The 57,671-nt window shown below is 49.3% G+C and carries 54 protein-coding genes, 3 pseudogenes and 1 CRISPR repeat array (2 of these 58 only partly in view); of the genes and pseudogenes, 32 read left to right on the forward strand and 25 right to left on the reverse strand.

The features are described 5' to 3' along the window. Positions 1-730: the 3' portion of a UbiA family prenyltransferase gene (locus tag LTAR_RS08355; protein ID WP_158423414.1), read on the forward strand. It extends 125 nt beyond the left edge of the window; only the last 730 of its 855 coding nucleotides appear in the window; its start codon lies off the left edge, out of view; the stop codon is at positions 728-730. A gap of 297 nt (positions 731-1,027) precedes the next feature. Here the strand turns inward: LTAR_RS08355 and LTAR_RS08360 are convergent, their stop codons facing one another. The 9 genes from LTAR_RS08360 to LTAR_RS08400 all read right to left on the reverse strand — a co-directional run bounded on the left by LTAR_RS08360 (position 1,028) and on the right by LTAR_RS08400 (position 7,940). Beyond that, positions 1,028-1,627 carry a histidine phosphatase family protein gene (locus LTAR_RS08360; protein ID WP_062421746.1) on the reverse strand — a complete coding sequence of 200 codons (600 nt, stop codon included), beginning with the start codon at positions 1,625-1,627 and terminating at the stop codon, positions 1,028-1,030. A gap of 78 nt (positions 1,628-1,705) precedes the next feature. Then, positions 1,706-2,281, reverse strand: coding sequence for an L-2-amino-thiazoline-4-carboxylic acid hydrolase (locus tag LTAR_RS08365; RefSeq protein WP_062421747.1), 576 nt, complete (start codon positions 2,279-2,281; stop codon positions 1,706-1,708). Between the two features lie 134 nt (positions 2,282-2,415). After that, positions 2,416-2,853: a DUF3788 family protein gene (locus LTAR_RS08370; protein WP_158423415.1), complete on the reverse strand. Its 438-nt coding sequence runs from the start codon at positions 2,851-2,853 to the stop codon at positions 2,416-2,418. Positions 2,854-2,900: 47 nt separating this feature from the next. Continuing rightward, positions 2,901-3,419, reverse strand: coding sequence for a hypothetical protein (locus tag LTAR_RS08375; RefSeq protein ID WP_062421749.1), 519 nt, complete (start codon positions 3,417-3,419; stop codon positions 2,901-2,903). Between the two features lie 2 nt (positions 3,420-3,421). Further along, entirely contained in the window at positions 3,422-4,714 is a 1,293-nt protein-coding gene (locus LTAR_RS08380; RefSeq protein ID WP_081419893.1) for a DUF58 domain-containing protein, read from the reverse strand. Then, positions 4,701-5,690: an AAA family ATPase gene (locus LTAR_RS08385; RefSeq protein WP_236686591.1), complete on the reverse strand. Its 990-nt coding sequence runs from the start codon at positions 5,688-5,690 to the stop codon at positions 4,701-4,703. The genes LTAR_RS08380 and LTAR_RS08385 overlap by 14 nt, the downstream gene beginning before the upstream one ends. After that, complete coding sequence (locus LTAR_RS08390) at positions 5,659-6,333, reverse strand: Asp23/Gls24 family envelope stress response protein (protein ID WP_062421751.1); 675 nt, start codon at positions 6,331-6,333, stop codon at positions 5,659-5,661. The genes LTAR_RS08385 and LTAR_RS08390 overlap by 32 nt, the downstream gene beginning before the upstream one ends. 1 nt (position 6,334) lies before the next feature. Next, positions 6,335-7,198, reverse strand: coding sequence for a DUF4129 domain-containing protein (locus LTAR_RS08395; protein ID WP_139044463.1), 864 nt, complete (start codon positions 7,196-7,198; stop codon positions 6,335-6,337). A 238-nt stretch (positions 7,199-7,436) separates the two neighbouring features. Then, positions 7,437-7,940, reverse strand: coding sequence for a DinB family protein (locus LTAR_RS08400; protein WP_062531877.1), 504 nt, complete (start codon positions 7,938-7,940; stop codon positions 7,437-7,439). A 248-nt stretch (positions 7,941-8,188) separates the two neighbouring features. Between LTAR_RS08400 and LTAR_RS08405 the strand changes: the two genes are divergently transcribed. The 8 genes from LTAR_RS08405 to LTAR_RS08445 all read left to right on the forward strand — a co-directional run bounded on the left by LTAR_RS08405 (position 8,189) and on the right by LTAR_RS08445 (position 16,111). Beyond that, the gene (locus LTAR_RS08405) at positions 8,189-9,343 is read left to right on the forward strand and encodes a Gfo/Idh/MocA family protein (RefSeq protein WP_062421754.1); all 1,155 of its coding nucleotides are present in this window, start codon (positions 8,189-8,191) and stop codon (positions 9,341-9,343) included. A gap of 29 nt (positions 9,344-9,372) precedes the next feature. After that, positions 9,373-10,359 (forward strand): VOC family protein, encoded by a 987-nt coding sequence (locus LTAR_RS08410; protein ID WP_062421755.1) that lies wholly within the window; start codon positions 9,373-9,375, stop codon positions 10,357-10,359. A gap of 296 nt (positions 10,360-10,655) precedes the next feature. Then, entirely contained in the window at positions 10,656-11,060 is a 405-nt protein-coding gene (locus LTAR_RS08420) for a MerR family transcriptional regulator (protein WP_062421757.1), read from the forward strand. Between the two features lie 21 nt (positions 11,061-11,081). Continuing rightward, on the forward strand, positions 11,082-12,077 hold the full coding sequence (locus LTAR_RS08425) for an aldo/keto reductase (protein ID WP_062421758.1): 996 nt from the start codon (positions 11,082-11,084) through the stop codon (positions 12,075-12,077). A gap of 114 nt (positions 12,078-12,191) precedes the next feature. Then, positions 12,192-12,947, forward strand: a complete 756-nt coding sequence (gene larB / locus LTAR_RS08430; protein WP_062421759.1) for a nickel pincer cofactor biosynthesis protein LarB — start codon at positions 12,192-12,194, stop codon at positions 12,945-12,947. Position 12,948: 1 nt separating this feature from the next. Continuing rightward, on the forward strand, positions 12,949-13,782 hold the full coding sequence (gene larE / locus LTAR_RS08435; protein WP_062421760.1) for an ATP-dependent sacrificial sulfur transferase LarE: 834 nt from the start codon (positions 12,949-12,951) through the stop codon (positions 13,780-13,782). After that, on the forward strand, positions 13,779-14,948 hold the full coding sequence (larC, locus tag LTAR_RS08440; RefSeq protein WP_062421761.1) for a nickel pincer cofactor biosynthesis protein LarC: 1,170 nt from the start codon (positions 13,779-13,781) through the stop codon (positions 14,946-14,948). The genes larE and larC overlap by 4 nt, the downstream gene beginning before the upstream one ends. Beyond that, the gene (locus LTAR_RS08445; protein WP_062422002.1) at positions 14,948-16,111 is read left to right on the forward strand and encodes an aldo/keto reductase; all 1,164 of its coding nucleotides are present in this window, start codon (positions 14,948-14,950) and stop codon (positions 16,109-16,111) included. The genes larC and LTAR_RS08445 overlap by 1 nt, the downstream gene beginning before the upstream one ends. 163 nt (positions 16,112-16,274) lie before the next feature. Here the strand turns inward: LTAR_RS08445 and LTAR_RS08450 are convergent, their stop codons facing one another. Next, positions 16,275-16,613, reverse strand: coding sequence for a YegP family protein (locus tag LTAR_RS08450; protein ID WP_062421762.1), 339 nt, complete (start codon positions 16,611-16,613; stop codon positions 16,275-16,277). A gap of 148 nt (positions 16,614-16,761) precedes the next feature. On the opposite strand from LTAR_RS08450, the gene LTAR_RS08455 reads away from it, so the two are divergent. After that, the gene (locus LTAR_RS08455; RefSeq protein WP_062421763.1) at positions 16,762-17,208 is read left to right on the forward strand and encodes a nitroreductase/quinone reductase family protein; all 447 of its coding nucleotides are present in this window, start codon (positions 16,762-16,764) and stop codon (positions 17,206-17,208) included. A gap of 68 nt (positions 17,209-17,276) precedes the next feature. Here LTAR_RS08455 and LTAR_RS08460 read toward each other — a convergent pair whose 3' ends face one another. From LTAR_RS08460 to LTAR_RS08480, 5 genes are all read right to left on the reverse strand, one after another. Next, on the reverse strand, positions 17,277-17,987 hold the full coding sequence (locus LTAR_RS08460; RefSeq protein ID WP_062421764.1) for a B3/B4 domain-containing protein: 711 nt from the start codon (positions 17,985-17,987) through the stop codon (positions 17,277-17,279). A gap of 159 nt (positions 17,988-18,146) precedes the next feature. Then, positions 18,147-20,195 (reverse strand): acetate--CoA ligase family protein, encoded by a 2,049-nt coding sequence (locus tag LTAR_RS08465; protein ID WP_062421765.1) that lies wholly within the window; start codon positions 20,193-20,195, stop codon positions 18,147-18,149. A gap of 26 nt (positions 20,196-20,221) precedes the next feature. Continuing rightward, positions 20,222-22,735: a 2-oxoacid:acceptor oxidoreductase family protein gene (locus LTAR_RS08470; RefSeq protein ID WP_062421766.1), complete on the reverse strand. Its 2,514-nt coding sequence runs from the start codon at positions 22,733-22,735 to the stop codon at positions 20,222-20,224. A gap of 142 nt (positions 22,736-22,877) precedes the next feature. Beyond that, positions 22,878-24,026, reverse strand: a complete 1,149-nt coding sequence (locus LTAR_RS08475) for a pyridoxal-phosphate-dependent aminotransferase family protein (protein WP_062421767.1) — start codon at positions 24,024-24,026, stop codon at positions 22,878-22,880. 136 nt (positions 24,027-24,162) lie between these two features. Next, entirely contained in the window at positions 24,163-24,852 is a 690-nt protein-coding gene (locus tag LTAR_RS08480; RefSeq protein ID WP_158423416.1) for a Crp/Fnr family transcriptional regulator, read from the reverse strand. 442 nt (positions 24,853-25,294) lie between these two features. Between LTAR_RS08480 and LTAR_RS08485 the strand changes: the two genes are divergently transcribed. Beyond that, on the forward strand, positions 25,295-26,716 hold the full coding sequence (locus tag LTAR_RS08485) for an NAD(P)/FAD-dependent oxidoreductase (protein ID WP_062421769.1): 1,422 nt from the start codon (positions 25,295-25,297) through the stop codon (positions 26,714-26,716). 1 nt (position 26,717) lies between these two features. On the opposite strand, the gene msrA is transcribed toward LTAR_RS08485, so the two are convergent. The 4 genes from msrA to LTAR_RS08505 form a co-directional block, all read right to left on the reverse strand. Continuing rightward, entirely contained in the window at positions 26,718-27,257 is a 540-nt protein-coding gene (gene msrA / locus LTAR_RS08490; RefSeq protein ID WP_062421770.1) for a peptide-methionine (S)-S-oxide reductase MsrA, read from the reverse strand. Positions 27,258-27,267: 10 nt separating this feature from the next. Then, positions 27,268-27,933, reverse strand: coding sequence for a hypothetical protein (locus LTAR_RS08495; protein WP_062421771.1), 666 nt, complete (start codon positions 27,931-27,933; stop codon positions 27,268-27,270). A 183-nt stretch (positions 27,934-28,116) separates the two neighbouring features. Further along, positions 28,117-28,626 carry a GNAT family N-acetyltransferase gene (locus tag LTAR_RS08500; protein ID WP_062421772.1) on the reverse strand — a complete coding sequence of 170 codons (510 nt, stop codon included), beginning with the start codon at positions 28,624-28,626 and terminating at the stop codon, positions 28,117-28,119. Positions 28,627-28,634: 8 nt separating this feature from the next. Further along, entirely contained in the window at positions 28,635-28,997 is a 363-nt protein-coding gene (locus tag LTAR_RS08505) for a YrdB family protein (RefSeq protein WP_062421773.1), read from the reverse strand. A gap of 374 nt (positions 28,998-29,371) precedes the next feature. On the opposite strand from LTAR_RS08505, the gene LTAR_RS08510 reads away from it, so the two are divergent. The 3 genes from LTAR_RS08510 to LTAR_RS08520 all read left to right on the forward strand — a co-directional run bounded on the left by LTAR_RS08510 (position 29,372) and on the right by LTAR_RS08520 (position 32,994). After that, positions 29,372-30,655: a hydroxymethylglutaryl-CoA reductase, degradative gene (locus tag LTAR_RS08510; RefSeq protein ID WP_139044485.1), complete on the forward strand. Its 1,284-nt coding sequence runs from the start codon at positions 29,372-29,374 to the stop codon at positions 30,653-30,655. Positions 30,656-30,742: 87 nt separating this feature from the next. Then, entirely contained in the window at positions 30,743-31,822 is a 1,080-nt protein-coding gene (locus LTAR_RS08515; protein WP_062421774.1) for a hydroxymethylglutaryl-CoA synthase, read from the forward strand. Positions 31,823-31,833: 11 nt separating this feature from the next. Further along, on the forward strand, positions 31,834-32,994 hold the full coding sequence (locus LTAR_RS08520) for a thiolase C-terminal domain-containing protein (RefSeq protein WP_062421775.1): 1,161 nt from the start codon (positions 31,834-31,836) through the stop codon (positions 32,992-32,994). Here LTAR_RS08520 and LTAR_RS17020 read toward each other — a convergent pair. Continuing rightward, positions 32,956-33,174: a hypothetical protein gene (locus LTAR_RS17020; RefSeq protein WP_139044467.1), complete on the reverse strand. Its 219-nt coding sequence runs from the start codon at positions 33,172-33,174 to the stop codon at positions 32,956-32,958. The genes LTAR_RS08520 and LTAR_RS17020 overlap by 39 nt on opposite strands. Positions 33,175-33,289: 115 nt before the next feature. Here LTAR_RS17020 and LTAR_RS08525 point away from each other — a divergent pair, with 115 nt between their 5' ends. From LTAR_RS08525 to larC2, 9 genes and pseudogenes are all read left to right on the forward strand, one after another. Then, positions 33,290-33,688 (forward strand): Zn-ribbon domain-containing OB-fold protein, encoded by a 399-nt coding sequence (locus LTAR_RS08525; protein WP_062421776.1) that lies wholly within the window; start codon positions 33,290-33,292, stop codon positions 33,686-33,688. Between the two features lie 251 nt (positions 33,689-33,939). Next, positions 33,940-34,686, forward strand: coding sequence for an SAM-dependent methyltransferase (locus LTAR_RS08530; RefSeq protein ID WP_062421777.1), 747 nt, complete (start codon positions 33,940-33,942; stop codon positions 34,684-34,686). A gap of 670 nt (positions 34,687-35,356) precedes the next feature. Then, entirely contained in the window at positions 35,357-38,650 is a 3,294-nt protein-coding gene (locus tag LTAR_RS08540) for an Ig-like domain-containing protein (RefSeq protein WP_062421779.1), read from the forward strand. Between the two features lie 259 nt (positions 38,651-38,909). Continuing rightward, positions 38,910-39,038 carry a PhlB family protein gene (locus LTAR_RS17510; RefSeq protein ID WP_269079266.1) on the forward strand — a complete coding sequence of 43 codons (129 nt, stop codon included), beginning with the start codon at positions 38,910-38,912 and terminating at the stop codon, positions 39,036-39,038. Positions 39,039-39,389: 351 nt separating this feature from the next. Then, positions 39,390-40,994: pseudogene (locus LTAR_RS08550) on the forward strand (amidohydrolase). Positions 40,995-41,661: 667 nt separating this feature from the next. After that, positions 41,662-42,732 (forward strand): PDDEXK family nuclease, encoded by a 1,071-nt coding sequence (locus LTAR_RS08555; protein ID WP_062421782.1) that lies wholly within the window; start codon positions 41,662-41,664, stop codon positions 42,730-42,732. Positions 42,733-43,492: 760 nt separating this feature from the next. After that, positions 43,493-43,942 (forward strand): PAS domain-containing protein, encoded by a 450-nt coding sequence (locus LTAR_RS08560; protein WP_062421783.1) that lies wholly within the window; start codon positions 43,493-43,495, stop codon positions 43,940-43,942. A gap of 44 nt (positions 43,943-43,986) precedes the next feature. Beyond that, complete coding sequence (locus LTAR_RS08565; RefSeq protein WP_081419897.1) at positions 43,987-44,547, forward strand: DUF4256 domain-containing protein; 561 nt, start codon at positions 43,987-43,989, stop codon at positions 44,545-44,547. Positions 44,548-44,562: 15 nt separating this feature from the next. Further along, positions 44,563-44,808 carry a nickel pincer cofactor biosynthesis protein LarC2 gene (larC2, locus tag LTAR_RS08570; RefSeq protein WP_139044469.1) on the forward strand — a complete coding sequence of 82 codons (246 nt, stop codon included), beginning with the start codon at positions 44,563-44,565 and terminating at the stop codon, positions 44,806-44,808. Positions 44,809-44,985: 177 nt separating this feature from the next. Here larC2 and LTAR_RS08575 read toward each other — a convergent pair whose 3' ends face one another. Beyond that, complete coding sequence (locus LTAR_RS08575; RefSeq protein WP_062421786.1) at positions 44,986-45,456, reverse strand: hypothetical protein; 471 nt, start codon at positions 45,454-45,456, stop codon at positions 44,986-44,988. Positions 45,457-45,711: 255 nt separating this feature from the next. Further along, a complete protein-coding gene (gene ung / locus LTAR_RS08580) occupies positions 45,712-46,383 on the reverse strand; it encodes a uracil-DNA glycosylase (RefSeq protein WP_062421787.1) in 672 nt (223 codons plus the stop codon). A 256-nt stretch (positions 46,384-46,639) separates the two neighbouring features. Here ung and LTAR_RS08585 point away from each other — a divergent pair, with 256 nt between their 5' ends. Further along, positions 46,640-47,170, forward strand: coding sequence for a GNAT family N-acetyltransferase (locus LTAR_RS08585; protein WP_062421788.1), 531 nt, complete (start codon positions 46,640-46,642; stop codon positions 47,168-47,170). A gap of 57 nt (positions 47,171-47,227) precedes the next feature. Here the strand turns inward: LTAR_RS08585 and LTAR_RS08590 are convergent, their stop codons facing one another. Beyond that, positions 47,228-48,097, reverse strand: coding sequence for an SPL family radical SAM protein (locus LTAR_RS08590; RefSeq protein WP_062421789.1), 870 nt, complete (start codon positions 48,095-48,097; stop codon positions 47,228-47,230). 183 nt (positions 48,098-48,280) lie between these two features. Between LTAR_RS08590 and LTAR_RS17635 the strand changes: the two are divergent. From LTAR_RS17635 to LTAR_RS08615, 6 genes and pseudogenes are all read left to right on the forward strand, one after another. Beyond that, positions 48,281-48,424, forward strand: a pseudogene (locus LTAR_RS17635) (N-acetyltransferase); the annotation flags it as partial. 403 nt (positions 48,425-48,827) lie between these two features. Next, positions 48,828-50,115: direct repeats of the CRISPR family, unit length 36 nt; unit sequence GTTAAAAACAATAAATGCCCGTCAGGGCATTGAGAC. Positions 50,116-50,336: 221 nt separating this feature from the next. Continuing rightward, positions 50,337-51,353, forward strand: a complete 1,017-nt coding sequence (locus tag LTAR_RS08595; protein WP_062421790.1) for a WD40 repeat domain-containing protein — start codon at positions 50,337-50,339, stop codon at positions 51,351-51,353. 120 nt (positions 51,354-51,473) lie between these two features. Beyond that, positions 51,474-52,601 carry a 4Fe-4S binding protein gene (locus LTAR_RS08600; protein ID WP_062421791.1) on the forward strand — a complete coding sequence of 376 codons (1,128 nt, stop codon included), beginning with the start codon at positions 51,474-51,476 and terminating at the stop codon, positions 52,599-52,601. 22 nt (positions 52,602-52,623) lie between these two features. After that, entirely contained in the window at positions 52,624-53,532 is a 909-nt protein-coding gene (gene metF, locus LTAR_RS08605) for a methylenetetrahydrofolate reductase [NAD(P)H] (RefSeq protein ID WP_062421792.1), read from the forward strand. 121 nt (positions 53,533-53,653) lie between these two features. Next, a complete protein-coding gene (locus LTAR_RS08610) occupies positions 53,654-53,899 on the forward strand; it encodes an AbrB/MazE/SpoVT family DNA-binding domain-containing protein (protein ID WP_062421793.1) in 246 nt (81 codons plus the stop codon). Next, on the forward strand, positions 53,892-54,275 hold the full coding sequence (locus LTAR_RS08615; protein ID WP_062421794.1) for a type II toxin-antitoxin system VapC family toxin: 384 nt from the start codon (positions 53,892-53,894) through the stop codon (positions 54,273-54,275). Before LTAR_RS08610 ends, LTAR_RS08615 begins: the two co-directional genes overlap by 8 nt. Positions 54,276-54,298: 23 nt before the next feature. Here LTAR_RS08615 and LTAR_RS17640 read toward each other — a convergent pair. Next, positions 54,299-54,564 (reverse strand): annotated as a pseudogene (locus tag LTAR_RS17640) (Txe/YoeB family addiction module toxin). 16 nt (positions 54,565-54,580) lie between these two features. Continuing rightward, entirely contained in the window at positions 54,581-54,859 is a 279-nt protein-coding gene (locus tag LTAR_RS08620) for a type II toxin-antitoxin system Phd/YefM family antitoxin (RefSeq protein WP_062421795.1), read from the reverse strand. Positions 54,860-55,036: 177 nt separating this feature from the next. On the opposite strand from LTAR_RS08620, the gene LTAR_RS08625 reads away from it, so the two are divergent. Together LTAR_RS08625 and LTAR_RS08630 are read left to right on the forward strand one after the other, a co-directional pair. Continuing rightward, positions 55,037-56,974 (forward strand): patatin-like phospholipase family protein, encoded by a 1,938-nt coding sequence (locus LTAR_RS08625; RefSeq protein ID WP_062421796.1) that lies wholly within the window; start codon positions 55,037-55,039, stop codon positions 56,972-56,974. 7 nt (positions 56,975-56,981) lie between these two features. Then, on the forward strand, positions 56,982-57,671 hold the 5' end (the start) of the coding sequence (locus tag LTAR_RS08630; protein WP_062421797.1) for an MFS transporter. The gene runs 720 nt beyond the window's last position; the window shows 690 of its 1,410 coding nt (coding positions 1-690); its start codon is at positions 56,982-56,984; the stop codon falls past the right edge of the window.

The following is a 57,671-nucleotide window of genomic DNA, read 5'->3' on the forward strand; positions in this document are numbered from 1 at the left end:
TCTTCTTGGTTTTTTGTGCGCTTTTGGTTGTTCCGGTTCCGCTCTGGTGGTGAATGATTACTTCGATTATGACGTAGATTGTATCAATGCACCCGACCGGCCTCTGCCGTCGGGTGCCGTCACCCGGAAAGAAGCATGGGTACTGGCTGTTCTTTTATCTGTGATTGGATTGGCTTCGGCAGCCTTACTCGGTCCGCTTTGTTTTTTCTTTGGAGCGATTTTCTGGATCATCGGTTTTCTGTATAACTGGCGGTTCAAAGAATCTGGACTGCCGGGAAATTTGATGGTCAGTTCATCGGTGGCTTTCACCTTTGTTCTTGGCGGTATGTCAGTCGGTCAGCCGTGGAACGTGCTGGTCTGGGTTTTCGCGATGATGGCTTTCTTTATAGATTTAGGTGAAGAGATCACCGGTGATGCCCTGGATATGGATGGTGATCTCAAACGAGATGCAAGGTCGGTGGCCAGAGCAAAAGGAAAACAATTTGCGCTCCGGCTGGCCGTAGCATTTTGGGGATTGGTTATTCTGCTGGGGTGGATTCCGGTATTGACAGGCTTGATGGGGATCGGATATCAGATCACCATGCTGGCTGTAGATGCATTAATACTCTATTTTTCTATTCGGCTTATGCGTACAGATGATGTAAGTACACAGCGATGGTGTATGAAGGGTGTCTACATGGGTATGACGCTGATTGTACTGGCATTCTTGATCGGGCAGATTGCCCGCTAATATGAACTAATGATCTTGTACTTTTCTACATCTGATTTTCATCAGCCATTCCTGAAACTCCCGCACTTTTCACACAGCCACTTTTTCTGTTGAGGGGGTCCCCCTCTTTGCACGATCAGCTATCATAATAATGGAATAACTCTATCTGGCAGAGGCATTTGCTGTCTGCACGGTAGCTTCCAGAATTTGTTCGAGATCGGCATCACTGATTTCTTTCACGGCCCCCCCGTGAATGGTTCACAGGGAATGAATGGTCTGCAATGTTTCGTTCATATTGTTCGTATCTGCCAGTTTCATTTACATACACGTGTGATTAAACCGAATTAAATTCCAATTTTGAAAAGCCGGTTCAAATTCCAATTCCATGATGCCGCAAAAATCGACCCTGAAATCCCACCGACGAAAGACAGGGATATGCAGGATATGACATAACCACAGACGGATTAATCCTTCATGGCAGACGACCACAATATCTTTATTATCTTTTTGCTTTTCCAACATAAAGGTTTCGATACGTTGACGGGCATCTTCGCCGCATTCCCCACCGGGGAAATAGAAGTCATGATCTCGCTCCATGAAACCTCTCCAAACCTCAGGGAACCGTGCCTCAATTTCTTCGGCTCCCAATCCTTCCATTTGACCGTTGTCGATTTCATTCAAACGGTCATCCAGAACAGGTTCCAATCCAAGTTTTTCTGACATGTATCGAACGGTCTGACCGGTCCGCACATACCGGCTGATGTAGATGGCATCAACCGGCCGGGTGGAGAAGAAATCCCAGAGGTGTTCCGCCTGCAATTGACCCCGGCGGCTGATTGGTTCATCCTGATGCCGGAGGATAGGATTGAAATAGTCCCCCTTTTCCTTTTCTGCATGCCTGACGATGTACCATTTCATATCTGGATGTCCTCTTTTAGAAAAGAATGGAGACGAAATGACAGGATTTTGAATTAATTTTAGAAGATAATGCAAAAATCAATGAGATTTGCCCTGGTCATTGCTGTTTTCTTTCAGGTAATAAAAATGGTTACAACAGGGATATCCTTCCATCAGTGTCTGGGTGCGTTTGAATCCAATAGCCGGATTGAAACCGGCGGCTGCATGCGGATCACCGCTGCATACCAGATGATACAGCCATTCAGAACCGTTGATGCTTTTACCCAGGTCGGCATGAGGGCAGTGGGTACAATGGATTTGCACACCGGAAGATGTTTTTTCCACGCTCAGCTCAAATCCCTGTGACGGGAGGGGTTCCCAGAGCAGGCGGATCAGGTCATCTATGGTATTGGCGGGTTGGGCTTTTCCCACAGCTTCCCATTCCGGCCGGATATTGGCGGCCACAATCTTATCCATCACATTCCCTACAAGTTTCCGGCCAAAACTCTCGCCCAGTGAATCGAACAGGGCGATTTTATTCGTGGAGTGCCACCCGGCAGCCATCTTTGCCAGAATGGCTTTCTCATACTCATTCAATTTCAGCCCCACAGGATCAGCCTTCGTGAACCAGGGTGTAATCCAGGGCAAATTTTCCTCAATAGGGTCATTGTGCATGATTCGGCTTCCTTTCTGAACGATATCTGGAAAAAAGTATAAGAAGCAAATGCATCAGCCACGCGTTAATGAGCAGAAATTATACGCAAGATATGAATGATTGTCGAACTCTTTTTCTAATTTGAATGCCGATATCAGGATTTGACCAATTTTTTCGATTTCACCCGCAATATGAGTAGATCAAATATATCTTTGACGTCATCCTGGTTTTCGACCGGAATGAACAGCCAGCGTCCTTCCGGGTAAGGCGTGGCTTTTTCAATTGCCTGCCGTGTGTTTTTGCCAGTATTCATATTCAGGGCGGCTTCAATGGATTCCGGATCAAGGATGATCTGAACAGTAAAACCACCTTCTGTTGGATAAAGTGAGGTCAACAACTGACCTTTTAAGCGAAACCGCCTGCCCCAACCGTAATTACTTCCATACAGAAATTTGAAATCTTCCATGGGAGAATAGGTACTCTGAATTCCGTTTATTACTTTTTCCCAGAGCGAAAGCCGGCTGCCGATCACCCTTCGTACATCGGTGTCTGCAGGCTCTGTCTTTTTATCAGTAAAATATCCGATACTCATGGAAAATACTCCCAGGAACAACATGGATGGAAAGTTATTATCTGACGTCATCCTCTGCGATCTTTAATAAAAATCCATATTCGGTCCAATCCCAGATACAGAAGAATGATCAAGATTACCAGCCCAATAAAGGGTATTTTGACCTGTAAAAAATGTCCCAGCAGTGCGGCGGCTGTACCAAACCCGATAGACAATCCCAGGGCCTGCAGATGATGTTTGATAAACCGGCGAGTATGTTCACCAGATGTGTTTTCTCCCAGGGCGGAATTAAAAAGCAATAGATCCCAGGCAGCCAGCGATGCGGCAGCGCTAATGACAGCCAGGAACGAAGCTGAACCAAGCAGCAGACCGGTCACAGCCAGACTGATACTGGCCAGCAGGCAGAGGTGCGGCAGCCAGGTTTCAGGATGTCTTTTTGCCCAGAACCAGACAGCTGAAACAAAGGCAGCCATGACTGCCAGAACCCATTGGCTGGTAAGAATAAAGAGCATGATAAGGCAGACAGCCGAGACCCCAAAGCAGATGAAATACATGGTTTGACGTAGTGGCAGATTCATTCGATCCATGATCAATCACCCTGTACTCGTTCCAGTCGGGAATGGGTCATTGCATTTCGCAGAAGGGGATAAAGGGACTGGTTGACTTTCCAATCGATGACGGGTACTTGCAACTGGGCGATACTATCCAGTTGAAGCCGGCGTTCCACCAGGGCAGTTCTCACCGCCATGCGGGTGTATTCATCTTTACCCAGAATGGGACGGGCAAAGTCAATCGGATTCGGGCTGACCAGCAGTGCCTGATAACCAGATGCTTTTAACCGTTGGTACAGAGAGCGATCAGTAGATGCCAGCGGGCTAAAAACGATGATCATTGATTTGCTTGGAAACATGCGTATGGGAAGAAAATCAATATGCGCGGATGATCGTTCTTCTCCTTCCACTCTGGCCTTTGCCAGACAATTCATGATTCGATTCAACTGAGTTTTGCCATATCCCGGAAAGGCAATAGACATGCGTTTACCGAAAACAAGCAGACTGACCCGGTGCCCCTGGTGCAGGAACATTTCGGCCAGAGAGGCCGCCGCACCGACGCTGTGTTCAAACAGACTGTCATCACCAATACGCAGTTCGGTATTGGGGCGGGCATCCAGAATCATGCCAATCTCGGCAATTTCTTCCCGCTCAAATTCCTTGGTGAAAAATTTTCGAGGGTGACGGGCGGTCATACGCCAGTCTAATGAATGCAATGGATCACCAGGATGATATTCTCGAATACCATAGAAATCTGTACCACTACCGCCCAGCCGGGCCGGGATGGAACCCGGGGCATGCAGGGTGCTGCGAGGCCGCAGCGGGATAGCTTTAAATTTTCTGTAGTGCGGCCGAATCTGTATACTGCCAGTAGCCGGGATAGTCATTTCTGTGGTGATCAACCCCAGGGGATCGCCCACCTCAACGTGAACAGATTCCCAGGCGAAATCACCTCGGGGAGCTGTAAAGGTATAGTGCAGGAATGTCGATTCAGACGGCCGAAGGGTGGCATGGCGGGTGGTTTCGCCATCAAGTACGATCATATCGCCGGGTTGTTCATCCCTCATTTTCAAATGCACGGTATCTTTTGACAGGTTCTTGATGGTGATGGTGGTTTCCACCGATGGTGATCCATCCACACGGTTTTGTTCAAGCCCCCGGGTTACTTGCAGCTTTGTTTTATCTCTGGCCGGAGTCAGCAGGATGCCTGTTCCGAAATAGGCAAGGAAAGGCAGCATCATCCAGGCGGCGTCACCGTTCCGAGAGATCAATGCGGTGATCAGCAGCCCAACCAGGATCAGAATGACAATCCGGGTTTTAGTGTTCATCATCCATCTTGAAAACCGGAACAGAAACCGACTGCGCAATCTCTTCGATGATTTTGTTTTCCGATTTCTTCACATCCCACAGGCTGGGGTCAAGGATGATGCGGTGGGCAAGAGCCGGTTGGATAAATTTCTTGATGTCATCCGGAACGACATAATTCCGGTTATGAATGGCCGCCCAGGCACGCGCCAGCTTGAGTAATGCCAGCGATCCACGCGGGCTCACCCCTACAGCAACCTGGCGATGAGAACGTGATTTGGAAACCAGTTCAACCATATACCGGCGTACATCAGGATCAACATAGACCTCTTCTGCCGTTGCGCGCATCTGCAAAAAGGTTTCCGGGGTGATGATCGCCTGCAAAGGCACAAGGTCAGATTTGCGTTCTGCCCGGCGTTTTAATATCTCATCTTCTTCTTCCGGTGTGGGATACCCGATGGATATCTTGACCATGAAGCGGTCCAACTGAGCTTCAGGTAATGGGAAGGTGCCTTCATATTCGATCGGATTCTGAGTGGCGATCACGATGAAGGGATCAGGAAGGGTCTGAGTTTCTCCTTCAAGGGTCACCTGGTATTCCTGCATGGCTTCCAGCAGCGCCGATTGGGTTTTTGGCGAAGCCCGGTTGATTTCATCGGCCAGCAAAATATTGGTAAAGATGGGACCTTTGCGCAGCATAAAGCGGTTTTTGTCACTTTCAAACACATATCCGCCGGTAATATCGCCGGGAAGCAGGTCGGGTGTAAATTGGATGCGCTTAAATTGCATGCCCAGTGCAATGGAAAAAGAATTGGCGATCAATGTCTTTGCCAGACCGGGATAATCTTCCAGAAGGATATGTCCGCCAGAGGAAAGGAAGGCGGCCATCATTTGTTCAAGAACATCCCGCTTGCCAATAACAGCTTTTTCCACTTCTGCAATGATTTGGGTGGAATACCCTGCCACCTGTTCAATCGTCATTTGACTGATCGTTTTCATCATCTTGATTCATCTCCAGAGAGGTTTCGAAAAAACAAAGGACATCATTAGACATACGATTATGGTCAATCCTGATCCGATCCGCCCGGCGTCCGGTCAACCGGTCAGGGAATTCTCTGATCGCACGAAAGAATCTTTTCAATATAGAAGGTTTGTCTTCTATTTCTTCATCAAAAAGATACGCCCGAATATCTTCCGGAACAGGAATGGTACCTTTTCGAAGCGATTCGTACAGGTGGTAATCTACTGGAACGTGCAATTTTGTTGAAACCATCTGGCTGAGCATCCGAATGTATTCGCGTTCCCGGAATCGGTCAGTATGTGTGCTGCTTTCATTGGGAATATACAGGTAACGCCAGCGTTCGATATTCTTTAGCATTTCATTCTGTGTATTGTTATCTACTGGTTCAGATTCCACCTGGCCGTTTGGAATTAACCGAAAAATGAATAGTATAAAAATCAAGACCAACGCACCCCAGTAAAACACCTGACCGATGCTTAATACAAAAATGCGCAGCAACAACCAGGCAACCAGTGATAGCGGTTTAAGAATCTCATCCATGATAAACGGCCAGAAAATTAGTCCAACGAAAACGCAGGCCAAAATAATAAACAGGGATACCACCAGCCGTTTTGAGATGTTCATTTCAAGACATCTCCCTTGATGCCTGGCAGAAGGAAATTATGGCCTCCAGACAATCGATGGCTTTCTGTTCATCTTCGGTTGTTGGCTGCCAGTTTCCGTACCGGGCGGCATCAAACAGCCGGGTCAATTCGTGAACGGGTTCACCTGGTACGCCGGCCTCTGAAAGCAGTTTCTCAAATTCACCGGTAGTCATAAAGAACCGGCGTTCAATTTCACGATCCTCTTCCATCACCCGGCTCATCTGTTTGTAACATTTAAGAATCACATCCTTTAATCCAATTCCGATGCGAATTTCCTCCCGGGCTTTTTCTGCTTCCAACCCGAGTAAATCAATGGCTGTTGTTTGCTTTTGAGAGGAACGATAAATCCAGATGAAGATCAGGATACCAACAACCAGCAGACTGAGTCCGACAAGCCAGAGAACATAAGACGGTACTGGACCCAGCGGAGCTGTTACCGGTGGTTCCGGGGTGGGCAGGGGAACGGAAACCGGTGGTGAACCTTCTGACCGGGGCATCATCAGAATCACCCAGATAATGAAAACCATGAGAAGACCAAGACCTATCAATATTCGGATGACATTAAAAATATCTTTCCAGCTTGATCTTTTAATCACTTTGTAGATGATAAAAACAATCGTAATCGTTAATAGAATGCCAAAGAAAATGGCCAGAAACCGATTAATGGAAATGACTTCAAAATGGTCCTGTTGAGGTGCTGCCACCACAACGTTCTTGTTTTCAACGGCCGGGAGCGGCATGCCTGGCTCAAATTCCAATCCAGGCAGACTGATAGCCAGCAGGATAGTTATGAGAATTACTATCCCGAAAATAATTAAGGCTTTGCGTTTGACTGTGCCGGTCATTTTTTTGAAAAATTTTCTAAAGGCCAAAATAACAACAGAATCAAAGAAATTTTTCTGTTTGAGAAAAAGATGCTTATGATGTTTCTGATAAACCGGTTGGGAAAAAGAGACTGTCTTTAAGACATAACAGCCCGGGGAAAAAGTCAAGCTGGTATTCAGGTGCAGAAAGGCCGATCAGGTTTCTCCAACCCCGCACAATTGGAATTATACCCACTAGCGCCAGTTTTTGAATCTTTTGCTAGATTGTTTTACCTTCCGAATCCACAAAAACTAGAAAATCCATCCCGCCGGGAGACTGATGACACTGGGTTAACGTGAGCGCGATCTCACTGCGGTGCTGGGTGGCATGGTTGACCTGATGCACCATCATCTGCCACAGTGGATAGCCATGTTTTTCACGCCTGAAATTGGTGTAGGTCAGTTTCTCCGCCAGGCTTTCTTCTGTCTGTCTTAAGACGAATTCTTGTGTTTCGTGGTTAATTTCATCCCAGCGGAGACGCAGGCTGCTGATGGTAGGATAAGAAGCCGGGTCATCAAATCCGGTCAGAGAAATGCCGCGCCAACGGTTTAGCCAGACCCATTGCACACTCATGATATGGACAAGGGTGTCATGCACCGAACCGAATGACGGATTGGTCTCTGCGCGGTATTCATTTTCGGTCAACAGGGCAGCTTTGTCGAGAATCCGCAAATTCGCCCACCGGTTGAAACGATAGAACGTGCGTATGAAATCAACGTTCAAGAGAGCCTGCCTTTCTATTCCCCTTAATAGATGATGACAAATCAAGCAAGGATAATCATCTCCAAATGATACTCATAAACGGGTAAAATTTACACCAGTGACAGGTCTTTCTTTATTTGTTTTTGAACATTCCAGCTTTTAACTTTCTTAATCTATTAAAAATCCAATATTCTCATCCATCCTTTTGTTGTGCAGGATTTTATTGTTTCAACCAACCTGATTCTTATTTGTTGTGGAAAGGAAGATATATGGATAAAAAATTGAAAGTCGGTGTTATTGGTACGGGCTTTATTGGACCGATCCACATAGAGAATGCCCGCAGAAGTTTCAAAGCCGATGTGATCGCCCTGGTGGAAAAAGATATGGAAACAGCCAGAGAAAAGGCTGCAAAGTATGATATTCCACTGGTCTATGATGATTACCGTGACCTGTTGAAAAATCCCGATATTGATGTGGTGCATATATGCAGCCCGAATTCCATGCATTATGCGATGGCACGCGATACCCTGCTCGCCGGCAAGCATTGCCTTTGTGAAAAACCCCTTACGCTTACCCGCACAGAGGCCGACGATTTACTGGCGATTGCCCGTGAGAAAAAATTAGTCAACGCCGTGCATTTTAATGTACGCTACTATCCGTTGATCCGTCATGCCCGTGAAATGATCCACAGAGACGATGTCGGACGGATTTATGCCCTGACCGGTTCCTATCTGCAAGACTGGCTGTTCAAGGATACCGATTACAGCTGGCGGCTTGAATCAAAGATCAGCGGGCCAACCCGTGCCATTGGTGATATTGGCTCCCACTGGCTGGACCTGATCGAGTATGTCACCGGACAGGAAATCAACGAGGTGATGGCTGACTTTGAAACCTTCCACAAAACGCGGAAAAAACCGCTGAAACCCGTGGAGACCTGGTCAGGAAAATTGCTGACCAATGAAGACTATCAGGAAGTGCCCATTGATACAGAAGATTATGCTACCGTGATGCTGCGGTTTAAAAATGGAACCAAAGGGGTTTTCACCGTCAATCAGATGGCGGCCGGCCACAAAAACCGTGTTTATTTTGAAATTAATGGTTCCAAATGCTCCCTCATCTGGAATTCGGAAACGCCCAATGAGTTGACCGTAGGTCACCGCGACCGGGGGAACGAAGTGATCATGCGAGATCCATCTCTCATGTACCCTGAAGCCAGAGAAATTGCCGCATATCCGGGAGGCCATAATGAAGGATTTGCCGATGCTTCCAAACACCTGTTCCGCGAGGTCTACGACTATATCCTGGCAGGAGATATGACTGCCAAACCCAGGTTCCCCACGTTCGAAGCTGGTTTCCGTGAAGTTGTGCTTTGCGATGCCATCGTAAAAAGCGCCAAAACAGGCCAGTGGGTAAAAGTTCTGTAGCACTAATATTGGTAGAAAAGGAAAGATAGATGAAAGGTGATATCAAGCAGATTTGCGTGGTGGTTAATGACGTCGAATCCGCCATGAAGGACTACTGGGAAAAATTTGGTATCGGACCCTGGGACGTGCGGCATTTCACCCCTGAAACTGTGCGAGACCTGTATATTGGCGGGAAGCATGTGACGGAAGGTTTTGATTTTATCTGCGCCGTCTGCTGGGTTGGGAAGGTGGAATTTGAATTGATACAACCCATTGCCGGTCCGGTGATCTACTGGGATCAATTAAGAAAGCAGGGTCCCGGCCTGCACCATTTCAAAATTGTGATTCCGGATGATGATGAACTGAAAGCCTATGTCAATGAGCTGGAGTCCAGGGGATTGAAAGTCACACAGACCGGCTGGATTGACAATGATGTGCATTACTATGTTGATTCCCTCAAAGAACTTGGTGTGGTGGTCGAACTGGGGAATGGCGGGAAGATTGGCAAGCCAGATACGGTATACCCGGCGGAAAATGCCACACCACCCGTCGATCACAGGTTAAACATCCGGCAACTGGCTGTGGTGGTGGATGATGTTAAGAAAGCCATGGATAATTATGCAAAATACCTGGATATCACCGGTTGGGACGTACGTCACTTTACACCCCAAAAAGTACGCAATTTCTATGTGAACGGGGAACATGTCACCGACGGGTTTGAATTTATTTGTGCAGTGACCTGGGTGAATGACATGGAGCTCGAATTAATCCAACCGGTGAAAGGAAAAAACATCTACTGGGATTTCCTGAAAAAGAACGGCTCCGGCTTCCATCACATCAAAGATGTCTGCCCGGATGACGAAATTGCCCGGGAACAAAAACGGTTGGCACCCTATGGTGTTAAAGTGATGCAAACCGGCTGGATTGATGATGACAGCCATTATTACATGAGCACCGATCCATACTTGCAGATGATTCTGGAATATGGCAACGGCGGCAAGATTGGCGCACCAGATTACGTGTACCCGAAGAAATAACAAACCTGTTGACTGAAATAGGCGAGGTTATTCCCCGCCTATTTTCATTTTTGTGTTGTCTGTATGCTGATGGATAGGTTGGATAAGGGGGTAGGTATTGATATGCGGCCCATATGAGGCTGAAAAAGATTTAAGATATCCCCCTGAAAATGCAGAAATTTTGCCATCTGCCGGTAGGACGGAGGCTCCTGGGATGGCATGAAGGGGAAAAATCCAGGGGAATTTTGAAAAAATAGACGAAAACACTTGACCTGGAGTTAACTCCAGGTGCTAGACTATAAGTCAGAGGTGAACAAATGAAAATAGCGGAAGTAAGTGAAAAATATGGTCTGTCACCAGATACACTTCGCTATTACGAGCGCATCGGACTGATTTCAACCGTAAACCGCAAAGAAAACGGCATCCGTGATTACGACGAAGCAGACTTGCAGCGGATCGAATTCATCAAATGCATGCGGCGTGCGGGTCTACCCATCGATGTGCTCATTGATTACATCGGTCTGGTGGAACAGGGTGATTCAACCATCGAGGAACGAAAAGCCATCCTGCAGGAGCAGCGGAGACTGCTGGTTACCCGGATGGAGGAAATGCAGCAAACTTTGAATGTGTTGGACTACAAAATCAACCTTTATGATGAAGCTGTATTAAAAAAAGAAAAAGCCATGAATCGCAAAATTGTAAAAGAAGCAATCGCGGAATAATCAGGAAGCAGGAGACTGGAAATGCAAAAAAGAAATTTAGGCAGCAGTGGATTGGAAGTATCTGCCCTTGGATTGGGCTGTATGGGGATGACGTTCTCGTTTCCTCCGTTTCCTGAAAAATCGGAGATGATCACGTTCCTGCACAAGGCTGTGGAACGAGGTGTGACTTTCTTTGATACGGCAGAGGTCTACGGTCCATTCACCAATGAAGAACTGTTAGGTGAAGCCCTGGCTCCCTTCAAAGGAAAGGTGGTGATTGCCACCAAGTTCGGTTTCAAATTAGATCCTACCGGTGGATCCCGGTGGACTGGTGTTGACAGCCGGCCGGAACACATCCGGGAGGTGTGCGAAGCCTCGCTCAAACGTCTGCGTGTTGAGGCCATTGATCTGTTTTACCAGCATCGGGTTGACCCCCATGTGCCTATTGAAGATGTGGCAGGTACGGTGAGAGATCTGATTAAAGAAGGCAAGGTCAAACATTTTGGTCTGTCAGAAGCCAGTGCCCAGACCATTCGCCGGGCCCATGCTGAGCAGCCGGTGACGGCTGTACAGAGTGAATATTCGGTCTTCTGGCGCCGCCCGGAAGCAGAAATTCTGCCCACTCTTGAAGAGCTGGGAATTGGATTTGTTCCTTTCAGCCCGTTGGGCAGGGGGTTTCTGACCGGTAAAATCAATGAAAAAACAACATTTGAGAATGGAGATCTCCGCAACTCGCTTCCGCGCTTCACACTGGAAGCCCGCAAAGCCAACCAGGCAGTTGTGGATATGCTTTCCAGATTTGCTGAAAAGAAGAATGCCACGCCGGCACAGATTGCCCTGGCCTGGCTGCTGGCGCAAAAGCCATGGATCGTACCCATTCCCGGCACCCGTAAACTGGAACGCCTGGATGAGAATATCGGTGCCGCCGCAATTGAATTGACAGCAGACGACCTGATCGAAATTGACCGTGCAGCCGCGCAGATCAAAGTGATGGGAGATCGCTATCCGGAAGCTATGGAGAGGTTGACCAATATCTAAATGCCAGTCTATGTATTGGATTGGTTAATACCATTTTGTTGAAAAAATGACCTGAATCTGGCTCTACCACCTTACAAGGCGGACGGATAATATGGTAGAAAAATGTATCGATAAATGGAAATAGAAAAACTAAAACAATTGTTGGAACAGGTCAAATCAGGTCAGATAGATGTGGATGCTGCCCTTGAGCAATTGCGCCGTCTGCCATACGAGAATCTGGATGGATTTGCCCAACTTGACCATCACCGCACACTACGTAACGGATTTCCCGAAGTGGTGCTCGGGCAGGGCAAGCAACCGGAGCAGGTGGCGGCCATTGTATGTCGCCTGGCTGAACACAGCGATAAAGTGCTGGTGACTCGAGTTGATCAGGCCATGGCAGATATCGTCTGTACTGAAATGCCGGATGTCGTCTACAAATCTTTACCACGTCTGCTGGTGTTGGACCGCTCAAAACCGATTGAGAAGATTCCCGGCATTCTGGTGGTGACGGCCGGTACAGCCGATATGCCTGTGGCGGAAGAAGCGGCTGTAACCGCCGAACTGATGAACAATTCGGTTGAACGGATGTACGATGTAGGCGTGGCAGGCATCCACCGCCTGCTCGGTCAGGTGGAAAACCTGTGGCGCGCACGGGTCATCATTGTTGTTGCCGGAATGGACGGTGCCCTGCCCAGTGTGATCGGCGGGCTGGTTTCGGTTCCGGTCATTGCCGTGCCGACCAGTGTGGGGTACGGCGCCAGTTTCAACGGCCTTGCACCTCTGCTGACCATGCTCAATTCCTGCGCGGCAGGTGTGGGTGTGGTCAATATTGATAATGGTTTTGGGGCAGCCGTGCTGGCCAGCCGTATCAACCAGTCAGGCCAGTGACATGAATTTTTCAGAACTCGGAACAAACCTGTCCCCTGAACTCAAATTTCGCTGGGAGATGCTTCTTGCACCTTTTCGGCAATGGGGAAGTGCGGTAGTCGCTTTTTCCGGCGGGGTGGATAGCGGTCTGTTATGCGCCGCCGCCTGGAGGGCGTTGGGAAGCCGGATGCTCGCCGTGACCGTCAGCTCACCGGTGGAATCGGCGGGGGATGTGACATCTGCGCGGGAACTGGCGGAATTGGTTGGCTTTCCGTGGCTGGTAGTGGATCATGACGACCTGGATAATCCTGCCTTTGCCGCCAATCCGCCTGACCGCTGCTACATCTGCAAGCGGGCACGGTTCCAGCGGCTGCAGGAACTGGCAAATCAAAAAGGTTTTACTGTGCTGGTGGAAGGATCGAACGCTGATGATCGGGGAGATTACCGCCCCGGCATGCGGGCGGTGCTGGAAACGGGTGCAAAGAGTCCGCTGCTTGACCTGGGTTTCACCAAGGAAGAAATCCGCACGATGGCCAGAGCGTTGGAACTACCCATCTGGAACCGGCCGAGCGCCCCCTGCCTGGCAACCCGTTTCCCGTATGGGTCACCGGTCACTCGTGAAGGACTCCGTCAGGTGGCGGAGGGAGAGCGGTATCTCAGTGAACTGGGTTTCCATTCCATCCGGGTACGACATTATGGCGATATGGCACGACTGGAAGTCTTGTCTGAAGAGATAGAAAGATTGGGTTCCATGCATGAATCAATTTCTGATATGTTTAAATCACTCGGTTTCCACTATGCGGCTGTTGACCTGACCGGATACCGCCGGGGAAGCCTGAACGAGGTGCTTGAATGAAGATTGCCTATGCAGACTGTTTCTCTGGCATCAGTGGAGACATGTTCCTGGCCGCCCTGCTGGATGCCGGCCTGCCGCTGGATGTATTGCAGAGTGGTATCGATAAACTTAACTTGCCTGAAAAGGTGGAGCTCAAGGTGACCGAAACTCATAAAGGTGCCATGCGTGCCACCAACCTTGAAGTGATTGTGCCGCACAGCCATACTCACCGGCACCTGAATGATATTCTTGCAATCATCTCCGACAGCCAGCTATCAGACCGGGTCAAGGAGACGGCATCACAGGTTTTCACCCTGGTGGCGGAAGCTGAAGCCCGGGTGCATGGTGAGCCGGTGGAGCATATCCATTTCCACGAGGTTGGCGCGTTGGATTCAATCGCCGATGTCACCGGAGCGGCCATCGGGTTGGAAGCGCTGGGAATTGAGCGGCTGTATGCGTCACCCCTGCCGTACGGATCGGGAACCGTGCAATGTGACCACGGACTGATTCCCCTGCCGGCACCGGCCACGCTGGAGGTGCTGCGCATGGTGAAAGCTCCACTGTCACCTTCAACGGCCGACGTGGAACTGGTGACGCCCACCGGCGCCGCGATTCTGGGCGCGCTGGCCACTTTTGACCGTCCGGCGATGACTGTTACCGGTACCGGCATTGGAGCCGGTAAACGTGACCTGCCGTGGCCCAACATTTTGCGTCTGATGGTTGGTGAAACATCTGAAGCAGAGACCGGTGAAATGGTGCAGCTTGAAACCAACATTGACGATATGAATCCGCAATTTTACGGCTACATAATGGAGAAACTTTTTGCTGCCGGAGCAAAAGATGTTTATCTGACACCCATCCAGATGAAGAAGAATCGTCCCGGCACCCTGATGGGGGTGATTGCCTACCGGCGCGACGAAGCCGCTCTCACCGAGCTAATCCTGAGGGAGACGACCACTCTGGGGCTGCGTTCCCTGCCTATTGGACGGCATGAAGCCCTGCGGGATTTCAAACAGATCCAGACCGAATACGGAAAACTGACTGTCAAACTGAAAGTGCTCAACGGGAAAGTCATTCAATCGGTTCCTGAATATGACGAATGTGTACGCCTGGCAAACGAGAATAATGTGAGCCTGGCGGAAATCTATCGATCCGCTCAACACACACTGGAAGGAGAAGGAAAATGATGCAATATCGGAAATTTGGCAAGATAGACTGGCAGCCTTCCGCCCTCGGGTTTGGCTGTATGCGTCTTCCCATCAAAGACGGAAAAGCTGAGAATATTGACCAGGATAAAGTCAACGTCATGATCCACCGCGCCTATGAAGCCGGTGTAAATTATTTTGATACTGCATGGGGATACCACGGCGGGATGAGCGAACCAGCCCTGGGCAAGGCGCTTTCCGGCGGCCTGCGGAATAAAGTCCGCGTGGCCACCAAGTCACCCGTGTGGCTGATTAATGAACCGGGAGACTTTGACCGTTTGCTGGATGAGCAGTTGACCCGCCTGCAAACCGATCATGTGGATCTGTACCTGCTGCATGCCCTTAACCGCGGTTCGTGGATGGATCGAGTATTAAAACACGATGTCATCAAACGCGCTGAAGCCGCCAGAGCAGACGGACGCATCCGCCGGCTGGGTTTTTCCTTCCACGATAATCTGCGAACCTTCAAGCAGATCGTGGATTATTACGATAAATGGGATTTCTGCCAGATACAGTACAACTATATGGACACCACGGTACAGGCCGGTACCGAAGGCTTGAAGTATGCCGCCAGTAAGGGGCTGGGTGTGGTAATCATGGAACCTCTGCTGGGAGGCAAACTCGCCATGGATCTACCCGCCACCCGCCCGCTGTGGGCTTCTGCTTCGCGCAAGGCCAGTCCGGCGGACTGGGCTTTGCAATGGTTGTGGAACCAGCCGGAGGTCTCGGTGGTATTGAGCGGTATGAGCACCCTGGAACAGGTCGAACAAAACATCGCCTCGGCGGAACGCTCGGGTATCGGCACATTGACCGCCGCCGACAACGAACTGATCATGAAGGTGTGCGATGTGGTTAATGGACTGAGTCCCATTCCGTGCACACGCTGCGAATACTGCCTGCCGTGCCCCAACGGGGTGAATATTCCACGCAATTTCGACGCCTACAATAAGGCATTGATGTTTGACGCGCTGGCAGACAGCCGCAATGAATACAAATACTGGATTCCGGATGAAAACAAGGCGGAACAGTGTATCCAATGCGATGAATGCCTGTCGAAATGTCCGCAGAAGATTGCCATCAGCACCTGGATGCCGGTGGTGGGGGAAGTGCTTGGACTGGGCCGTGAGTATGTGAAGTCAGTGTAAGAATTAGTGATAATAACGGGGAGGGATCGGTCTACCGGTCCCTCCTCTTTGTTTCTTCTTTATGTGACAAAGACTATGGTGGCACCTTGAAAATTGTCTTTTTTTCCAGTAAACAAAAACGGGATCATCTCGATCCCGTTTTCTGACTTTATCACAAATCTTTTTATCCCGCTGTCTGGTCGTCCACTGTGGCATCAGGGGCATTCGTCTTTACCGACTGGATGCCGTTTTCCATTCCAGATACAGAAGAATACATTTCACTGGTGCCGATGATCTCCCCGTTTCCGGCTTTCAATACGAAAAACGGTTCCTTGTTCTTGGATTCTTTTTTCTCATAATGGGCATCCACGACGGCATTCTTCTTTACTGATTCGATGCCGTGCAGGGCGCTGGCTTTTTCATTGTACTGTTCGCTGGTCAAAATAATCTGACCGTTCCCGGCTTTCAGGTTGAACATGAACTTACCGCTTTTTGTTTTTGTGACGACAAATTTCCCAGCCATTATTATCCTCCGACACAGGTTGTGAACTTTCAAAATTCCTTTTAATAAATATAAACGAAAATCTAAATTTATACCAAATTCCCCATGATTTTTTGTTGACATCCAAATCCATTCCACCTACAATGATCCGCATCAGGAGGAAATGCACATGTCAGATAATAAAGCGGTCATTCCGCCGTACGTTAATGCGGCGATGAAATTCATTCTGCGTTCCCCGCTGCATGGGATGGTCAGCGAGACTATCACGGTGATCACTTTTACCGGACGAAAAAGCGGAAAAACCTATTCCACTCCGGTCAGTTATTCACAAAAGGGCAACCAGGTGATTATTTTTACAGACGGCAGGTGGTCGAAAAACCTGATCGGTGGGGCACCGGTTCGCTTGCGGATTCGCGGGAAGGATTATTCCGGTTGGGCGGATCTGGTTGCTGATGATAAGGAACTGATGGCAAATATGCTGGTGGAGCACCTTAACGTGGTCCGCCGTGATGCCCAATACTACAACGTCACCTTTGATGAAGCCGGGAATCCGCGAATGGACGAAATCAGCCGGGCGGTTGATCATGTGGTGATGATTCGGGTCACGCTGAAATAATCGTGCCCGGCACGATTACCAGGCGATGGGTATACAGAATCTATAAAAAAGTTCTGGATCAATAAAGATTAGATCAGATCCATCACCGGATGATCTTTGGTCAGCACCTCAAAGCGGGATGTACCGCCGCAGTACTTCTCCAACAATCCGGCCACCTCGGCGCAGATTGTTTCTACATCAGTCTGTGTGAAGGGCGGCAGCCCGTCCAGGTTGACTTCAACAGCCGTGGTCTCGGGTACCACCAGACTGTGTTTGGCCTGGCGCCACGTCCAGCGGCGGGTCATCACAATATCGCCATCTGTAAAAATGATTTCACCCGGAGCGGGATGTTCCACGATGTCGGTGCCGAAAGGTTCGAAGGTCTCATTACCATTGGCAAAGCGTAGTTCGATATCGCCCTTGAGGTGGTCGATGGCATGGGCACCGGTGGGGAGAAGGTGACGGATGGTGACAAGAGAGCCGATATCCACCAGTGTACTGATGGAAGGCAGCGACTCGCCGCGCAGCACCCGGCGAGCCAGGGCTTCCACCGAGGGGCGGAATTCCGTCGGTTTTATACCAATGGAGCGGTATGCTTCACGCCAGTTGGAAATTTTTGGGTTTTCCAGGATGGTGTCTATATTCAGTATGGACGGGAGGGCGGCTTCTGCTTCACGCAGAGCAGCCGTCAGATCCGCCGGAGCAGCTCCATTGGTCAGTCCGATGGCCACGACCACACCCCGGCAGAAGCCGGGAAATTTGTCGAATACCTCTTGGGAAATGGAATAATGTTTGGTCATGGTCAACCTCAATAAAATTAGAATGGTCTCAATGGTAATACAGGTTCAATCACCTGTGGATATTTCCGATAGGCCGGTTATCCCTGGGGCGGAGAGTGATTTTTTCACGTGTTACCGGAAACCGTTATTCCTCTCTTTACAAAGAGGGAAATAACGGAATCAATCTACTATGATGCGGGCATCCACGGTGAAAATATCTTTCCCGTACCCCTTTACCGGATTCAAATCCAGTTCCCGGATTGATGGGAAGTCCGTCACCAGCAGGCCGATGCGGACGAGAATATCCTGCAATGTTTCAAGATCCATACCCGGTTCTCCGCGCACTCCTTTGAGCAGCGCAAGCGAACGGATGGACTGAATCATTCGTCCGGCCTCCTCTTTTCCCAGTGGGGCCAGGGCAAACTGCACATCCTTGAGAGCTTCGGTATATATGCCGCCCAGGCCGAATGCCACCAGATGACCGTATCCTTCCTCTCGGTTGGCACCGATAATCACCTCGGTTCCCTTGACCATCTGCTGCACAAGCACGCCGGAGGCGTCTTTGATCTTCATCAATTCGTCCCAGGTCTTTTCCGCGTCTGACAGGTTGTTGATGTTTACCCGGACTCCACCCACATCGCTTTTATGCAATGGACCCATGACCTTCAATACCCAGGGAAAGGCGAAGGGTACATTTTTCAATCCGGCTTTGTCTGTCAATTCGATCTGACCGGGGAAACGAACTCCGGCTGCCTGCAATACTTCACGGGTCACCTGGGGAGTCAATGCTCCATGCTGGTCATCCATCAGATGAGAAATTTTTACCCGGTCATATCCGACCGCACCGCTTTCCGGTTCGTAAATCTTAGGACGATTGACCACCCGGCTGAGGGCGCGCGCCAGGTAGACTTCGTCTTCAAAATAGCAGCCTCCCACCTCGCGGAATTTTCGCAGTGGAACTTCTGATGAAAGCACCGAAACCATTGATGGAATGATCGGGATCGGGCTTTTGTGCATGGCATCATCCAATACCCTGTAAATCTCCCAGTTATCCGAAAGCCCGGAATCACCCATCATAAAGACGATGAAGTCATAATCATCCTTGACCTCTTCCATCAGGATGTTCAACACTTTTTCCATGACAGGTCCATTGATGGAGGGCAGGCAGTCAGCCGGGTTATTTAGCCCGGCGCCCGGCGGAAGGACTTCGGCCAGCCGCTGACGGATGCGCTCGTTGTAAGGGGGGACTTCAAAACCCTGCCGGTTGAGCTCGTCAGCCAGCATCACACCGGGCCCGCCCGCGTCGGTCACAATGGCAATGCGCTTTCCATCAGTGCGACCCTTCACACATTGAAGGATCATGGCCACATCCACCAGTTCCATGCGGGAACTTACGCGAATCACCCCCGCTTTATCGAACAAGGCCTGCACGGCTGTATCATTGGTGGCCATTGCCCCGGTATGACTGGCAGCCGCACGGCTTCCAGCCTGGGTTGTTCCGGCTTTGATCCCGGCCACCAGACAGCCTTTTTTATTCAGGCTGCGTGCCGCTTTCAGGAATTTTTGCGGATTGACGATACTTTCCTGATAGGTGATCATGATTTTTGAACTATCAGGTCCGTAACCGTCATCATAAATTTCCATAATATCGGGGACGCCGCTCTGGGCGGAATTTCCCACGGTCAGGAAGGAATTAAAAGTTAAACCTCTGCGCATGGCATGTTCAGCCAGGAAGTCAACTGTGGCACCCGAACCGCTGATGAAATCAATGCCGCCGCGCACCAGATTAAAGGCCGCTCCTGTAAATTTACTGGCATGCGCATAGGTCATGATTCCAGAACAATTGGGGCCTAACAATAGAATGCCGTGTTTCGTGGCGATTTCTGCCAGGAGTTTTTCTTCTTTTTTGCCTTCCGGTCCAAGCTCACCAAAACCGGCACTGAGCACCACAACAATTTTGCTGCCGATGGCTGCCAGTTCTTCCAGGGAGGCACGCACAAATTTGGCCGGTACACCGATCAATGCCAGATCGGGAGCTTCGGGCAATTCCGGTATGGATGGATAGGCCTTAACGCCCTGGATCATTCCGCCTTTTGGATTGACCAGATACAGGTTGCCATTAAATCCCTTGGTCAATATATTTTTGGTCAACCGACCGCCAGGTTTGGATACATCTTCACTGGCGCCAATCACGGCAATACTCTTCGGCTCAAGAAGATTTTTCAGCATGGATTTCCTCCGGGTTGACGTGTATTTCAGGCAGTAATTTTGCCTGCCGCCGCCAGTTCACGGCCGGCATGGAAGGCCGCCGTATTGGCCGCCCAGACTGCTGGTTTGGCATTGACCTGTTTGAGTGCCTGCACCCACATTGTTTCGGGGAAGGCATCAAATGGCGCCACAACACTGAGTACTCCCATCATCACCACATTGGCGATTCGGCCGGTCTGGTCGCCCAGTTCCAGTGCCTTGCCCAGCACATCCACTTTGATGGTGCGGTATCCTTTCAGGTTTTCCATGATCTGGTCATCAGATGGGTATTGTTCTTTCGGGAATCCCAGAGGCAAAATGCAGGTATCCGCCAGCAGTACCGTACCACCCGGCTTTAACAGGGATAGAAAATCAGGCCGCAGCACTTCACTCTTTTCCATGACGATCAGGCAGTCAGTGGTTCCGGGCAGGAACAGCGGGCTGGATGTTTTTCCGCAGGCGAAGGTGCTGATCACCGGTCCGCCCATTTGAGCCATACCGTGGGTTTCACCTTTAATAATATTCTCTTTGTCGTAACCTGCCAGAAATGCCAGTTGTGTGAGTACATGCCCGAAGAAAAGATTTCCCTGACCGCCCACCCCGCGGATGGAGAGGGATAGCCGTTCCGGTCGTTTAATGCCAGTGATATCAAACGGAGCGATGTCTGAGGGTACCGGATACTCGGGCATAGATTTTCGTTTAAGGTCTTTCAGGTCAATCGGATGCAGCACGTGAGTCGGGCAGGTTTGCACACAGGCGGGGGTCATCCCACCGCAGCCGGTGCACAGATTGTTGACTACCGGAACTCCATCTGGACCGGCTTCGATACCGGGGCAGATCAGGCAGGCGCCGCATTTCTTGCAGACCTCGGGATCCACGTAAACCCGCTGTGAACTGGGTTTGGCCATCTGGATGCAGCTTCCGTTTTGCACCACGATGGTGGTATAGGTGCCTTTGGCGGCTTCTTCAAGCGCGGTCTTTAGGGCAGTGCGCAGATTGTTCTTTTCATAGGCACCCACTTCAATCACATTCGCTCCATGTGCCCGCAGACTGGCAGGCAGGCTGAAGCGCATGGGTTCTCCGGCGAGATTAGTCGGAGATGTTGGGGTGGGTTGAGCGCCGGTCATTCCCGTCCAGGAATTATCCAGAATAACCTTCACACCGGGCACATTGCGGTAAACAGCATTGCGGGTTCCGGCCATGCCGGTATGACATTCGGTGCTGTCTCCCACTACAGTGATACAGCGGGATGCTTTTTCAGGAAGATCCATCACATATCCAATACGCTGACCTTCGCTGGCTCCCATGGCCAGTCCCGTATCCATGGCGTTCATGAAATACAGCAGACCGTTGCAGCCGATATCGCCAAAGACCACTTCGACCAGTTTCTTCTTCTTTAAAAGCGCCATCTCGTTGGCAAACAACCGGTACGGGCAGCCGGCGCAAAGTGATGGGGGGCGTGAGATAGGCTGGGTTTCCACCTTCTTATGAGTGACCGGTTTGCCCAATTTCTCGGCGATCAGGGCTGGAGACCATTCGGTGAGGGTGCTGTATTCTTCTTTCCCAATGGGATGAAGTCCGGCTTGCTGCATGGCCTCCTGGATAAATCGGTAGCCGTCTTCTATCACATAAACGTCGCCGTCAATAGAGTTGTAGAACTCCGTAATCAGGTCCATGGGCAGTGGATTGGTGAAGGCCAGTGAAAGGATATCAAAATCTAACCCGAGCGCGTTCTTGACCTCATGCACATACATGTCGCTTATACCGGCGGTGATCACGCCCATTTTTCCAGAACCTTTTTCCCAGTAATTTAGCGGGCTGCTTTCTACCATAGCCTGCAAGGCGGGCATGCGTTCGTGCATCGAGATATCAAAATTCTTGCGGGCAAAACCGGGGAACACATTGAATTCTTTGAGGCTCTCCGGCATAACCACAGGATCACGGCGAACCGGTTCCATCAGGTGGATCAAGCCTTCGCTGTGGCACAGGTTGCCATTGGGGAAAATGACCACCTGTGTTTTATATTGACGTCCGATTTCCACGGCAATGGCAGCCGATTCGTGTAATTCCTGATGGTTGCGCGGTTCAAAAACCGGAACAAAGCATGATTTGAACAGGTAGCGTGGATCAATGACATGCTGTGTGGAACTCGGTGTGAAATCACTGGCAATGTAATACACCAACGCACCACGTTCTTTGGCAAAGGGGGCTCCACTGGTAAAAATATCGCCAGCCTGAAACAGACCGGGAATCTTCATGGTGACCACGCAGTCGCGTCCGGCCAGGGAATGCCCCATGCCAACAGCCGAAGCTACTGCTTCATTGACAGACCAGTTCACATGGATCATGTCTTGTACCTGTGACAGACCCCGGTCAATCACCTCGCTGCTGGGCGTGCCCGGATAACCGTCAGCCGCATGAACACCGCCGCGTACACAACCGACGGCAAAGGCGATATTCCCCTGAAGGATTTCGGTTTTTCCAGCGGGAGCTTCACACAATGCACGTATTGATTCACCCATTCGTTTCACTCCTGATTGGTTGATGAAAAGTAAAAATAGTTTGAAAAGAAAAACCCGGAATCGCGGCAATGCCCGGCCCCAGGTTGACTTTTAAGAAATCTTCAAAAAAACTTGATGTCATTTTCCTTGAAATGTGGACAGTCTATTCAAACATACCGGCCACACCTCCACCTGGTTGAACAGGGATTTTTTTCATGCGAAGGAATTCTTCTACTGAGAAGAGGAATTGCAGCATGTATTCACGTTCGGCTGCTTTACCCAGATGACCCACCCGGATAACTTTGCCAGTCAATTCACCGAGACCGCCGCCAATGGCAATTTGATGTTCATCCATCAGCCATTTGGTCAATTCATCAAGGGTGAATTCCGGCCGGGCTTTCACCGCTGTGGCTATGGGAGAGGCATAAGCCTCAGGAACAAGCATCTCAAAGCCGAGATTGGTCAAACCTTTGCGCATGGACCGGCTGGCAGTGGCATAGCGGGCATAATGTGCTTCTACACCACGCTCAAATATTTTCTTGATGGCTGTTCGAGCAGCCAGAATAACATTGGTTGGAAGGGTAACCGGTGATGGATGCCAGGCGCCCCATTCCTGGATGTAATGCCGCCAGAGTTTGAGGTCAAGGTACCAGCATCCCGGTGCATCATGGCTGTCTATAACGGTCCAGGCATGCGGACTGACACTGATGAAACCAATCCCCGGTGCAGCTTCAATGCATTTATTGGCGCCGCATACGCAGATATCAATTCCCCAATCATCCACCGGAATATCCACTCCAGCCAGCGACGAGACCGTATCCACAATGGTCACAAGACCAGCCTTCCGGGCAACAGCCATCAAATCTTTCAAAGGATTTAGGACAGTCGTGGATGTCTCATGATGGACCATGGCGAAGGCTACTGTATCGGGGTTTTCCTTTATTAATGATTCCAGAAGGTTGGGATCAAGCGGCTTCCCCCAGGCTGCTTTAAAGGGGATGATTTCGAGACGATGGGCCTGTGAAATTTCGACCAGGCGGTCTCCAAAGAAGCCATTTGTTCCAATGATGATTTTCTTACCCGGGGCTACAACACTGCCGATGGCCATATCGAGCACAGCCGAAGCCGGCCCGGGAACCACATACATGTCATTTTTCGTCTGGAAGAGTCTGTGAAGCAGCTCATCCATCTCAACATGCACGGGCATCCAATCAGGACCATAGTGGCGCATAACAGGGAGGCTTAGAGCATCCAGAACATCGTCATCAACATCACCGGGACCGGGAGTGAAAAGCTTAATATGTTGGGTCATGGGGAATTCCTTCAGGATTGATTTACAGGTAAAACAAAAAGAGGAAAATTGTTTCCTCATTAATATTAATGAATCAAAACGGGCAATAATGTAGTTATGACTACATTATTGCAGATTAAACTGTTTTTTATACAAATTATTCAGGCTGTTCCACCAACCGGATCAGTTCGGGAAAGTTGGTGATTTCCAGCTTGTTTTTGGAAAATTGACGGATAATGCCCATCTCTTTTAATTGACTGACCGCTTTGGTCACCGTCACCCGGTGAACACCCATCAGGCGGGCAATGTCATCCTGGGTCATTCCCGGTTGAAAGCTGACAGATTTCTGTCCGCTTTCGATATGAATCTCTTTAAAGCGCACCAGATAGACGATCATTTTACAGACTCGGGTGAACTGATTGCTGACGAGTTCATCGGTCAGTAATTCAGTAAACATGCGGGCCTTGTACGAAACTGTCTGTACTAGTTCGAGCATAAGGGCAGGGTACTGGACGGCAATGACCTGTTCAATGGTTTCTTTCTTGAAATAATATAAGACACTGTCTGACCGGGTTTTCGCGCTGGCTTCTTCCGCGTCACCCCCGATGAAACAGGATACTTCACCGAAAATGCAGCCCCGGCCTACAATGAACAGCACCTTCTCAGGGCCATGAACGGTATGCAGGTTAATTTCAATGGAACCGTCCACAATATAGTACAGGCCATTGATGAGCTCTTCTGTAAAAAAGATACGGCTGCCTTTGGGGAAGGCCTCGCGCACTCCAAGATGAAGTACCTTTTCCCAGGATGGGCACAGATTTTCGAAAATGGGGAGTTGGTAGAACATAATTGTTTCCATTATCGTACAAACCGGAGAAATGCAACAACCCCCTTTCCTGCCTTCCTTTTATATAACGAAAAGGAGTTGAGTGATTACATTGCGCCCGAATATGGATAAACTGAAGGTGGGAGCCCACGCTTTTGAGTAATAAAAGTGAACATTGAAAAACAAGAATGATCTTTTGCAGGTAAGAAGCAGCGGTGTGGATTATGGTACGCGATTGAGGCTGATCTCCGCCTGCTTCTTCTGCACTTTGCCGAATATGACGGTGACTTTGTTTAAAATCATTATTCTTCTGGCAGTGGAAACCTTTCATCTCACAAGAGGTGAAGGAAGGAAACTTTCAGGAATAGGAGTCTGATAAACCACTGGCAAAATGGCACATCTGAGCCTAAGATGGTAATGATACAATGCGAACCCGGATGATGAACTCTGCAGGCAGGTTGATATGACAGATACCTCGTATGATGTGATTATTGTCGGTGCAGGACCCAGCGGAATCTTTACCGCTTATGAGATTCGTGAACACAATCCCTCGTTGAAAATCCTCTTAATTGAAAAAGGCCATTCCATCGAAAAACGCAAATGCCCCAAACGCAAGACAGGCATTTGTGCCAACTGCAATCCCTGTAATATCACCACAGGTTTTTCCGGCGGGGGTAGTTTCAGTGATGGCAAACTATCCATCAATGAAGACGGCGAAATTGGCGGAGATCTGGTTCAATATATTGGACTTGAGAAATTCCGGAAAGTGCTGCACTACACGGATGCCCTGTATGTAGGTTTTGGGGCAGATCCGACTGTTTACGGTGTGGAAAAATCACCAATGGTGGATGCCATACATCGGAATGCTGCCCAGGCGCACATGAAATTAATCGATTCCGGTGTACGCCATATGGGGACGGAGAAAGCATATGAAATTTACTCGCGCATCCAGAAGGAACTGGAAAAACGCAATATCGAAATGCTGTTCGATTCCCCGGTGAAAGATTTCATCATCGATGAAAAGCCCGACGGTGAAAAATGGGTAAGGGGAGTGATCACTTTTGATGATCGCCAATACACGGCAGATCATGTGGTGGTGGGTATTGGCCGCGAAGGCAGCGAATGGTTGAATGGCATTTGCCGGGAATATGGTATTCATTCAAAAGTTGGCCCGGTGGATATCGGCTGCCGCATCGAAACGGATGCTGCCATCACGGAGAGGATTGACAATACTCTGTATGAAGCCAAACTGGTGTATTACACCCCAACTTTTGAAGACAGAGTGCGTACCTTTTGCTGGAATCCACGCGGTGAGGTGGCGGAAGAAAAGTATGGCGAGACGCTGGCAACCGTCAACGGGCATAGTTACAAAGATGAAGCCTATAAAACGGGCAATACCAATTTTGCCCTGCTGGTCTCCAAGAACTTTACTCAGCCGTTTAAAACGCCCATTGAATACGGGCGTTATATTGCCGAAATGGGGAATATGCTTTCAGGTAACAAGGTGATGGTGCAGCGATACGGCGATCTTAAACGCGGCCGCCGGACTACTGTGGAACGCCTGGCAAAGAACATCATTCGGCCGACCTTGAAAGATGCCGTACCCGGAGATTTAAGCCTGGTGCTGCCATACCGTATCATGGTGGATATCATTGAGACCATAGAGGGATTGGATAAGATCATGCCCGGCCTGTCGGGTGATAATACCCTGATTTATGGAGTGGAAGTCAAGTTTTATTCAAACCGGATTGTGGTGGATAAGCATTTCCAGACCAACATTCATAACCTGTATGTGTTGGGTGACGGTGCCGGTCTGACACGCGGCCTTATGCAGGCCAGTATGAACGGTGTTTGTATGGGAAGGATCCTGACAGGCACCTGGTAAGTCAGCTTTTCAGACGATCGGCAAATTTCTTCCGAAATTTTGCCACTTTGGGCGCTACAACCATCTGGCAGTACCCCTGCCCGGGGTTATGAGCAAAATATTCCTGATGGTAATCTTCCGCCGGATAGAATGTGACGTATTTGTTGATTTCGGTGACGATCGGATTGTCCCAGATTTTTTCTTCTGTTAATTCGCGGATGACATCTTCAGCCGTCTTTTTTTGTTCATCAGTATGATAAAAAATGGCGGATCGGTATTGTGTCCCAATATCGGCTCCCTGCCGATTCAGGGTCGTGGGGTCATGTATCGAGAAAAATATTTCCAGCAGGTCGCGGAATGAAATGACCGCTGGTTCAAATGTTATCTGCACGGCTTCAGCATGGCCGGTTGTTCCGGTGCATACCTGCTGATAGGTAGGGTTGACGGTTGAACCGCCGGTGTAACCAGAGACAACATCGGTTACACCCTGAAGGTTATCGAAAACGGCTTCTAAACACCAGAAACATCCACCGGCCAGGGTGGCCGTTTGCGTTTGGCTCATTTATCTGCTCCTACTCACGAATAATTTCAGAAACGTCTGGTTTCCAACGGAAAAGAAAGGTACTGATCAGGGCCACCCAGATAAGCAGTGTCGGCAATGAAAGGTAAAGCAAGACCTGCAGAAGCTGTTGATCCACGATATAACTCAGTCCGCCGAAGAATAACAGCAAGGATAAAACAAATCCCAGCCAACCGCTCCATTGGGGAATATTGCGAGCTTGATTTATCAATATGGATGACGTAAGAACCACACCTGCCAGCGCCAGCAACTTGAAAGTATCAAGATCGTTTATTATGGTCAGGATCAATCTGTATGGGATCTCATTTGAATGGCTCAAATTACCCGATAAGACCTGTTGAAAACCAGCCTGTACCAGAGAAATGCCTGAGGCCGCGATACCGAGACCAAATGTGACCAGAATTGGAACCAGTTTATCCTTTTGACTTTTGAAGAGAAAAACTACTAAACCGGAAATGAAAACGAGAAGGGCTATCCCGGCTGCACCATCAATGAGAAAAGCCTGAACACTGTGGATCAGACTGTGAGTCGAATAGTACATCCCCAATTCCATCGAAGATGATGTTATTTTTGGTGCACCTGGCTCTAAAATCAAACCAGTTATCCAGAAAAGAACATAAACCCATCCTGCAATAGCAGAAACCCTCATTAATTTCATGTGTACCTCCCACTTTACGTTAGACCAAACGTAACTCGAAAGTCCAATTTATTTTTAATTATGTATATATAGGATAATATTACTCGTAATATATTTACAGCATCCTTGTACATACCATTATTTTCAATATGCTGGTTAGATATGGATAAAGATTTATCGAGAGAAGGATGGAAGGATGATTAGTTAATTGGGAAGGAACATGGCATACACCCGGCGTTTTTCCCCTCCAGGTTGAACCACTTCCTTTTCAAGATGCATTCCTACCTTAATTGCCACATGTTCAGAGGCAACATTTTCCGGGTTAACCTGAGCAACCAGCCGGTTGATGTTTCTAACATAGTAAGCATACGAACTTAATGCACGTCCAATTTCTGTGGCATACCCTTTCCCCCAGAATTTTTTTGCTAAAACATAGATCAATTCATACTCGGTTAATCCGTCAATCTCTTTGCCGAGAACACCACAATGCCCGATCACCAGGCCACTGGATTTTTCCACCAATGGCCTGAGGTCATATGGCTCAGCCAGGGGATTTGCTGCGGTTTCAGCCAGATTTTTCTTCAAGGCTTCCGGTTCGCGGGGGCCGCCCAAGAATCGGGTAACATCTTTGTCAGTCCATAACGCAACCAGGGTTGGAATGTCATCAGGAAGCATGTAGCGCAATAACAGGCGTTCCGTCTCAAGAATGATCATGGATTATCCTATTGAATCAGATTCTCGTTTTCATTCCATTTATATATATACAACAAAATGATATTCACCATGGAGGTGATTCCAAAAATGATTGCCGTAATCCACTGATGCAGGGAAAATAAGGCCAGAATGGCCAGAAAAAAGATGAACAATTTTATGAAAATCAACCGGGGTTCTTTCAACCGTGATTTTGATGCCGGCGCGAGATACTTTCCCCAGATTAGAGCCAGCAAGATTGGCAATCCTGCTCCCAGGATGATTTTTTGAAAAAAAGAGCCAGAGACCGAGACACCCCAGAAACCGAAAATCACCAGCAGGCACAGCTCCAGGACGAATGCCACGGCAAGATTAATCATTTTCAACGGAACCATAAACCCATCCCTTCCTTATAGATAGATGGTAGGCTGACGGTCATGGAAAAACAAGATCGTTGTACACAACATGTTGCCGAAACTGAAGCCGATTTGAAAAGAGGATGATTTATGGTATGAAACCTGCCGGGAAATAATCATCTATGGCTGGAACCCCCTGGGGTATTTGGAGTATTATCCTGAAAGGGTTTTCTGACGTAGATTTAATATTATTAATGTGAGGAGACAACAATTTATTAATTTTCGTTAGGGAGGGGGGATTGCTTTGTGGAATCCTGGCAAACATCCATTATCAAATCTTCATCGGCTTCGGTACAATAAAAGTTGATAGATTTTGAATGATTCAGGCAGGTATGCTTGTGAACACTCATAAAATGGAAAGTCTGGATAAACTCAGGTTTTATGAATTGACTCTGCAGGAGCGCGGTAGTTACCTGCAAAAACAAACCGGATTGACAGATGCCGAGATGGACGCCCTGTGCGGTCTGGCCGGACTGGCACCGGCTTCCGCCGATAAAATGGTGGAAAATGCCATCGGTATTTACAGCCTGCCGATGGGCATTGCCCAGAATTTTGTAGTGAACGGCCGCAAGGTCTGGGTCCCCATGGTGGTCGAAGAGCCTTCTGTGGTGGCCGGGGCATCTTTTATGGCGCGGCTGGCGAGGGCGGGCGGCGGGTTCTTCGCCTCGGCTGATGAACCTTGCATGATCGGGCAGATGCAAATTCTTGGTTTGCCTGACCTGGAAAAAGCCCGTAAATTGCTGCTTGACCACGGTGCTGAATTGCTGGATGAGGCTGCCCGAATTGACCCGGTCTTGCAGGAACTGGGCGGCGGCCCCCGCGAGATGGAAATCAGGATTGTGGAAGATAGTCCCATTGGTCCTTTTATGGTGCTGCACATCATTCTGGATGTCCGTGACGCCATGGGGGCGAATGCCGTCAACACTGCCTGTGAACGGCTGGCTCCCAGGGTGGAAGCCCTGACCGGCGGACGCGTGCACCTGCGCATTCTGTCAAACCTGGCTGACCGGCGCCTTGCCCGTGCCAGAGTGACCATCCCCGTAAGCGAACTGGCATTCGACGGATACAGCGGCGAACAGGTGCGTGACGGAATTATCGAAGCCTGGGCATTTGCGGCAGTGGATCCATATCGTGCAGCAACCCATAACAAGGGCATCATGAACGGTGTGGATGCCGTGGTCATTGCCACCGGCAATGACTGGCGCGCCGTGGAGGCCGGGGCGCATGCTTTTGCCGCCCGCAGCGGTCGCTATACCAGCCTGTCTACCTGGGGACAGGATAAGGACGGTTCCCTGGTGGGTTCACTTGAAATGCCGATGGCTGTAGGGATTGTGGGCGGGGCAACCCGGGTTCACCCCGGCGCGAAAGCGGCGGTCAAACTGCTGGGTGTTCAAACCGCCCGTGAACTGGCGGAGATTATTGTTTCGGTGGGTCTGGCACAGAATATGGCAGCTCTGCGCGCCCTGGCGACAGAAGGTATCCAGCGCGGACACATGACCCTGCATGCCCGTCAGGTGGCGGCGGCTGCCGGAGCGGAGGGTGCCATGATCGACCGGGTGGCAGACCGCATGGTTCAGGAAAAAACCATCCGCATTGATCGTGCGCAGGAAATATTAAAGGAAATAACAGGCAGGTAGCTGCTCAACAGCCATAAATCCCTGAAAAAGTTGTTTCGTTCCACTCACGGTGGAGACGAATTTGTAGTCAAAAACATCGGAGACCTAATGACCGAAGAACATGTGCATAAAAATGGATTACTGAAACCCAACCGACCGGTGGGCATCATCGGATACGGCGCCTATGTGCCGCGTTACCGCCTGCCGGGAGCGGAAGTGGCCCGCATCTGGACGGGCGGTACGGGCGGATCACCCGTAAAAGAAAAATCTGTACCCGGGCTGGATGAAGATGTAATCACCATGTCTATTGAAGCTGCCCGAAACGCCCTGGCGCGAGCCGGGATTGACCCGTTTGAATTGCGCGCTGTGTGGGTGGGGTCCGAATCACACCCGTATGCCGTCAAACCGACCGGCACCATCGTAGCCGAAGCCATCGGTGCCACACCGGCTGTTTCAGCGGCCGATTGGGAATTTGCCTGCAAGGCTGGAACCGAAGCCTTTACCGCTGCCATGGGTCTGGTGGGCTCGAAGATGGCCAACTATGCCCTGGCCATCGGCATGGATACAGCACAGGGACGGCCGGGTGATGCCCTGGAATATACGGCGGCCGCCGGAGGAGCCGCGTATATCCTCGGTCCGGCGGAAGAAGCCCTGGCGGTGGTCGATTCGGCGTATTCCTATGTTTCTGATACGCCCGATTTCTTCCGGCGGGCGGAACAGAAATATCCGGAGCACGGTCAGCGGTTTACCGGTGAACCGGCGTACTTTACGCACATCACATCGGCTGCTCGCGCTATGCTCGATCTGACTGGCGCTGCACCGGAGGATTTCACCTTTGCCGTGTTTCACCAACCCAATGCCAAATTTCCCCAGCGGGCAGCCAGCCTGCTGGGATTCAAGCCCGAACAGATTACTGCTGGACTGCTCTCCCCGGTGATCGGCAATACATATGCCGGAGCCGCTCTGATTGGTCTGAGTGCGGTACTGGATATTGCCAAGCCCGGCGACCGGATACTGGTTGTCTCGTTTGGTTCCGGCGCCGGATCAGATGCCTTTGATATTCGGGTGACAGATAAGATCACGGAACGGCAAAAGAAGGCACCCACAACACAGGATTACATTGCCCGCCGTACACCCATTGACTACGGTACGTACGTCCGCATTCGCGGCAATCTGGCATTGAAGTAGGAGCCGACCGAATGAGAGACGTAGTCATTGCCGGGATCGGACAGATTCCTGTGGGTGAACACTGGGACCTCAGCCTGCGGACGATGGCGGCACGAGCCATGCTGGCTGCCATTAAAGATGGCGGCGGAATGAAACCGCAGGCCATGTATATTGGAAATTTCCTCAGCCCGGTGCTTTCGCACCAGGAAAATCTGGGTGCTCTGTTAACGGACAACGCCGGTCTGACCGGTATCGAAGCCTTCACTGTGGAAGCGGCCGGTGCATCTGGCGGAGCCGCTTTGCGAGTGGGCGTCAATGCGGTTGCCTCGGGATTTATTGATTGTGCTCTGGTGCTGGGTGTGGAAAAAATTACCGACATGGTCGGTTCAGAAGTAGAAGCGGCTGTTGCACAATCTTCTGATTATGATTATGAAGCCATGACGGGTTTGAGTTCCGCCGGACAGGCTGCCCTGTTAATGCAGCGTTACCTCTATGAATACAATCCTCCCCGCGAGGCCTTTGGCGAGTTTGCCCTGATCGCTCACGCCAACGGAGCAAATAATCCCAATGCCTTTTTCCGTAAAGCCATCAGCCGTGAAGCGTATGCCTCGGCGGGTATGGTCAGTGATCCCGTCAATATGTTTGACATGGGCCCTTACGCAGACGGAGCCGCCGCTGTTCTATTAACCGCCCGCGATACGGCGCCGAAAGATCTGCCCCATCCTTTAGTGCGGGTGAGCGGGTCCAGTGTGGTCATCGATACGCTGGCCTTGCATGACCGGCCCAACCCTCTGGCGTTTGATGCCGCCTGCCAGTCAGTGGAACGTGCGTGCAGTCAGGCTGGGATAATGCCGGGTGATGTTGACCTTTTCGAAGTGTGTGATGCTTTCAGTATCTATGCCCTGCTATCGTTGGAAGCTGCCGGTCTTGCCCGGCACGGCGAAGGCTGGAAGATGGCTGTCAATGGTGAGCTTTCCATCAACGGGAAACTGCCCATTCTGACAATGGGCGGCTGCAAAGCCCGGGGTAATCCCCTGGGTGCTGTGGGTGTGTACCAGGCTGTGGAAGCCGTCCAGCAACTCCGCGGACAGGCAGGTAGAAATCAGGTTAAAGATGCCCGCCGGGCGCTCATCCAGTCACTGGGCGGCCCCGCCTCAACGGCGGCTGCTCACATTCTGGAACGCCTGGATTAAACCCGACGGCTGAGCTTGTGGTGAATCCGATGGCTGAGCCTGTCCGATGGCTGAGCCTGTCGAAGCCCGATGGCCCTGCCCTCGACAGGCTCGGGCAGTGGAACCATCCCGGTGGCTGAACCAGACCGGAGGCTGAGCTTGTCGAAGCCCGAAAGCCTTGCCCTCGACAGGCTCGGACACCGGAACCATCCCGGTGGCTGAGCCTGTCGAAGCCCGGCAATTTGATAGTATTTGATAGCCCTGCCCCTATACACTAGGCTTACATATTTGGCTGTAAAAGAAAGAAGATGTGATTATGGAAATACCTCGCCATTGGAGATTGAAAAAACAACGTTACGGACTGGTCGGTGAAGTCTGCCCGCACTGTGACGCAAAAATCTTCCCGCCGCGTGACGTATGTCCGCATTGCGGTGGTGAAGCTAAAACCGCGTTCAACTTCAGCGGCCGTGGCGAGGTGTACTCTTACACCGTAATGCATGATGCCCCTGCCGGTTTTGACCAGAATACTCCCTATGCTGTGGCGTTGGTCAAACTGGAAGAAGGTCCCGTGGTCACAGCACAGTTGACTGACCTTGGCGAAGAGCAGCCGCGCATTGGCATGCCAGTCGAGATGGTCACCCGCAAAATCCGCGAAGATGCCAACGAACGCGGTATGTTGATCTACGGGTATAAGTTCAGACCGGTATTAAGATAATAATTTTCAGACTATTGAAGCGCTCTCCAGAGATGGAGGGCGCTTTTGATTTCTGGTTTGTAATGTGATTGATGAAAAATAAAGTAATTATGCGAACCAAAAAACCCGAATTTAGCATGATGACGGAGATCTGTCGTCACTATTTTTCTTTTCTCGGACAATAACTTGATGTGTTGTCAACCTGTTTGATTAATTATAGAAATCCATTAGGTCGTACTCGAATCTATTTACCTGCAAAGAGTTTTTCCACAATGGATATACCGCGTATCTTCAACATCACGGAAAGTGCTCACCGCATCCACAACCCGTTTTCACCCGAAAAACTTGCCACTCTTGGTGCAGCGCTGCGTCTGGAATCGGGAGCTCGAGTTCTAGACCTCGGCAGCGGTTCAGGAGAGATGCTGTGCACCTGGGCACATGATCACGGAATTATTGGCATCGGGGTCGACATAAGCCAGTTGTTCACCGAACAGGCGAAACTCCGTGCCGAAGAACTCGGCGTTACCGATAAAGTTAAATTCATACATGGCGATGCTGCCGGCTATGTCTCTGACGAGAAGGTCAATGTGGCAGCCTGTGTCGGCGCCACCTGGATTGCCGGGGGAGTAGCCGGCACGATTGAGCTTCTATCGCAAAGCCTGCTTACTGGAGGGATCATCCTCATCGGGGAGCCTTACTGGCGGCAGCTGCCACTGACGGAAGATGTTGCCAGGGGGTGCCTGGCCAACTCGATCTCTGACTTTCTCATGCTTCCAGAACTTCTTGCGTCTTTCAACCGCGTTGGCTGTGATGTTATTGAAATGGTTCTGGCCAATCAGGACGACTGGGACAGATATGAGGCGGCCAAATGGCTCACCATGCGCCGATGGCTTGAAGCCAATCCCAACGACGAGTTCGCGAAAGATGTTCGAGTCAAATTGACCTCAGAACCGGAGCGATATGCCACATACACACGTGAATATCTGGGCTGGGGTGTGTTTGCGTTGATGCTGAGGTAATGCATTTGTGATCCTCCGAATTGTCAAAAGCTGTACTGCGTTAAGTTTATTGACCTGTCAGAATATGATACTGTCTGAATTCATTTCTACGGGCTGATTATCCATATAAAAAATGTGATGATGAATATCATTTTTTTTAGGGATATGTTACTTTTAATGTTTTATTTATTTTCTTGAGAAATCGATTCAGATATACTTGGCTGTGTGAATTCAGTTGGTTATCGGTTAATAAAATTTTGTTTTTCTAAAATTTATTCCAATTGAAAAAAACCAATTTGAATCATTTTTGTGAAACAAACTAACCAGCTTCTAAAAAATCTGATTCAAGGTTTTTGACAGATCACCTGGTTGTTTGAGTTTTTATCTTTTCTTGATCTCCACTCTCTATATTAGATAACTCTCTTTGTTTAATATGACTTTAGCCAAACCTTGCACCATTCATTCAAAAATAAAAATCGAGGGAAGTACCGTTGCTGCTTACAATAAAAATCAACCATGGTCAACTGGCCCGTATGGATTCCATACAGGGTGAATGTGCAAAACAAATAACTCAAGAAGGCTTCGCAGGAACTTCTGGAGGTTTCATGGGGGCAGATAACCATTCCTTCTTAATGAAGGTGAACGGTTTTATTTGCATTAAGCCATATGAGCAGCAGGGAGATTCAAGAAAGTGATCCATAAGCGCATCGCCCAATTATTAACAGCATGGATGATCGTTGTTCTTATCTGGCCGGTTGGAGTTACCGGTAGGGTATTCGCAGAAGACACCTGGGTTAACATTACTTCGGCTGCCGAGTTCAATAACATCCGTTCAAATTTGACAGCCAATTACCGCCTGATGGCCGATATCGATCTGACCGGTTACCCCAATTGGACGCCCATAGGAACTGACGCTTCCCGTTTTACCGGACAATTGGATGGCAACGGGAAGATCATTAGCAACTTGAGCCTGACCAACACCTCTACCAATAACCAGGGGTTGTTTGGAGTAATCGGTACGGCTGGTAAATTAACGAACGTGGTCGTGGAACACGCCAATCTTTCCGCCGGGGTTAATACCGGTATCCTGGCTGGAACCAATTACGGGCAGATCAGTGCAAGTTCGGCCAGTGGCAACATCTCCGGGTATGACAATGTCGGCGGTCTGGTGGGATCCAACTACGGGCAAATTTCCAACTCTTTTACCCAATCTCAGGTATCCGGTAAAAACAATGTGGGCGGTTTGGTCGGTTACAACAACGGCACAGTGCAAACTTCTTACGCCGCATCTGTGGTTTCAATGTCAGTTTTAAACAACTATTTGCAGTTTGATGGTGTAGATGATTACATTGAGATTCCTCACCAGTCTTACTACATGACCAACAGTTTTACTCTAGAAGCCTGGTTCCAATGGGATAAAGCAGGTACTGATGATACCCAATTTATCACAGGCAAAGGGTTTGAGCAGTTTGAAATTCACACGGGGGGCGGTTCGGGTGTAAACGGCATTCGTTTTATTCCAGTTTACCGGCCAAAAACTCTCTACGCCGATGGACGAGCTTACCAGGATGTACGTAACGTAATCCAGCCAGGCTGGTTTCATGTAGCTGCTGTATGGGATTACTCGACCCAAACTGCACGTGTCTATATAAATGGCCAACCACAAAATATCTACCAGGTGGGAAATAATGTTGGCACCATCGCTCCGGTACCGCTGAAAAATCCTGGTGTCAATCCATACGCAGATAATCTCAGCAATTTTACAATTGGTATTCGGTCAGATATGACTTTCCCCTTCAAAGGTAAAATCAGCGATGTGCGTTTTTGGAACACAGTACGTACCAGTGAAGAAATTAATGCGGATAAAAACAAACAGCTTACCGGCAGCGAATCCGGTTTGATGGGCTACTGGAAATTGAATGAACCTTCTGGAACGGTCGCAACAGACAGTACCAGCAACCATAATAATGGAACCGTTATGGGTGGTGCCGTCCGAGTGCAGGAGAGTGGCATTAATTATGGTGGACTGGTGGGTCTTAATGCAAGCAGCGTAACTGGCTCCTACTACGACTCGGCTATTTCAGGACAAACGGATGAAGGCAAAGGCGTTCCATCAACAACCAGCGCCATGAAATCCATCAGCACCTTTAGCGGCTGGGACTTTACCTCCATCTGGAAAATCAACGAAGGTAATTCATACCCTTACTTCAACCGGTTTTCCGTAAAGTATTCCGCCGATCCCAATGGCACCATTGACGGCTATGCATCGCAGATTGTAAGTCCTGGTGGAATAGGCAGCTCTGTAACGGCAGTAGCCAATAAAGATTACAAATTTGAAAAATGGAGCGACAACCTCACCACGGCTGCCCGTCAGGACACGAATGTAAGCGGCGATTTGAGTGTTACTGCCAGCTTTTTGGAAGCCGTTCCCCCTGATACTCTTTCCATTGTTGTTGCCGATACTTCTCTGGTTGTTGGCGAAACCAGCCCGGTGATTTTCACTTTTTCTGAAGCTGTTACAGATCTGACTACGGCCGATCTGACGGTGGATAACGGCAGCCTGAGTGAACCCACATCCTCAGATGGAGGTCTCACCTGGATTGCCACTCTCACCCCCGCCGCGAATGTGAGTGCTGCAACCAATATCATCACCCTGGATAACAGCGGCGTGCAGGACCTGGCCGGGAATCCCGGCATCGGTACCACCGATTCAAATAATTATGCCGTCGACACTACCCTCTTGAGTGTATCCGTGGAACAGGCAAAGGATCAAGCTGATCCAACAAACACAGGTCCCATCCTGTTTAACGCCACATTCAGCAAGCCGGTCAGTGGTTTTACAAAAGAGGATATTTCGTTTGATGGCAGTACCGTTTCAGGCAGTCTGGTTGCTGCGTTGAGCGAAATCGCGCCCAATGATGGCACAACATACGAGATTTCAATCACTGGTATGACTGGCAAAGGATTAGTTGTGGTGTCCATCCCTGCTAACAAGGTTATGGACGCATTGGGCAACCAGAATTCAGCCAGTACAGGCAAGGATAATACTGTAACCTTCGACACCACATCCCCACAAGTGACCATTCCCAAACTTCAGGCAAATTATAGCGGCCTCAGCCCGATAAGTTTTGGGGTGAATTTCAATAAACCGATGAACAATCCCATTGGTGACACTGATACCGATGATGTGACCAATCCGGATAACTACCTGCTGGTGAAAACCGGACCAAATCAAATCTTTGACACACTATCCTGCGTTGCAGGATTGGCTTCTGACGATATACAATTTGCCTTCAACAGTGTGGATTACAACGATACATCCAACTCTTCTATCATCCACCTGTCAAACCGATTGCCAATAGGATCGTACCGTTTGTTTATTTGTGGAACCACCTCAATTGTTGACCTGGCCGGTAATCCTATTAATGGGGGTAAAGACGCAGTTTTTAACTTTACCGTGTACCCGGAAGCTGGATCCTTGCCCGAAACCGGTTTTCCTCAGGAGAAAATTACAATTCTGCCCGTTCAACCGGCGGATATGACCTACGCGAATAGCGGATTAACGCTTTCCATTCCCAGTCTGGGTGTGCAGACGGCAATTGTGGGTGTGCCGCGCAGTGAGCAAAGCTGGGACGTATCCTGGCTGGGCAATCGCGTCGGTTATCTTTACGGCTCGGCTTATCCCACTTTGCCGGGTAACACTGTTCTTACCGGGCACACGTGGAATGCTGATAATACCCCGGGCATTTTTGCCAACATAAAAAATTTGAGCCATGGTGATATTCTGAAGATATTCGCTTATGGACAAACCTATACCTTTGAAGTGCGTGAAAATAGTCTGGTCGAATCTGATAATGTTGATGTGGCAATGAAGCACGAGGAATTGTCCTGGGTGACTCTGCTGACCTGCGAATCATACGATGCAGGGACAGGAGATTATGCTTACAGGCGCATGGTCAGAGCTGTATTGATCAGCGTGGAATAATTACTCTCTGTGGTTGTAGAAGAAAAAAGATGTGATTATTCAGAAACCTCGCCGTTTGCGATTGAAAGAAACAACGTTACGAACCGGTCGGTGAAGTCTGTCTGCACAGTGATATAGAAATCTCTCGGCTGTGTAATGTCTGTCCATATTATGGCGGCCAAGCTGAAACTGTCTTAAACTTCAACGGCCGGAGTGAGGTGTGCTCTTACACCATAATGCCTGATACCCTTGCTGGTTTTAACCGGAACACTGCCGAGCTGTGGGGTTGGTCAAACTGGAAGAAAATTCTGTATTCACCGCACAATTGACCGACCTGGTCGAAAAACAGCCGCGCATCGGCCTGCCTGTAGAGATGGGCACTCGAAAAATCCGCGAAGATGCCATTTAACATGGTATGTTGATGTACGGGTATACCTTCAGGCCTGTGATGGCTGGGATGAAATAAACAGCGTGCTGTATGTAAAAGATAGAAAATCGTTTTTCATGATAGAAAGGCGATTTTTATTGTTTTTTTATGAATAAACTTTATGCAATGATAATAGTGTTCGATGAGAAGGGCGGATTTTTTCGTTTTTCTCTAAATTTGAAAAGTAAGGGATCAAACTTTTCATGATCTCAAGGCGAATCTAGTCCTGACAATAAGAGGTACGAGATGGCGAAAATATTAAATAATAAAAAGCGGATCTCTTTACTGCTCTTATCGCTGATGATGATCGTCACCGTTTGTTCATTCAATAGTATGTCACCAAAATTGACCCTATTCAATAATGGCACAATCTATATAGATGCTGACAATAAAGTGAATAATTTGCTTGTGAAAGATGGCATTGTAGTTGGATATGATGTAGATCCACAAAAATATCAAAATGCAGAAATTATTGATCTCAATGGGGCTGCAGCATACCCCGGCTTTATAGACAGCCATGTGCATCTTATCAGTATGGCTGTTGCGGGAAGTATCCTTGTTCCAACAGGAGAGGAAACGGATCCGACAAAGATAGCGACCATTGTCGGAGATCGTTGTAAAAAAGTTTCCCGAGGTACTCCCGTGATGGCACATGGATTTGTACTCTAAAATTATGATACAGACTGGGGTCTCAGTGACCTGGAGAATCTAGACGCGGCTACTGGACCTGATTGTCCTGTGATGATTGCTGATCAGTTAGGTCACAGTTATATTGTCAACACCGCTGCGATGCGTCTCAGCAACCTTGACGGTTCAACGGCAGATCCACCGGGCGGGAAGATAGTAAAACATGACGGCAAACCGACGGGTATGCTCAGGGAAACAGCCGGTTCGATTGTTGGAAATGCTGCAATTTTTCCACTGGTGCAAAATAGCCAGGCCAAACCGTTTGCCCTGGGGTTAATGAAGAAATGGGCGGCTATGGGATATACATCTGTTGTCGATTTGATGGGCGGGCCGATGGGGAGGACGATGAAGACAGAACTATGTCGAGAACTTGAAAGCGAAGGCTCTCTCCCTCTTAGAGTCTATTATGCTTATACATTCTTCCATCTGGATGATATGGAAGATTATCGCAACGCGGGAAAAGACACCGAATTTGTACATTTTACCGGTCTAAAACTTTTCATTGACGGAGCAGCTGGGCAGGGTGGTGCCTGGACTAGCTGGGAGAACACACTCGGAGATCATGGGCTAAATGCGATTACCTTTGATGACTCTTATGGCGAAAAGTACAATATTTTCAGGATTCTTGAAAAGTCTGAGGAACTTGGACTCGACATGCACTATCATGTTGGCGGAGATAAAGGAATCGATGCTGTGCTCAGTGCCATTGAGGCGGTGAAAGAGAAAAATGGTTCTTTGAAAGGTACGCACACCTTATATCACCTGGGGCTGATTACGGATGATCAAATCCTGCGGATGAAAAAACTGGGTTCCAATGTGATTGCGGACGTGCAGCCGTCGCTTCATTGGGAATTCCAGAGACCGCAAACAGAATACTATTACGGTGATCATGCGAAAGGATCATATCCGTATTCGAAGATGAAGGATGCCGGTATTACCCTTGCATTTTCGACTGATTATGCATCCAATTTGGAAAAGCTAAGCTGGCCAACTGAAATTATGAGAGTAGCGCTTACCGGTGGCGGCAATCCTGATAATCAGCCATTAACGATGCGGGATATGATTGAGGGTTTTACAGTAGGCGGCTTTGCCACTACCCCCGAAACAAAATTGGGCAAACTCCATGTTGGTTATAAAGCTGATTTAGTGGTGTATGAGAAAGATTTATATTCTATACCCGCGGAAAAACTATCAAAAGATAATCCGCGCGTTCTTTCCACATGGATCGGAGGAAAGAAGATAACCCCATAGTTTTATCAGTCAGGTAATTGAACACTTCTGTTGTGCTTTTGAGGTCGTTAAGTTGCCTGGTAATGCATACATCAGATGTGTTTGATATTCTGTGCCCTTAGTGATATCACAGAGGGTGTTTTAATGTTTTTAAAAAGAAAAACCGATACCTTTTATTGTGAATGAGGATTATATAGACGAGAGTCGATTTTAGACGGTTTGGGATGTTATTCTCAATGTTTCTCAGATCGTGCTGTGACATTGAAACAGGAGTTTATTATCTTATCCATTTGTGATTTATTTCCATTAGATGATACAACATCTTTAGCATTATGTTGAACATGTTTTTCAATTCAAGAATCCCAATAAATCCAAACATTTCATGCCATTAATCGTTAAACGATTATATTGATCTTCACTGCGCAGACCACTTGGAATTTTTAAGTAGAAATTTACACCTTTACTGAACAAATTATCTAATCCTACAGTCCTTCTTATTCAGGCGTTTTTTGTTTATTTATTAGAAAAGTGCGGTAGTAATGGATAAAAAGGGGTAAGAGAATATTTTCAGAAACATTTTCATTTTATGTGAGGTCGAATTTATTCGAAGCGGATCAACCGTCTGTATAATTATTGCTTATTAGTTGAAAAAAAAACAGGATTTCTTTGCTTAGGATTCGAGAGACCAATGAAAATTTACAGTATTACCACAGACAACAAGTTCAAAGAGTATGCTGAAATTGGATTCAAAGATGAGCATCGAGAGTCGATTTTGGAGAATTGGCTTGAAAATAATCCCGATAAAATTATTGAAGACGGTAAATTACTCATAATTGGCCGTCAGGTAAATACCAATCTTGGCAGTTATATTGACCTTCTCGCTATTGACAGACAAGGCGATTTATTGGTTATTGAGCTTAAAAGAGACCGTACTCCCCGTGAGACTCTTGCGCAGGCTCTTGAATATTGTTCCTTTGCAGAGAAATTGAGTTATGAGCAATTAGATGAGATTTTTCGCGATTATTCGGGCGATGAAGCTTTAAACCTTGCCCAATACCATCGAGAGTATTTTGGTCTTATACCTGATGAAGCGGTTGTATTCAATAATGACCAACGGATTGTTATTGTTGGTCAGAAGATCACACCTGAGATTCGTCAAACATCTTTATTCTTGAGAAACAAGGGAGTAAGAGTAACTTGTCTCGAATTTACCTTTTTTAAAGCTGATGGTGGCTTGCGTCTGTTATCAACAAATATCGTGGTAGGCAGCGAATCCCCCAATATTTCTAAAGTATCGTCAAGTTCATTGCCTGCAATTACTGAAAGTTTTTTTCTCAATTCAATAGACTCAAATGGGAAAGTAATATTTGAAAAACTTTTAACATGGGCAAAATCAAAATCATTTCCAATTCATTGGGGTACAAAAGGTTTCTCACTTAATGTTGATTTATCGGGAACTCACGTAGCTTTTTGTTTCGGGTATCCACCAAATGCTGTCTATCAACAATCCATATATTCCGCACTATTTGGGCGTGGAGGTTTGTTAAGTAAGATTGATATTTCTGAGCAAGAATTACAATCCTTGTTTTCAGATGCCCGAAATACTGGTTTATTCCAACCCGCTGGCAGAGAATTAAAGTGCTTAATAAATAGGCAGTTTTCAGAAGAGGAAACTGATAAGTTAATTTTGTGGCTTACAAAAGTTACGCAAGAGGTTGAAAAACATGGGTTGAAAGGGCAAGGCGAAAGCCACATCTAATGTCTTGGGGCATTATCCTGGCTAATACCGATTACAATGCTCAGGAGCTCCACCACTCGGAAAAAATGTGAGAAATATTTAACAGCTGGAGAAGTATCCCTTTAATTTTGCCAGACCGCTAACACCAGTCACTAGACATTATCCGATCGCTGTTTCAGCACAATTAAGTATCTATGGCAAAACGCCCTTCAATCTACGTGGAGGATATTTTTGTTTATATTATGTTGTTCGAAGAAATAATTAACTTTCAACAATAAAAGAGTAGAAATAAAATTCTTCGGTACTGGAAGATTTTTCAAACTTCATTGAAAACGCGATCACCTGAGTGCTGAATAATCAAAGCCGGAATATGGAAAAATATCAAGATGTTTGGCGGCTGAATCGGCGGAAGAGTATGACGTCAATCCGGTTGGCAAGCCGCCCAGAGGTTCATTTGTTTTCTATCGCGCCGAAGGGCCGATAGATGGTGTGGAGAAGATTGGGGGCATGTCGGGTTATGTATCGGCAATGGTGATACGATCCTAACCTGGAATGTCTTTCGCATTGACAAGTATTTGAAGGTTCAAACACTTGCCGGTGCCCCGGGTTGGAGTCAGCCGGAATATCTTGGCTGGACGCCGCCGGATGTGTTTTTAAGGGGATTTATTGCCCATTCGAATCGTCCAGTGATCAAATAGGATAAAATAGATTAGAATAAACACATATAAATCGCCTGTTAAATTGTCCATCGGATTGTACAAGTTAATATCGGAGGTTTTCCATGTCAGATTATCAGAATATGGATGCATTAATTCCCCTACAGGTAGGTGCGCTGACTGTGGAGCAAATCGCCGCCATCTTTACTCACCTCCCGGTGGATATCACCTTTGTAGACGAGGGCAACGATGTACGCTTTTATTCCGGTGGAAAGAGCCGGGTTTTTGAGCGCACTCCCGATATCATCGGGCGGAATGTGTTGAATTGCCATTCGCCCGACAGCGTACAGATCGTTTTCAAGATCCTGGAGGATTTCCGCGCCAGGACGCGCGACACTGCCGAGTTCTGGATTCAGACAAAACCAGGGGATAATGAGAACCGCTTCATTCACATCCGTTATTACGCCGTGCGCGATCCCGGGGGTAAATTTCTGGGTACGTTGGAAGTCACCCAGGACGTGACGGAAATCCAGAAGTTGACCGGCGAACGCAAGCTGCTGGACGAAGTGAAGTAGGACTGCTGCGCTTTGAAGTGCAACGGGTATTTCCGGTAAAGAATATGGAAAATAAACCTCTTTCTCCCGATCAAATCTCAAATCTGTTTGGTGTGTTGAAAGCCCGTTTTGACCAGAATCTCGGCCGACACCCTGGCATTGACTGGGGTGACATTCAAACCCGGCTGGAAGCCAGCCCGCAGAAGCTGTGGTCGCTCAGCGAAATGGAACGTACCGGCGGCGAGCCGGACGTGGTCGGACAGGATCAAACCAGCGGCGAATACATTTTCTTCGACTGTTCCGCAGAAACCCCCTCCGGACGCCGCAACCTGTGCTACGACCGACAGGCGTTGGACGCGCGCAAGGAACACAAACCGGCAGACAGCGCCATGGACATGGCCGCCGCTATGGGTATTGAGCTCCTGACGGAAGAGCTGTATAAACAGCTGCAGGCGTTGGGCAAGTTCGATACGAAGACCTCAAGCTGGCTACGAACCCCGCCTGAGATCCGCAAGTTTGGCGGGGCCATTTTCGGTGACCGGCGCTATGATCACGTCTTCATCTATCACAATGGGGCGGATTCGTACTACGGAGTCAGGGGATTCCGCGGTGTATTGCGGGTCTAACCGGCACTCGTTCAGGTGTCAGACAGGCAGAGGATGGAAAAGCTGTTCGCCGCAGGCCTGCGGGATGTCTTCCTTACGCCCATTCCGATGAAAAGGAATCGCCCCGGCACCCTGCCGGGAGTGATAGCCCTGTGGCGTGATGAAGCCCGGCCGGTGGATTCACTCCTGGGTGAGACCACCACGCTGGGGTTGCGCGTGCAATCCATCGAACGCGTTGAGGCGCATCGGGAGTTCCGGCAGGTGGATATGGTCTTTGGGTGATTTTCCTTGAAAGAGAGGATTCAGAATGGCCGGATCATCCAGTCTGTCTCCGAGTACGAAAACTGCCTGCGGAAACTAAAGTCGGCCTGTATAAGGTCTACCAGGCAGTCCAGCAGGCGTTGAAGGAAGAAAAAAGATCAGGGAGTAATCCCGTATATCTTAATAAATCGGCTACTTTTACTTCGTTAGTGGAATGGAAATGACAAACGAATCATCCCCGCATTTTATGGTTCCCGTCAACACAGACTTCTTATTAATAGCCTCACCTGAAACAGGGTAATCACCGCTGCATGAGCGTGGTCTAAAAATATACCCGGTGAATTTCCCCTTAATGATCACCCGGCATTTTTCATCGGGATTTCCCACATAACAGGTATATGGATGCAGTCCCTTGATGGCCATGCATTTTCCGATGCTGATAATTTCATCCGATGATCTGTCGCTCATAACCAGAGTCATTTCGTCCTGCGTTTTGCAGTATTGCTCGCCATGATTCCAGGTCCAGGTATGTTCTCCTGTACCTGTAAATGTCATTACATCTTCAAAATTCTGGGCTTCCTGAAGAAAATTCAAAGAAGAATTACATGCCAGTACACAGAGCAGACAAAGAAACAGGATCAAGTAATGAGGGAATTTAATTCGTGGCATCGTTATCTCCTTTTCTGTCACGTAGACAGCCGCCCTTGGTGGATAGGGGATGCTTTTAAACACGGCCAACGGATAATTAATTTCACCCTGACCCAGCCGGCATCTGCCCGCTGGATGAAACCGGCTTCCTTTAAATTTTTACATATTTTTTTAAATTTCATCCTACATGGCAAACACCATGGAAATGCAGATGACGGACTGTTGTATCATAACCGGGAAAGTTTCCTGGTTCGATCGATAGAAGTATGATCGTTGCTACAGGTCCGGCAGCTGCCAGTTGATGGGTGCAAGTCCGGCGGACTGCAGGATGGCATTGGTTTTGGAAAAATGCGCACAGCCGAAGAAACCCCGCGAAGCCGAAAGCGGCGACGGATGGGGAGCCTTCAGCACGGTGTGACGGGTGGTATCAATCCCTTCCGCTTTACGCTGGGCGTAACTGCCCCACAGCAAAAAAACTACCCGCTGGCTGCGGTTGTTGACCGCACGCAAAACGGCATCGGTAAAATTTTCCCAGCCTTTGCCCTGGTGTGAATTGGCCTGGTGCGCCCGCACTGTGAGTACGGCATTCAGCAGAAGCACCCCCTGTTCCGCCCAGGGAATCAAACAGCCGTTATTGGGAATTCGAAACTGGACATCATTGTGTAATTCTTTGTAGATATTTTGCAGGGAAGGCGGAACTTCCACACCCGGCCGTACAGAAAATGCCAGTCCGTGAGCCTGATTTTCTTCATGGTACGGATCCTGCCCGATGATCACAACGCGTACCTGGTCAAAAGGCGTATAGCGCAGTGCATTGAACACATCTGCACCCGGTGGAAAGACTTTGTATTTACGGCGCTCTTCCCCGACAAAACGGTAAAGCTGCTGGTAATACGGCTCGGTGGTTTCGCCGACTAAAGCGGGAAGCCAGCTATCCGGAATGGGCATGAAAGGCTCCTTGCGCATTATGCGGGAGAATTGACCCGCAGCGGTCAGTGAGATGTGGCGATAATCGTTCTGATTTTACATCAGGTTTCAAGATATGGAATCTCTGATGTGGTAAAAATGTTTTATCTGTTTTGGATATTTTCAAAATATCTTTCATGTAATCGGGAAAATACACTTGTTGGGATTTGCCCTCATTTTTACTATCTGTGTAAAATTGTCTCAAATTAATGAATGATAGTAAAAAAGGGAGATTTTTATGACCACACCGGCAATTCTGATCAGAGACGAAACCGAAAAGGATAAAGCGGTCATCACCGAAGTGACGGCCGCTGCCTTTGAGACCCTGGAGATCAGCAGCCACACGGAACAGTACATCGTCGAGGCGCTGCGCGCGGCCGGTGCTCTGACCATTTCTCTGGTGGCCGAGATGGACGGCCGGGTGGTGGGTCATATTGCTTTTTCCCCTGTGCAGATGTCAGATGGCACAAAAGACTGGTACGGGCTCGGGCCGGTTTCCGTGCTTCCAGCCTACCAGCGGTCGGGAATTGGTAAAGCATTGATACGCGAAGGTTTGTCTCGATTGAAAGCCCTGGGAGGAAAAGGCTGCTGCCTGGTGGGGCACCCGGAGTATTACGTCAAGTTCGGGTTCCGCAATGCCACCGGCCTTGAACATGAAGGCATACCCCCCGAAGTGTTCTTTGTGCTGCCGTTTGACGGCCCCGTCCCACAGGGGAAAGTCACCTTCCATGAAGCCTTTCTGGCCGACGGTCATCCCGCGCAGGGTTAATCCACAATCGGTATTTTCCACGTGAGGAATATGTAAACACAACCCCCGGGCTGTCGGTTATTTCATCTTTTCCTTCATCGGCCGGGTATAACTGGATGAAATGCCGTATTTCTTCCGCAATTCGTTGACAACCCGATACAGGCTGTCTTTATACTCTTTGCCGGCGCCGCCGGTTTTATACATAGACTGTAATGGGGGAAATAGCTCGGGGTAATTTTCCTGGATGAAATCAAAGAAGACCTTGCGGGTTTCCCCGCGTAAATATAGGGTGCCGGGAAGCATGTAGTGAACACCGCTTTCCCGGGCCCCGATACACAGGGCTTCGATATTTTCCCGGCTGTCCGTCAGATACGGGATGATCGGCATCACATGCAGCCCGACCGAAGCGTTGGTTTTGCGGAACTGTTTGAGCATGGCAAACCGTTCGGCCGATGGCGCTGAGCCGGGTTCCAGTTTTTGACGGATGTTTTCGTCTGTGGTGGTGATGGTGGCGGCGATATTGATATAGGTGATATGCGACAACTCGTCGATCAGGTCAAAATCACGCAGGGGGAGAGTCGATTTTGTTGAGATGATGGCCGGTGTTCGATACTTGATCAACAGCTTCAAGATTTCGGGCATGAGCTGCCAGGTCTCTTCTGCTTTCTGGTAGCTGTCAGTCACACCGCCAATGTTGACAACCTCCCGCTTCCATCCGGGGGAACTGAGTTCACGTTCCAGCACGTCCACGATGTTGGATTTGACATGGATATCATCATAAAAACCATCTGAATTCAGATACTGGTGCGAATAAATGGCATAACAGTACCGGCAGGCGTGACGGCAACCCCGGTAAATATTCAAATCCCAACCATAGGGAATCTTCCGCTTGAGCCGGGTCAGGGCGCTTTCACAGTGTATTTCTTTAACGGTGAGTTGGTTATCCATTATCCCTATCATTTCCTGTGCAACATGGATATGTTATCTGCCGGTTAAATCAGGTCTATTCTACTCAAAAGACCTTGTGAACTGTCAGTTGTACCATACCGGATGGGCTTCGATGTATTATCCCCCCTTTTATCAGCCATACATCTGTTATTGCTGTTTTACCGATTAAATAATGGCGGACTCAAACGCCTGAGCCTCGAAACCGGGACGGAGCCGTTCTTTGCCCCGGCGCGGGCGCTCTACCGCAGGAACGGTTTTGAGGTCTGCGGTCCTTTCAACGGATACACCGATGACCCGAACAGCGTCTATATGACGAGGGAGATTTAGGATCAATCTACCGCAGACCGGTCAAGGCGGCCGTCCTCCTGGCAGCTGCTGGTGTTGGGGGAGTTTATGAAGGCTGTGAGGGGAAAATTAGGGGAAATGGAGGCGGATACAGCGAAGGGAGAAAAGGCTGGATGTCTGCCAGAGTGTTTTGTGGATGTAAAATGAAGGTATATGGAAAGGGGATGCGGACAGAGATGTTGGGTGATGAAATGAGGGATTATGACAAAAGAACCGTGGAAGCAAAAACAAGCCTTGCTGGTTTACTGATGATGGATAGTTCTGTCAGGTATGCCGAAGATACCCTGAATTCGCGCACCCCCCTTCAAGAAAATGGATTTTCCGGTATAATTTCAGGGAGGGATGCGCGATCAAAAGAATATATTAAAAGAAAGAGCGCATCACGGTTAAAAACAATAAATGCCCGTCAGGGCATTGAGACAGATATTCCGTGGGATGACATTGCGTCTATGATTTCGGTTAAAAACAATAAATGCCCGTCAGGGCATTGAGACAATTTCTTGTTCTACGCAAATTGATGCAAACCACATTCGTTAAAAACAATAAATGCCCGTCAGGGCATTGAGACTTCACATCCAAAATAGATAATCTTATTGATATCAAAGTTAAAAACAATAAATGCCCGTCAGGGCATTGAGACTCTGCAATGGGAAAGAAATAAGCTCCCCGAAGAATACCACATTCGTTAAAAACAATAAATGCCCGTCAGGGCATTGAGACTTTTTCGCTTGTACGTGCGTCACCTTTCATAGCGAAAAATGTTAAAAACAATAAATGCCCGTCAGGGCATTGAGACATAGATGGGAATGAGCACAATGAAGGCATCTGAGAATAGTTAAAAACAATAAATGCCCGTCAGGGCATTGAGACTTCATCAGTTGTCAATTCTGCTGTCATATTCCCGATGGCGTTAAAAACAATAAATGCCCGTCAGGGCATTGAGACAGAAAAACTGTACTTCGTTCCCGCTTTCGTAGCTAAGTTAAAAACAATAAATGCCCGTCAGGGCATTGAGACAAATACAAGCAATGACATCGGATTTTTCCCGTCTGTGTTAAAAACAATAAATGCCCGTCAGGGCATTGAGACCTCATCATTCATTTCGCTGCAATCACCCATTGCAGCGCTTGTTAAAAACAATAAATGCCCGTCAGGGCATTGAGACACAGTACAATCCATTCCTCTAAGCTCACTTTAACCTCCTAGGTTAAAAACAATAAATGCCCGTCAGGGCATTGAGACGAATACTTTCATCTTGCCATAGACACCATAGATGTTAAAAAAATAAATGCCCGTCAGGGCATTGAGACCCAATAAATTTGACTTCATTGGCCTTCAGTTCAGTTAAAAACAATAAATGCCCGTCAGGGCATTGAGACGCGTGTTCCTTTGTCTAATTCGTCTAAATCGTTAGACAGTTAAAAACAATAAATGCCCGTCAGGGCATTGAGACATATGCCTCCCTGAATTGCTCAATCGAATCTGTTCTGGTTAAAAACAATAAATGCCCGTCAGGGCATTGAGACCTGTTAAAAAGTCGAATCCATGTTTCCCTATCGCCGTTAAAAACAATAAATGCCTGTCAGGGCATTGAGACTGAGTATGAAGAAAAGGAATATCAAACCCAACTCCATTGTGTTAAAAACAATAAATGCCCGTCAGGGCATTGAGACATAATCTGCCTGTTGGTGGTTGACTTTGAAGGTATCAGGGGGTAAAACACCCAGTGCCCATCAAAAGTCAGATGTGCGGGTATCCCATCGCCACAAATTCCCCTGCCGGCCAAACATCCGTACAGCGAGCGCCATAAACAGAAATATTCACCCCATTTGCCCCTTATTGATTCGATACGCTAGAATTACCGGATACATCCCCGCCCATCTGGAGGAATCTCATGAAGCGAGCACTTCCGGTAATTGTGTTTCTGGCGCTGGCTCTCATCACACTTACAGCCGCCGCCGCGCCGCATCCTCCCATCACCCCTGAAAACGTGACTCAACTGGTCAGGCAGTCTGAAACCGGCACGCCGTCTCTGCGCCGGGTTGTCTTTTCACCTGACGGTTCTCTGTTTGCCACCGCCGCCGGCAATGACAACGACTACGGCATCAAGATCTGGCAAAGGGATGATCTGTCTCTCAAGAAGGAGATCACGAACCTGACCGGCATTGTGTGGGATATCGCCTTCTCGCCGGATGGCAGGTTTCTGGTTTCGGCGGCAGACGACACCAACGGGCGCACACTGCGGGTGTGGAATCCGGCCGACGGCGCGCAGGTGGCTGTGCCCATCGCCCTGCCGTCATCCTCCAGCCTGGCTTTTTCGCCCGACGGCTCCCATCTGGCGGTCGGCGGACTCACCGGCTGGCCCAACGGCACCATCTGGATCTATGACACAAAGACCTGGGATGTGGAGCAGCAGTGGAAAGCCGCCAATCAGAATGTCACAGCGCTGGTGTATACCTCAGACGGCCGCCGGTTGGTCAGTGCGGGTACCGATGGACTCATCCGGGTGTGGTCTGTGGCAGATGGCAAAGAAGAGAAAGTGTTTTCCGCCGGAAAGCAGGCCAACCGCCTGGCGCTTTCGCCCGACGGTCAGCGGCTGGCTTCGTCATTTTGCGCGGCATTTGATGCTTCTGGCTGCACAAAGGGTGGGGTGGCTGTCTGGAATACGCAGGATTGGAAGAAGCTGCAAAAATTTGACGATCTGGCGGAATGCCTGGCGTTCTCGCCGGATGGACTCCTGCTTGTCACCGGCTCGGGTCAGCATGACCCGGTAATGCGATTCCGCCGTGTGCAAGACTGGACGCTGGTGCATACCCTCGCAGGAGATACCCGCAGCGCGGCTCTGTCACCCGACGGCCGGCTGCTGGTGTCGTTGGAGTGGAACAAAGTCCTGGTATGGGCGGTACCCTGACATTCGGGAAACCGTCTCGATTCAGTATCCATCGGTTAAATAAAACATCGGAAAACTTGAAATCCGACATTTTTACAGTATAGTTAGGCTCTGTCAGGATTATCTTTTCCCTGGTGTTACATGACCTTAGAAATTGATTTATCCGTTCAACTATTCCATCAAACCTTCCGTAATCCGGTGATTCCGGCGGTGGGCCCCAATGTGGGTTCGGGCGCCATGCTGCGCAGGGCGGCGGAAGGCGGAGCAGGCGGACTGCTGGCCAAGACGATCTCCCGTGTGGCGGCGCCGGTACCCCACCCCAATATGGTGCGCCTCGGGAAAGACAGTCTGCTGAACACCGAGTTGTGGAGCGAGCTGCCGCCTGAACAGTGGTTTTCACACGAGTACGGCATTGCCCTGTCAGCCGCCCGGGAATTCAACCTGCCGTTGATTGCCAGTGTCGGGTACACCGCTGAAGACCTGGCTGCCCTGGGTCCGCGCCTGGAAAAAGCCGGAGCCGATGCCATCGAATTCTCCATCCACTATCTTGACACCCAGCGTCTGCTGGAAACAGCCCGGGCGCTAAGGAACGCCGTCTCCGTACCCATTATTGCCAAGCTCAGTTCCCATGCCGGTGACCTGGGCGAACTGGCGCAGGTGCTTGATCCGTATGTAGACGGTTTCACCTGCATCAACAGCTTCGGTCCGACCCTGATGATTGATATTGAACGCGGCGAGTCACCGCTGGGCTCCAAATTCGGGTACGGCTGGTTATCCGGCCCGGCCGTCAAACCGCTGGCAGTACGGTCAGTGTTCGAGGTGGCGCGTGTCACCGATAAACCGGTCATCGGGGTGGGCGGCGTTTCCAGCGGGGCGGATGTGATCGAATTCTTCATGGCGGGGGCGTCCCTGGTGGGTGTGTGTACCGCCGCCATTCTTAAAGGCCCGACGATTTATGGCAAAATTGCCGAAGAAACTGGCCAGTGGCTGCAAGATCACGGCTATCACAGCCTGGATGACATAAAGGGTCTGTACCTCAACCGGTACAGGCAGGGTCAACCGGTGGTCACAGCGGTGGAACAGTCTGCCCGGGTGGATGAAAATCGCTGCAAAGCCTGCGGTCAGTGCGAGAAAGTCTGCCAGTTTGGCGCCCTGCGCGCCCCGCTAAAAGAAATCGCCCGGGTGGATGCCTCAAAATGCGCCGCCTGCGGCCTGTGTGTATCTGTATGTCCATTTGACGCGCTGCAATTGCATCCGCGCGAGACGTAAAATTAAAAGTGGTGAGCATCTCATGAACCTGTCTGAAATATTTAAGCAGCAAAAAGTCCATTTCAGTTTTGAATTTTTCCCCCCGAAAACCGAAGAAGCCTCCCATGCTTTGTTGGAGACGATCAGCAAGTTGTCGCCCATCCAGCCGTCATTCGTCAGCGTAACATACGGGGCGGGCGGCTCCACCAACCAGTTGACGCAAAACCTGGTGATCCGCCTGAAACAGGAGACCCCGCTCAATGTTGTGGCGCATCTGACGGCCATCGGCGCGAGCCGCGATGAGATCAAAGCCCAGCTGGACCGCTATTCGGCGGCAGGTATCGAAAATGTGCTGGCTCTGCGGGGCGATCCGCCGAAGGGAAATCCGTCATTTGCACCGGCGGCCGATGGTTTCGCTCATGCCGCCGATATGGTCGCCTTTATTAAAAAGAACTTCCCCCATTTCAGCGTCAGCGTAGCGGGTTTCCCGGAAGGGCACCCTGAAACCCCCAACCGCCTGCTGGAGATGGATTACCTGAAAGCCAAGGTGGATGCGGGCGCGGACTGCATTTGCACCCAGCTCTTTTTTGATAACCGCGATTTTTATGATTTCTGCGAACGCTGTGAAATTGCCGGAATTAAAGTGCCGATTATTGCTGGCATCATGCCGGTGACGTCTATCAGCGGTTTGAGGCGCATGTCAGAGCTGGCGCTGGGAGCACGCATCCCGGCCAAACTGCTGCGCGCGGTGTTACGTGCCCGGGGCGATGACGCCGTGGAAAAGATCGGCATCCACTGGTCAACCCAACAGGTTTTTGACCTGTATGACCATAACGTCAGCGGCATTCACTTCTACACCCTCAACCATTCCAAAGCGACCCTGAAGATCTATGAGACGTTGGGCATGAGTCTGGGCGAAGCCTGGCATATTCCCAACCACAACGGAGGATGAACCGGGTTGTAGAGGGAAAACCAAAAATGAAATATAGCTGGTGGAAATCAAAATGACCGGGTATATTCTCTTGGTATTCCAGTGTATACTATTTATGTCATGATTTAAAAAGGTGGCATATATGGAATACAGGGTACAGATGAACGCCGATGGCAGATTTGTTCTTCCTTCCCGGATGCGCAAGGAATTAAAACTCGAACCGGGAGATGAAGTTATTTTGCGACTCGAAGATGGTTCTGTCCGTCTTATTCCTCTGCCGCAGGCCGTATCCTATGCAAGACAAACCGTCCGTAAATACATCAAAGAAGGTACATCACTGGTTGATGACTTGATACAATCCCGCCGGGAGCAAGCGGCGCGTGAATAAATATGTGCTCGATGCCTCCGCGTTGCTGGCATTGCTTAACAATGAAACCGGCGCAAATATTGTGGAAGAATTGCTTCCAGAATCTGTGATCTCTTCCATTAATTTCTCTGAAGTCGTTGCACGGCTCTCGCTTCTTGGGATTCCAAATGATGAGATTCACAATGCGCTGGATATTCTTGGGCTGGAGATCATCCTGTTTGATAGTGACCTTGCATATTTGACGGGAAATCTGGCAGCCCCGACAAAACCTTTCGGATTATCCATTGGAGATCGCGCCTGTCTTGCCTTGGCGATGAAGACCGGAAGAACAGCTGTCACAGCAGATACGATCTGGGGAAAGATCCCGGTTAAGGTTGACGTAAAATTGATTCGATGAACAATCTGAGAGGATCAGTCAAATCAATAGTGATATCCTGCCTGCAGGAAATCAATCTGGTTGCCGAGCACCAGGTAAACAATCCGATGTTCCTGAGTCAACCGCCGAAACCAGGCACCTGGTGAGAAACCAGGCACCTGGTGAAAGATATTTCAGAGGCTCCGGCTTTCCAATTCCATTAAACGGATCCCGCAGAATAGCTTCAATTAAATCGAAAGCCCGTATTGCCAACCTGGGATCTGTCTCTACTCAAAAAAAGCAGATCATCAATGAACTCCGGTTGAAATATGGCTGTTTATTCTCCCTTACTCAATACCGGTCTCCCGGCGTAACTCTTCTACCGACATTGGTTTTAAGTCATTTTTCAGAGCCCTTCCCAGAGCTGTAAGCAATCGTTCGGCATTGGCTGGTGATCGCAATAGATAGGCAGTTTCGGATAGACTAGCCAGTTTGAAAGCGGCAATCATGGCTGCCTCTTCTTTCCCCCGTTGTTGAATTAGAACAACTTCACGGTCGTATGTTACCTGATCGAGCAATTTTGCCAATCTGGCACATGCCTGGGTATAGGTTGTCTGAATGGTCATAAAATTTCCTACATGTACAGATTTGCTGTACAGTAACCCCCTTTTTCAGTCAAGGAGTTTATAAATTGATAAGGTAATTTCATTACCTTTGTTATCTTCATTCAAAACCAGCATGTGTACGGTTCGTTTATAATATTGTTTTTAATCATCCTCTACGGCAGATTGGAATTATTTGCAATGACCACAACTTTAACCACCATCATCTTCCAATCTGCCAAACTGGGAGACATCCCGTACCTCATCAAAGAACTTGAATGGGCTCAAAACCTGTTGGATCAGGGGGCAGAACCCGGCCGGATATTTGGCGTTAGTGGAGGGAATTTCGCTGCCCTGGCCTTCGGTCTTGAACTGGCTGCCCGCCGGTCTCCGCAGACCTGGGGTAAGGCAGCCGGAACAGTTGCGGAATTCCGTCAATTTCTTGGTAATGCCCACAGCAGTCATATCCGGTCCCTTAAATTAAATCCAAAGTACGGTTTTTACACACTTAAACCTCTGCGCTGGTGGGTCACATATTACCTATCTGCCCGTACCGGCCGGGCTGACTGGAAAGTCTCTGATCTCAATGTGCCCCTCTACCTGTGTTCACTGGATAGCGGCGCCATCTTCCGCATGTACGGTCCGCCCGATGAGAGCCTGCAATGCGATCACGGCTTTGTTCACATTGATCCTCCGCAGGATGCTCCCCTGCTGGATGCCTGGATTGCCGGATTGAGCACATTACTTTCGACAGATGCACAGACCGTGAATGGCGAATGGCGCTTTGACTGCCGCCCGGGGATTGTGGATGCCGGGGCGATGGTCGCCGATCTTCAAGCGGCCGATCCGCGCCCCATCCTGCGTTCCCAGCCATATACCCGCATTCGGCCGTGGCAGCTCAACTGGTTCACGTCGTCTTTCGTTATGCACTCGCAGCATGAACGCAACCATGCCCTGCTGGCCAGTCTATACCTTGATCTTCTGGGCCGGCATGAAGCGTTGAAGAAGCTGGTAATCACCGCCGATCAGAGGGAGACGGATTCCCCGGTGATCGGTCATGTTGACCTGCCATACATTGGCAGCACGGAAGCCGCCACCAATATGCGTCAGTCTGTGGAAAACCGGGTGGAATTAACCCAGACTTTCACCGCCATCTTGAACGGAGAGCAAGACGGCCAGTCATCTGGAAAATCGGTAGGGCAGCTCGATAATTTCCCCTTCGACCGACCGGCCAATGTCATCTACGGGGCTGGGGGCTTTTCCGGTATTCTTGCCGGCATGGTCACCACGCGGGCTGTGGATGAAGGTTTCGCGCGCGGCGGCGGAGAGATCCGCTATGTCTACGGAGTGTCAGCCGGGGTGTTGAACGGTTTCTTCCATTCCGTGCAGCTGGCTGCCGCCCGTCATCCCGATATCTACAAACCGGCTGCGCTGCATGCGTTGGATGACCTTGAAAACCTGATGGAACATCTCGAACGCAAAAAGTTCATTTCCTATAACAAGAATCCCTTGAAACTCTGGAAGGGATTTGGCAACCTTGGACCGCTTGAGGTGTTTCTACTGGATAGACTGGCTGCCTACACCGGCTCAACCCACCCGGAGAGTATCACCTTTGATGATATTGCCCTCCCATTGACAGTGTCAGCATCACGTAAGGACGGCTATCCGGAATATATGGGTATGACCAATCCTGTGCGTTCGTTTGTGTGGCAAGGACGTACCTGGGAGGTAAGACCGGCGCCGGTGGTGAAAGCCGTGCTGGCCGGTTGGAGTATGAACACTTACATCATCCCAACCCGGTTGAACGATCAGGAGTACACCGATGGCGGCGGCACGTTTTATGATCAGTCCCTGATGGTGGCCTGCTTGGACCGCGAATTGACCAATCTGCTCAATATCCATCTCGACGAACCTTACGGTCATTCCTACAACCTGCCAGAGCATTTTGACCTGTTGAAGACCGTATTTGAAACGCATAACCTGTGTTTTCCAGAAGAGCGCCGCCGTATGCGTAAAATGACAGACCTGCTTTATGAACATTTTGCCCTGCGCAGGCGTGCCGAAATACTGGGCATCAGTCTGCCTCCCGATTTTCGTAAAAACTGGGTGATCGAATATTCCAGAGCTATAGAACTGTAAGGATGCCATGACAACTTCCACCAGACTTTCTTCCAAAACAAAACTGGCGTACGGAGTCGGCGACCTCGGGGCAGCCATTGCCACCGCCATCAATGGGTTCTTTCTGCTGAACTTTCTAATTAATGTGGCCGGATTGCGGCCGGGTATTGCCGGAAATGTTTTTCTGGTGGCGAAAATCTGGGATGCCGTCAATGATCCCATCATTGGCTGGCTGACTGACCGCACCGTGAGCAAGTTCGGGCGCCGCCGGCCGTGGCTGCTGATCGGCGCCATTCCGTTCGGGCTGGCTTTCTTCCTGCAGTGGATTGTTCCGCCCCTGAATGAAACCGGTCTGTTCTGGTATTACCTGCTGATCGCCATCTTGTTGGATACTGCCTATACGGCCGTTAATGTACCGTATGTGTCTCTTACGGCTGAATTGACGCAGGATTATGACGAACGCACCCGCCTTTCTTCTGTCCGGATGGGTTTCTCCATTCTGGGCGGTGTGTTGGCCGCTTTCTTCCACGGCATCATTGTCAGCCAGTTTCCTCAGGATCCCAAGCTGGGGTATATGGTCAGTGCGGCTGTGTGGGCGGTCACTATTGCCGGGCCGTGTTTCATCACCTTCTTCGGTACAAAGGAACCTGATTTCGCCATCAATGCCAAACCTGCGGTTGAAGGCCCTGGGTTCTTTGAAGGTTTGAAGATTGCCTTG

The organism is Leptolinea tardivitalis (assembly GCF_001050275.1).
Classification (GTDB): Bacteria; Chloroflexota; Anaerolineae; order Anaerolineales; family Anaerolineaceae; genus Leptolinea; species Leptolinea tardivitalis.

Excerpts from the sequence above, each read along its gene's own strand:
- LTAR_RS08360 (WP_062421746.1), bottom strand. The coding sequence starts at position 1,627 with ATGAAATGGTACATCGTCAGGCATGCAGAAAAGGAAAAGGGGGACTAT.
- LTAR_RS08365 (WP_062421747.1), bottom strand. The coding sequence starts at position 2,281 with ATGCACAATGACCCTATTGAGGAAAATTTGCCCTGGATTACACCCTGG.
- LTAR_RS08370 (WP_158423415.1), bottom strand. The coding sequence starts at position 2,853 with ATGAGTATCGGATATTTTACTGATAAAAAGACAGAGCCTGCAGACACC.
- LTAR_RS08375 (WP_062421749.1), bottom strand. The coding sequence starts at position 3,419 with ATGGATCGAATGAATCTGCCACTACGTCAAACCATGTATTTCATCTGC.
- LTAR_RS08380 (WP_081419893.1), bottom strand. The coding sequence starts at position 4,714 with ATGATGAACACTAAAACCCGGATTGTCATTCTGATCCTGGTTGGGCTG.
- LTAR_RS08385 (WP_236686591.1), bottom strand. The coding sequence starts at position 5,690 with ATGATGAAAACGATCAGTCAAATGACGATTGAACAGGTGGCAGGGTAT.
- LTAR_RS08390 (WP_062421751.1), bottom strand. The coding sequence starts at position 6,333 with ATGAACATCTCAAAACGGCTGGTGGTATCCCTGTTTATTATTTTGGCC.
- LTAR_RS08395 (WP_139044463.1), bottom strand. The coding sequence starts at position 7,198 with ATGACCGGCACAGTCAAACGCAAAGCCTTAATTATTTTCGGGATAGTA.
- LTAR_RS08405 (WP_062421754.1), top strand. The coding sequence starts at position 8,189 with ATGGATAAAAAATTGAAAGTCGGTGTTATTGGTACGGGCTTTATTGGA.
- LTAR_RS08410 (WP_062421755.1), top strand. The coding sequence starts at position 9,373 with ATGAAAGGTGATATCAAGCAGATTTGCGTGGTGGTTAATGACGTCGAA.
- LTAR_RS08420 (WP_062421757.1), top strand. The coding sequence starts at position 10,656 with ATGAAAATAGCGGAAGTAAGTGAAAAATATGGTCTGTCACCAGATACA.
- LTAR_RS08425 (WP_062421758.1), top strand. The coding sequence starts at position 11,082 with ATGCAAAAAAGAAATTTAGGCAGCAGTGGATTGGAAGTATCTGCCCTT.
- larB (WP_062421759.1), top strand. The coding sequence starts at position 12,192 with ATGGAAATAGAAAAACTAAAACAATTGTTGGAACAGGTCAAATCAGGT.
- larE (WP_062421760.1), top strand. The coding sequence starts at position 12,949 with ATGAATTTTTCAGAACTCGGAACAAACCTGTCCCCTGAACTCAAATTT.
- larC (WP_062421761.1), top strand. The coding sequence starts at position 13,779 with ATGAAGATTGCCTATGCAGACTGTTTCTCTGGCATCAGTGGAGACATG.
- LTAR_RS08445 (WP_062422002.1), top strand. The coding sequence starts at position 14,948 with ATGCAATATCGGAAATTTGGCAAGATAGACTGGCAGCCTTCCGCCCTC.
- LTAR_RS08450 (WP_062421762.1), bottom strand. The coding sequence starts at position 16,613 with ATGGCTGGGAAATTTGTCGTCACAAAAACAAAAAGCGGTAAGTTCATG.
- LTAR_RS08455 (WP_062421763.1), top strand. The coding sequence starts at position 16,762 with ATGTCAGATAATAAAGCGGTCATTCCGCCGTACGTTAATGCGGCGATG.
- LTAR_RS08460 (WP_062421764.1), bottom strand. The coding sequence starts at position 17,987 with ATGACCAAACATTATTCCATTTCCCAAGAGGTATTCGACAAATTTCCC.
- LTAR_RS08465 (WP_062421765.1), bottom strand. The coding sequence starts at position 20,195 with ATGCTGAAAAATCTTCTTGAGCCGAAGAGTATTGCCGTGATTGGCGCC.
- LTAR_RS08470 (WP_062421766.1), bottom strand. The coding sequence starts at position 22,735 with ATGGGTGAATCAATACGTGCATTGTGTGAAGCTCCCGCTGGAAAAACC.
- LTAR_RS08475 (WP_062421767.1), bottom strand. The coding sequence starts at position 24,026 with ATGACCCAACATATTAAGCTTTTCACTCCCGGTCCCGGTGATGTTGAT.
- LTAR_RS08480 (WP_158423416.1), bottom strand. The coding sequence starts at position 24,852 with ATGTTCTACCAACTCCCCATTTTCGAAAATCTGTGCCCATCCTGGGAA.
- LTAR_RS08485 (WP_062421769.1), top strand. The coding sequence starts at position 25,295 with ATGACAGATACCTCGTATGATGTGATTATTGTCGGTGCAGGACCCAGC.
- msrA (WP_062421770.1), bottom strand. The coding sequence starts at position 27,257 with ATGAGCCAAACGCAAACGGCCACCCTGGCCGGTGGATGTTTCTGGTGT.
- LTAR_RS08495 (WP_062421771.1), bottom strand. The coding sequence starts at position 27,933 with ATGAAATTAATGAGGGTTTCTGCTATTGCAGGATGGGTTTATGTTCTT.
- LTAR_RS08500 (WP_062421772.1), bottom strand. The coding sequence starts at position 28,626 with ATGATCATTCTTGAGACGGAACGCCTGTTATTGCGCTACATGCTTCCT.
- LTAR_RS08505 (WP_062421773.1), bottom strand. The coding sequence starts at position 28,997 with ATGGTTCCGTTGAAAATGATTAATCTTGCCGTGGCATTCGTCCTGGAG.
- LTAR_RS08510 (WP_139044485.1), top strand. The coding sequence starts at position 29,372 with ATGGAAAGTCTGGATAAACTCAGGTTTTATGAATTGACTCTGCAGGAG.
- LTAR_RS08515 (WP_062421774.1), top strand. The coding sequence starts at position 30,743 with ATGACCGAAGAACATGTGCATAAAAATGGATTACTGAAACCCAACCGA.
- LTAR_RS08520 (WP_062421775.1), top strand. The coding sequence starts at position 31,834 with ATGAGAGACGTAGTCATTGCCGGGATCGGACAGATTCCTGTGGGTGAA.
- LTAR_RS08525 (WP_062421776.1), top strand. The coding sequence starts at position 33,290 with ATGGAAATACCTCGCCATTGGAGATTGAAAAAACAACGTTACGGACTG.
- LTAR_RS08530 (WP_062421777.1), top strand. The coding sequence starts at position 33,940 with ATGGATATACCGCGTATCTTCAACATCACGGAAAGTGCTCACCGCATC.
- LTAR_RS08555 (WP_062421782.1), top strand. The coding sequence starts at position 41,662 with ATGAAAATTTACAGTATTACCACAGACAACAAGTTCAAAGAGTATGCT.
- LTAR_RS08560 (WP_062421783.1), top strand. The coding sequence starts at position 43,493 with ATGTCAGATTATCAGAATATGGATGCATTAATTCCCCTACAGGTAGGT.
- LTAR_RS08565 (WP_081419897.1), top strand. The coding sequence starts at position 43,987 with ATGGAAAATAAACCTCTTTCTCCCGATCAAATCTCAAATCTGTTTGGT.
- LTAR_RS08575 (WP_062421786.1), bottom strand. The coding sequence starts at position 45,456 with ATGCCACGAATTAAATTCCCTCATTACTTGATCCTGTTTCTTTGTCTG.
- ung (WP_062421787.1), bottom strand. The coding sequence starts at position 46,383 with ATGCCCATTCCGGATAGCTGGCTTCCCGCTTTAGTCGGCGAAACCACC.
- LTAR_RS08585 (WP_062421788.1), top strand. The coding sequence starts at position 46,640 with ATGACCACACCGGCAATTCTGATCAGAGACGAAACCGAAAAGGATAAA.
- LTAR_RS08590 (WP_062421789.1), bottom strand. The coding sequence starts at position 48,097 with ATGGATAACCAACTCACCGTTAAAGAAATACACTGTGAAAGCGCCCTG.
- LTAR_RS08595 (WP_062421790.1), top strand. The coding sequence starts at position 50,337 with ATGAAGCGAGCACTTCCGGTAATTGTGTTTCTGGCGCTGGCTCTCATC.
- LTAR_RS08600 (WP_062421791.1), top strand. The coding sequence starts at position 51,474 with ATGACCTTAGAAATTGATTTATCCGTTCAACTATTCCATCAAACCTTC.
- metF (WP_062421792.1), top strand. The coding sequence starts at position 52,624 with ATGAACCTGTCTGAAATATTTAAGCAGCAAAAAGTCCATTTCAGTTTT.
- LTAR_RS08610 (WP_062421793.1), top strand. The coding sequence starts at position 53,654 with ATGGAATACAGGGTACAGATGAACGCCGATGGCAGATTTGTTCTTCCT.
- LTAR_RS08620 (WP_062421795.1), bottom strand. The coding sequence starts at position 54,859 with ATGACCATTCAGACAACCTATACCCAGGCATGTGCCAGATTGGCAAAA.
- LTAR_RS08625 (WP_062421796.1), top strand. The coding sequence starts at position 55,037 with ATGACCACAACTTTAACCACCATCATCTTCCAATCTGCCAAACTGGGA.